Genomic DNA, 54,821 nt, shown 5'->3' on the forward strand with positions numbered 1-54,821 from the left:
AGGAGCCAGGGGCCTTCATCAGCTCGCCGCCCATCAGGCCGCCCCGGCCCTCGCGCAGGGCCTCGTCGGCCTGCCGTACCGCTTCCAGGACGTTGCCGGCGGCGCTGGGGGAGTCCTCCACCACCATGCGCAGCTCGACCTCGACCGGGGAGTCGCCGAAACCCTCGCCCTCGATCCGGATGAAGGCCACCTTCCTGTCCTCCAGGAACGGGATGTAGGAGGCCCCGACATGGGTGGCGAAACCGGCGCCGGTGGCCTTGGTGGCCTGCTTGCTGCGCATCCGGTCGGCGTCCTCCAGGTTGCGGAAGTCCATGTTGCCCCCGGCCAGGAGCTGGTAGGCCCGGCTGAGGCGGACGCCGCCGCGCTGCAGGGCGTCGACGATGGCCCGCTGCACCAGGGTGGCGCCGAAGGAGCTCTTCAGGTCGTCGCCGATGAGCGGCAGGCCGGCGGCCTCGAAGCGGCCGGCCCAGCCGGCGGAGCGGGCCAGGACGGCGGGCATGCAGTTGACGAAGGCGCAACCGGCCCGCAGCGCGGCCTCGGCGTACAGCTCGGCGGCCCGCTGGCTGCCGGTGGGCAGGAAGTTGACCAGGATGCGGGTGCCGCTCTCGCGCAGGTGCGCGACGACCTCCTCCAGGCCCGCCCCGGCGGCGTGCGGGGCGGGGGCGAAGCCGTCGGCCAGCGGCCCGGCGTGCACCGGGACGCCGAGGTGGGGGACCTCGGCGAAGCGGCGGGAGTTGTTCGGCTCGGCCCAGATGGCCTCCGACAGGTCGCGCCCGACCTTGTCGCGGGTGACGTCGAAGGCGCTGGTGTAGCGGATCTCCGGCAGGTGGAAGGAGCCCTGGACGAGTGAGGAGGCGCAGTTCCCGACGCCGACGATTCCGATTCGCACGCCTGATTCTAGGATGGGGCGATGACCTGGACTGCTCCTGAGGTGGAACGCCCGTCCGGCTCGCTCGCCGCGGCCGAGCCCGATCTGCTGCGGGGCCTGCTGGACTGGCATCGCGCGACGACCCTGCACAAGTGCGCCGGGCTGAACGGCGAGCAGCTCGCCGAGCGCTCGGTGCCGCCCTCGGAGATGTCGCTGCTCGGGCTGCTCCGCCACCTGACCGACGTCGAGCGCATCTGGATCCGGCGCCGCTTCGCCGGGGAGCGGGTGGACTTCGCCTACAAGACCGACGCCGACTGGAGCGCCGACTTCCACGACACCGACGCGGCGCGGGCCGAGGAGGTGTACGCCGGGCTGATCAAGGAGTGGGAGGTCTGCGACGCCATCACCGCAGGCCGCGAACTGGACGAAACCGTTACTTCGGGAGATGTGTCGTATTCTCTTCGCTTCATCTATATTCACCTGATCGGTGAATACGCCCGCCATAACGGACACGCCGATCTGTTGCGGGAGCGAGTCGACGGCGTCACTGGTGCGTGACGGAAATCAGGCGATATGGCCGTTTCGCTGAACGAGACGGATGGGGCTAAGCGAACCTGTGAGTGAGGCCCTTCACTCTGAGTGGTAGAGGATCCTCTCCGGGCTCCTGCCTGTGCATCTCCGGTTGCGAATCGTAGTGGCATGCTTCCTGGCATGGCAGTCGTGCCCGCTCCCCGACCCTCCACGGGAGCCGTGCTTCTGTTGTTCGTCAGCGCCGCCTGGGGGTCGGCTTTCCCGCTGATGGACTCGCTCATCGCTCGGTTACCGGTCACGGACCTGCTGACCGAGCGATACTCGATCGCGGCTCTGACGCTCTTCCTCATCCGGCCCGGCAGCCTGCGGGGGCTCTCTCGAGAGACCTGGATCCAGGGGGCGATCCTCGGACTCGTCTTCGGCATCGGCCAATCCGCCCAGGCCTGGGGGCTGAGCGGGCTGACCTCGTCGGTCTCCGGCTTCGCCGTCGGCTGCAACGTCGTGATCACTCCTCTGCTCGGCCTGATCGTCTTCCGCTCCCGGGTGCCGCGGCGCATCTGGGTCGCGGTCGCGCTGGCCGTCACCTCGATGACGCTGTTCACCCTGGTGGGCGGCAGCGACGGCACGCTCGACGCGGTGGCCCTGTCGGCCACCCTCGGCGCGGCCGGCCTCTACTCCGTGCACACGCTGATGCTGGGCTCGATGTCCAGGAAAAGGTTCGACGCCTACGCTGTCACGGTCATCCAGCTCGGCGTGATCGGCCTGGTCACCGGCGGGGTGGCCATCCCCGACGGGCTCCAGTTGCCGCAGCAGCCGGGCGACTGGCTGATCCTGGTGCACCTGTCGGTGATCTCGTGCGCGCTCGGCTTCCTCGCCCGCTCGTACGGCCAGCGGCACGTCTCGGCGGTGCCCGCGGCGGTCCTGATGTCCTCCCAGCCCCTGTGGGCGGCGGGGTTGTCGGTGGCCTTCTTCGGCGAGCGGCTGCACTGGACGCTGCTGGTGGGCGGCGGGCTCACGGCGGTGGCGATGCTGCTCGCCGTACCGCCTCGACAACGGCGCCGGCCGCCCAGGCCGGGCGACCCGAACGTGCTGGCGGTCTCGCGCAAGGCCAAACGCGTGCTGGCCGACCTGCGCCGCCGCCGCGAGGACCCGCTGCGCCTGGGCAAGGACGCCCGGGCGCCTTTCGTCGCGTTGACGACCTGCGAGAACGCCGAGGGCTGCCCCTGGCGCGGGATGAGCGTGAAGGGCGGGCGCGAGCCCAGCCTCGACCGGCTCATCGTCCGGGCCTCGGCCCTCGCCCGCGAGTCGGCCGAGGCTGCCCAGGGCGAGGCTTCGGCCTCGGGCAAGGGAGGTTGTTGCCGGTCCGTAACGGTGTCCGGTCGCTGTCTGTGCCGGCTGCTGGAGGATGCGGAGCGTGACCGGGCACCCCGGGTGGCGTGGTTGCGCACGTCCGGATAAGGGATTATCGGCTGCTGACTCCTAGGGGATTTTCGCTACCACTATCGGACTTGTTTTGCATAAATCTTGATATTCGTAGGAATGTCCGAATAATGGAGCGTATCCCCAAGAGGAGAGGTGCGGGATGAAGAGAATCGTCGTTCGCAAGCCCGGAACCGCGAAGCTCACGGGGACCGCCAGCGTCATTCACAAGGGGTGACCGGCGTCCACCGTTGGGTCCAGGGTGCGCCGCCCGCCCGATGGGAGTCCACGCCGCTTCTGCTGCCCGTGATCGATGCGCATCGGGGGCACCAAGGCCCGTACACCGTCGCCGCCGCGCTGCTGCACCACCTGGTCCCAGGCGTCTTGGAACGTTCCGCCGATCTGGTGGCGGCCCATGACGTCGAGATCCGTGCGGCGGCACCCGGTCTGCGTGACCGGGTGCCCGCCGTCCGGGACCGGCCGGCCGCCGGGCTGGCCGACGACGAACGCATCCTCGTGCCCGCCCCGCGCCGCACCCTGCGGCTGGCCAACGGGCTCTGCGAGTTCGTGCGCGCCGCCGTGCCGCCGGGCCGGGTGCTGGCGGTCGGCAACGCGGCCGAGGCCGACCCGACCGACCTCGAACTGCTCGCGGTGCTGACGCGCCGCATCCCGCCCGACGTGCTGGCCGTCCAGGTGTGGTCCGGCGGGCCGCCCGCTCCGCCCGACACCCGCACGCCGGGCCGGCTCTGGGCCGAGGTGGACCGCTGCACGCAGGAGGGCTTCCTGCACGCCGTCGCCGAACTCGGCGCGCTCGGACTGGAACGCACCGAACCCGGCAGCGCCCGCTGGTGGGACTTCGCCCAGCGCACCGCCACCGCCCTGGGCGGACTCGGGCGGCGCGAGGAGGCGGGCCGGCTGTGGGAACAGGTGCGCCGCGTCAGCCAGGACCCGGCCATGCACGCCGCCAGCGCCTACGGCCTGGCCATGCTCGACGCCCGCAACCCCGACCCGGCCACCCGCGACCTGGGCCGGGCCCGCGGCTGGCTCAACCAGGCGATCGCCGTCTCCACTCTGCTGCCCGACCCGGCCGAGCGCGCCTTCAAGCTGGGCTTCGACCGCAACGGGCTGGCGCTGGTGGAGTTCCGCGAAGGCCGGGTGGACCGGGCGCTCGACCTGGTCGACTCCGCCCTCGCCCTGGCCGCCGAGCTAGGCGAGCGGCACCCGGTGCACCGCATGGTCCTGCTGGCCAACCGCGCCCAGCTCCTGGCCGCTCGGGGGCAGGGCAAGGAGGCCCTGGAGGAGTACGGCGCGGCCCTGGCGCTCGGCGTCGCGTTGCCCGACCACTACCTCGACCGGGGCAACCTGCTGCTCAAGCTGGGGCACGCGGAGGAGGCGCTGGCCGACTACGAGCAGGCGATCCGGCTCGGGCCGCCGCTGCCGGAGGCGTACTACAACCGGGCCGAGGCGGGGCTGGTCCTCGGGCGGGTCGAGCAGGCGCTGGCCGATCTGGCCTACGTGATCGAGCTCGATCCCGAGTACGTGGACGCCTACGTCAACCGGGCCGGGGTGCTGGCCGGGCTGGGACGGGACGCGGAGGCGCAGGGGGTCGTGGAGGCCGGGCTGGAAGTGGCGCCGGGCAACCCCTACCTGCTGGCCGTCCTCGGGCAGGTGGAGACGGCGGCGGGGCGGTTCGAGGCGGCTCGGGCGGCCTTCGACCAGGCCATCGCCGGGGCGCCCGAGCTGGCCGCGGCCTGGGGCAACCGGGCGGTCCTGCGGTTCGAGCAGGGGGACGCGGCGGGGGCGGTGGCCGACCTCGACCGGGCCATCGCGCTCGCTCCGGCCCCTGACCTGCACGCCAACCGGGCCGTGGCCCTGCGCGCCCTCGGCCGGGTCAAGGCCGCCGAGGTGGACGAGCGACTGGCCGGCGGCTGACCCCAGAACCAGGCGGGCGCGGTGGCGAGGGCCGCGCCCGCCTTCCCATACGGGTGCACAGCCCGGCCGGCCTTCAGGCGGGGAAGACCTGGACGTGGTCGTCGGCCACCCGGACCCGGACCGGGTCGCCGGGCGCGAGCCGCGCCGCCGCCCGAGAGGACAGGTCGGCGAAGACGGTGGCCGGCTGCCCGTTGACCGCGACCTGCGTGTACACCCGCGTGGTCGCCCCCAGGAACACCGTGACGTCCACCGTCCCCCGCGCTCCGGGCCCGTCCACGGCCAGCTCGACGTCCTCGGGACGGAACATGCACAACACCCGCTCCGCCGGACCCGGAGCCGCCACGTCGAAGGCGCCCCCCGCGACGACCCGCCCGTCCACCGCGGGCAGTTCCAGGGTGTTCCGGTTACCGACGAACCCGGCGGCGAAGCGGGTGCTGGGCGCGGTGTAGATCGCCGCCGGCGGCGCGCACTGCTCGATGTCCCCGGCGTTCATGACCGCCACCCGGTCGGAGATGGCCAGCGCCTCCGACTGGTCGTGGGTGACGAAGACGGTGGTGATGCCCACCTGGTGCTGGATCCGCCGCACCTCGTCACGGAGGCGGTGCCGTACCTGCGCGTCGAGCGCGGACAGCGGCTCGTCCAGCAGCAGCACCTCGGGCCGCGGCGACAGCGCGCGGGCCAGCGCGACGCGCTGCTGCTGGCCGCCGGACAACTGGTTTGGCAGCCGGTCGCCGAGCTCGCCGAGGCCGACCAGGTCGAGCATCTCCTGCACCCGCTCGGCGCTGGGCTGCTTGCGCACGGTCAGCGGGAAGGCGATGTTGCCGCGCACGGTCAGGTTGGGGAAGAGCGCGTAGGACTGGAAGACCATGCCGATCGGCCGCTTGCGCGCGGGCACGCCGGTCATGTCCTGGCCGCCGATGGTCAGCCGGCCGGTGTCGAACTCGGTGAGCCCGGCGATGCAGCGCAGCAGCGTGGTCTTGCCGCAGCCGGAGGGGCCGAGCAGGGCGAGCAGTTCGCCCTGCTCGACGCTGACCGAGACGCCGTTGAGCGCGGTGTGCCCGGCGTAGCGCTTGGTGATGCCTTCGAGGACGACGTGGCTCAACGAAGGGTCCTTCCGATCGTGGTGACCCGGCCCCGCCCGAGGCGCACGACCAGCGCGGACATGGCGAACAGGAAGCCGAAGGTGAAGACGGTGATGACGGCCAGCGCGTTGGGGTCGCTGAGCGTGCGGGAGACGAACTGCCGCGCCGACCACAGCGGCAGGGTCTCGTAGCTGACCCCCACCAGGATCTTGGCCAGCGCGAACTCGTTCATCGCGGTCGCGACCACCAGCAGCGAGCCGGAGACGACCCCGCCGCGGACGGCGGGCAGGATCACCCGGGCGAGCGTCTGCCCGGGCGTGGCCCCGCAGGTGGCCGCCGCTTCGGACAGTTGTACGGCTCCCGCCGCCAGCAACGCGCTCTCCACCGCCCAGTACATGAACGGGAAGGAGATCGCCGCGGTCGAGGCGGCCAGCAGCCAGAAGGTGCGGAACAGGTCGGGCGCCACCGAGGCGGTGACGAGCTGGATGCCCGCGCCGACGACCACCCACGGCACGGCGAAGGGGATCACCGCGACCGACTGGATGATCGAGCCGACCTTCGGGTTGTGCACCACCGACCAGTAGGCGGCGGGCACGACCAGCACGATGTTGATCGCCACCACGACCACCGACAGCAGCACCGAGCGGCCCAGCGCGGCGGCGACGTCGGGCTTGGTGACCAGCTTGGCCCAGTGCTCCAGCGTGTAGCCGTCGGGCAGCGGGGTGTCGGTCCAGCGGGTGGCCACCGAGTACAGCAACGCGGCCAGCAGCGGCAGGCCGAAGTAGACGGCGAGCAGGCCGAGGAAGGTCTTGCGGGTCACAACCACCTCGCAGCGCGCTTGAGCGACAGGCGGTAGAGCGCCGTCGAGCCGATGGCCAGGAGCATGAGCAGCACGCTGAGCACGGCCGCGCGCTCCAGACCGAAGACGTTGGACTCCAGGGTGGTGCCGATCTGCAGGGTGATCAGCTTGACCGAGTCAGGGGAGGCGGCCAGCGCGTAGGCGACGGCGTAGACGCCGATGGTCCAGGTGAAGATGAGCAGCCAGCCGGCGGTCATGAACGGGCCGAGCACCGGGAGCCCGACGTAGCGCCAGAACTGCCACCGGGTGGCGCGGCAGACCTCCGCGGCCTCCTGCCAGTCGTCCTTGAGCACGCTCAGCGCCGGCAGCGTGAGCAGCACGAACATCGGCACGTTGAAGTAGAGGTAGACCAGGTTCATCCCGGAGAAGGAGCCGGCCGAGGGGAACTCCAGCCCGGTGAGCAGCGTCAGCATGCCGGTCGTGCCGATCAGCGCGACGAAGCCGAAGGCCAGGCCGATGCCGGCGAAGTTGGAGGCGACGTTCATCAGGGAGAGCCAGAAGGCCCGCCCGCCGAGCCGCATGCGGGTGATCAGCCAGGCGGCGGGCGCGCCGATCGCGGTGGCCAGGGTCGCCTGCACGAAGCCGAGGGCCAGCGAGCCCACGATGGCCTGCCGGTCGACCGGGTTGGCCGCGACCTTGGTGATGTTGTCGAGGCCGTAGCCGCCGTCGCGCAGCGCGAAGGTGTCGTGCAGCAGCCGCAGGGCGGGCAGCACCAGCATGGCGAAGGCGAACAGCAGCAGGGGCAGGGCCGGTCCCCAGGCGAGCAGGAACCGCTTCACGCGAAGGGCCGCACGGGGCGGGGACACGGCGTTCCCCGCCACCACGGGCTCGGAGGTGCCTGCGCTCACGCGAGAACCTTCGCCTCCCAGTCGGCGACGATCTGCTCCACGTTGATCTTGGTGATCTCGATCTCCTTGACCGGCGCGTAGGCGGCGTCGGGCAGCCAGTTGGCCTTGGCGTCGGCCGGGAGCTGCAGGTCGCCGTTGAGGACGCGGATCGGGCGGGCGCCGAACTTGGCGAACAGGATCTGCGCCTCGTCGGTCAGCACGTAGTCGAGGAAGCCCTTGAGGAAGTCGCCCTTGGCGGTGTTGTACTTGTTGATCATCAGCCCGGAGGGCGCCCAGACGGAGCCGTCGGCCGGGATGATCACCTCGACGTCGACGTTCTTGGCCTTGAGCGCGGCCTTCTGGGCCAGCCCGTTGAAGTCGTAGTTCACCTGGATGGGGGCCTCGCCCTTCTCCAGGGTGTCCTCGCTCATCTTGGCCGCCGACAGGTTGCCGGAGTCCTTGAGCTTCCTGAAGTAGTCGAAGCCGGGGCCGAGGTTGTCCACGGTGCCGCCGGCGGCTACCGCGGCGGCCACCAGCATCGACTGGCCGGTGCCGGAGCTGGCCGGGTTCTTGATGGCGATCATGCCCTTGTACTCGGGCTTGAGCAGGTCCTGCCAGGTCTTGGGCGCGTTCGGCACCTTGTCGACGTTGACCACGAAGGCGGGGGCGCCGACGAAGGTGGCGACCCAGCCGCCCTTGCCCTTCTGCCAGTCCTTGAGCTTGCTCGCGTTCGGCGGCTGGTAGGCCGGCACGACGCCCTTGGCCTCGGCGACCGGCCCCCACATCAGGCCGATGTCGCTGGCGGTGGCGACCGGCTTGTCCTTCTCGGCGTCGAAGGCCTTGATCTCGTCGGCGGAGGACATGTCGGTGTCCTTGTGGTCGCAGGAGGCGCCGTGCTTGGCGCAGAAGGCCTTGACGACCTCGCCGTAGTTGGCCCAGTCGGGGGCCAGGCCGTAGGTGGGCAGGTCCTTGCCCTGTGCGGCGATCTTCGAGCTGTCCGGAGCGGCACCCCAGTCGTAGTCGCCGGCGCCCGACCCGCCACAGGCGGCCAGGGTCAGCGCGGAGAACACGGCAAGCACCCCTATTCGGAGGTTCTTCATAATTTCCATCCTTTTGAGAGTTATCGCCCCGAATGGTGGACTATGCCGGGTGGGGAAATTCCGACTTCCACCTGAATTCCAGGTGAACTCGCGCCAGCGCTGCTGAAGGTCGCTTCCCGGCATGTCTAGTCCTTCGTGCTGAAGGGGCCAACCGGGCACTTTGTTATGAGGGCTATAGGGAAAGGCGTATAGCCGCTGCCTATACCGGCGATCGGTCTTCGGTCACTTGTCCGGTTGATGCCCTGCCGCGAGGCTGTGCCGTACCAGACACAGATCCAGAAAGGACCCCGATGGCGAGTCACTACCTGCTCAACCACATCGGCGGGGAGTGGCGTGCCCCCGAGAGCGGGCAAACCAGGCCGAACCTCAACCCCGGCGACCTCTCCGACCACCTCGGGGACTTCGCCGAGTCCGGCGGGGCCGACGTGGAGCTCGCGGTCGAGGCCGCGGCCGCGGCGATGCCCGCCTGGAAGGCCCTGGGACCGATCAAGCGCGCCGAGTTCCTGCGGGCCGCCGAGCGGCTGATCGAGGAGCGCGCCGAGGACTTCGCCCAGGCGATCACCCGCGAGCAGGGCAAACTGCTCAAGGAGGCGCGCGGCGAGGTCAAGCGGGCCCTGGCCATCCTCGACTTCACCGCGGGGGAGGGCCGCCGGCTCAAGGGAGAGACCCTCCCCGCCGAGGAGCCCCGCACCTTCTCCTACACCTTCCGCGCGCCGATCGGCGTGGTCGGCCTGATCACGCCCTGGAACTTCCCGCTGGCCATCCCGATGTGGAAGGTCGCGCCCGCGCTGCTGGCCGGCTGCGCCGCGGTGCTCAAGCCGTCGCCGTTCACCCCGCTGACCGCCGCGCTGCTGGTGGAGGCCTTCGCCGACGCCGGCGTGCCGGCCGGCGTGCTCAACCTGGTGCAGGGCGACATCGCCGCGGGCGAGGCGCTGGTCGCTCACCCCAAGGTGGCCGGGATCAGCTTCACCGGCTCGCTGCCGGTCGGGCTGAGCATCCACACCGCCGGCGCTCCCCGCCTGCTCCGCACCCAACTGGAGCTGGGCGGCAAGAACGCGGTGATCGTGCTGGCCGACGCCGACCTGGACAAGGCGGCCAAGGCCGCCGCCTTCGGCGCCTTCGGCCAGTCCGGCCAGCGGTGCAGCGCGACCTCCCGGGTGATCGTGGACCGCGCGGTCAAGGAGGCCTTCCTCGACAAGCTGATCGCCGAGGTCGCGAAGCTGCGCGTCGGCTACGGCTTCGACGAGTCCGCCAGCATCGGCCCGGTGATCAACGAGGCGCGCATGCAGGCCTGCCTCGACGCGATCAAGTCCGCCCAGGAGACGGGCGCCAAGGTCGCCACCGGCGGCGGGCGCGCCCCCGGCAACGGCTTCTACGTCGAGCCGACCGTCCTGCGCGACGTGCCCTGGGACAGCGAGATCGCCCAGGAGGAGATCTTCGGCCCGGTGCTGTCCGTGGTCGACTGCGACGGCTTCGACGAGGCCATGCGCATCTCCAACTCCGTCAGGTACGGCATGAGCGGCACCATCTTCACCCAGGACCCGGCCACCATGTTCGAGGCGCTGGAGCGGTTCGAGGCCGGCATGCTGCACGTCAACCGCCCCGGCGTCGGCGCCTACGCGCACCTGCCGCACATGGGCGCCAAGCTGTCGCAGTTCGGGCCGCCCGAGTGCTCGCCGCAGGTCTGGGACTTCTACACCGAGTGGCGGTCGGCGTGCATAAGCTACTGACCGCCGCCGAGGCGGTCTCCCGCTTCGTCCGGCCCGGCGCCGTGCTGGGCATGGGCGGCCAGAACATCAACCGCTGCCCGATGGCGCTGGTCCACGAGGTGATCCGGCAGGGCCCCGGCGAGCTGACCGTGGTCGGCTGCAACCTCTCGCTCCCGCTCGACATGCTGGTGGCCGCCGGCCTGGTGGCCCGCACCGAGCAGGGCACCGGCAACCTCGAACGGTACGGCACGCTGTTCGCCTGGCGTCGGGCGGTCGAGCGCGGCGAGGTGAGCGTGGGCGACCACTCCCACCTGGCCATGGCCACGCGCTTCGCCGCGGGGGCGCTCGGCCTGCCGTACCTGCCGACGCGCAGCCTGCTCGGCACCGACCTGCTGGCCGACCTGGTGCGCGACGGGGTGGCCCGCGAGGGCGCCGACCCGTTCGAGAACCGGCCGGTGGTCCTGCTCAGGGCGATGCGCCCGGACGTGGCGCTGATCCACGCCAACCGGGCCGACCTGAACGGCAACGTGGTCATCGAGGGCGTCACCTCGCACGAGGTGGACATGGTGCGTGCCGCGCACGCGACCATCGTCAGCGCCGAGGAGGTGCTGCCCGCCGGGGCCTTCGCCGACCGGCCCGAGCAGGTCACCATCCCCGAGGCGTACGTCAGCGCGGTCGTCGAGCAGCCCTACGGCGCCTTCCCGACCTCGGTCTACCGGGCCTACGACTTCGCCGAAGGCGAGATCAAGGAGTACCAGGCCCGCGGCCGCGAGGGCGACGAGCGAGTGCGCGGCTGGCTGGCGGCCAACCTGGGCGCCTCCTTCGAGGAGTACCTGAAGACCCGTGACGCCTCCGGCGACCTGCGCCGCGAGCTGGCCGAGCAGATGAGGAGGCTGGTGTGAACGCGCTGCCCCGAGAGCTGCTCGTGGTCGAGGGCGCCCGGCAGATCCGCGACGGCGACCTGGTGATCGTCGGCACCGGGCTGCCGCTGCTGGCCGCGACGCTGGCGCAGCGCACCCACGCGCCCGACGCCAAGCTGGTCATCGAGTCCGGCGTGATCTTCCCCAAGGTGATGCCGACGCCGGTCTCGGTCGTCGACCCGCGGCTGATGCACGGCGCCTCCCGGCACGGCACCCTCTTCGAGGCGCTGGGCGGCATGGTCCAGCGCGGCCTGGTGCGCACCGGCTTCCTGGGCGGCGCGCAGGTGGACGAGTTCGGCAACATCAACTCCACCTGGGTGGCCGGCAAGCGGCTGCCCGGCAGCGGCGGCGCCAACGACATCGCCAGCCACTGCGGCCAGGTCGTCGTGCTCACCGACCACGAGCGGCGGCGCTTCCCGGCCCGCTGCGACTACGTCACCAGCCCCGGCTTCCTCGGCGGCCCCGGAGAACGGGCCAAGGCGGGCCTCGGGCCGCTGAAGGTCAAGGTCGTCACCACCCTGTGCGTCATGGAGGCCGAGGACTCGGCCCTCACCGTGACCGCGCTCATGCCGGGGGCGAGCGCGCAGGACGTGCTCGACAACACCGGCTTCATCCCGAAATTTCGTGACTCGCTGGACACGGTGGTCCTACCGGACCCCGAAGAGATCCGCCTGCTGCGCGAGGAGATCGACCCGGCGTGCGTGTACTTCCCGGAAAGGAAAACCCGTTGAGCGACAAGAAGCCCTTCGCGTGGGAGACCGCGATCGCGTGGAAGAACAAGGACCGCATCGTGGTCCGCGGCTACGACGTCAACGAGCTGACCGGCTCGATCACCTTCGCCGAGCACTTCCACCTCGTGCTCAAGGGTGAGCTGCCGACGCCCGAGGTCGGCCGGATGACCGACGCGATCATGGTCAACATGGCCGAGCACGCCATGTCGCCCTCCTCGGCCACCGTGCGCTTCGCCACCTCCGGCGGCGCCGAGCTCAACTCCGCGGTCGCCGCGGGCGTCGCCGGCATCGGCCGCCTGCACGGCACCGCCGACCGGCCGGCCGAGCTCTTCCTCGGCGTCGGCCGCCGGGCGGAGGAGGAGGGCATCGGCGACGAGGAGGCGGCTCGCCGTACCGTCGCCGAGATGCGCGCCCGCCGGGAGCGCATGGCCGGCTTCCACCACGCCCAGCACATCCGCGACCCGCGGACCGCCCGGCTGATGGAGCTGTCGGACAAGCTCGGCATCACCGGGCGGTACGTGCGCATCGCGCGGGCCATGGAGGAGGCCACCGAGGAGGTGTTCGGCCGCCGGATCTGGATCAACGGGCCCGGCTCGATGGGCTGCATCGGCCTCGACATGGGCTACGAGCCGCTCCAGCTCAAGGCGCTGTTCATCGTCTGCCGCTCGTTGTCCCTGTGCGCGCACTCGATCGAGGAGATGACCCGCGAGAAGGGCTGGCGCGCCTCGTCCAACTCGCCGATGGTGCAGCCGCTGGACCTGGCTATGCAGGGACCGGAACACTACGACGGTCCCGCCGACCGGTCACTGTGACCAGCGTGACCGCCAGCACCAGGTAGATCGCGGCCAGGGTGAGCGCGCCCAGGTCGGAGCCGATCACCTCGGCCGGCATGAGCTCGACGGACAGGTTGTGGCCGAAGTGCGCGACCAGCACCACGGGCAGGCCGGTGCGCCGGTACAGCCAGGCGTAGATCACCGCGGTGGACACCAGCCTGACCAGGCTCTGCACCACGTCCACGGCGCTCTCGCCGCCCTGGGCGTTGAAGATCGGCCACAGGTGCCAGGTGGTCCACAGCAGGCCGATGATCACCGACGCGGTCAGCCAGGAGTAGCGCCGCTCCAGCAGCGGCCCGCCGAAGCCCCGCCAGCCGAACTCCTCGCCCAGCGGGCCGGTCAGCAGCGGGCCGAGCACGGCCAGCCCCGGCAGCAGCAGCCACTGCGCCGGGGCCGCGCCGTGCCGCAGCGCGAACACGGCGTCGATGGTCAGCGCGATGGCGATCGGGGCGAGCAGCACCAGGACGTACCAGCCCCAGTGGTGCCGCCAGTCGAGCGCCTGGCGCGCCAGCGCGCGCAGCCGCCCGGTGCAGGCGGCGACGGCGAAGGCGGCCAGGCTCGGCGAGACGGCGATCAGGATGACCGCCGGCGAGAGGTCACGCGGCCCCTGGCCGGTGAGGTGGAGCCATAAGGCTCCCAGCGCGGTGAGGAGGAAGGTCAGACCTGCCCAGGCGAGTGTCATGACCTCACGGTAGGAAGGGCGCGCCCCCTCATCGATCCGGCTTTCCGCCCGATCCGCCAGGGTGCCATCCCCCGTGCCGCGGTAGGGGTGGCCCCCGCCTCAGGCGTGGCCGCCGACGGTCACCGGGCCGAGGGTCAGCGTGGGCCGGGCCTCCATGATCTCACCGACCCGGATGACCTGCTCCTCCAGCAGGTCGAGGTCGACCGCGGTCAGCGCCTCCACGGTGACCGCCAGCCGGCTGCCCGACCGCTTCTGGTGCCAGAGCCCGGCCACCACCCCGTCCACGATCAGCGTCTGGAAGTTCTTGCCCATGACGCGCTCGGCCGCCGGGCCGGGGTGCAGCAGCTCCTTGTCGTTGCCGACGGCATAGCTGTAGTAGTCGAAGTACGGCAGGAGCAGCACCCCCGACGGCGGCTCGTCCGGCACCCACAGGTCGCCGCGCGCCACCACCGCCGGCCGGCCCTCGACGGTGACCGCCTCCAGGTCGAGCCGGTCGAACACGGCGCGGCCGAGCGGCTTGGGCGCGTTCATGAAGTGCGCGAAGCGCTCCGGGGTCGCCGGGCCGAAGGCGTGCAGGAACCAGGTCGCCACCTGCTCCAGGGACGAGTCGGCCGGCGCCGGCTCGATCCGCGGGTTGACGTAGGTGACCTTGCGGCCACGGCCGGCGCCGAAGGCGAGCACGCCGCGGTGCGCGGCCACCGAGATCACCTGCCGCCAGCGCGGCCACCACCCCTGGAAGGCCGGCATCACCAGGTCGCCCGCCCACGGCCCGGTGCGCGCGACCACCTCGGCGTCGAGCTCGTCGACGGTCAGCTCCTGGCCGTCCAGCGCCTCGCCGATCGCCGCGATCACCGCCTCGACCTGCTCGGCCGACATCCGCATCTCCGGCGTGGCCGCCGTGGCGGACGGCAGGGCCGACAACGCGCCCAGCCAGACCGGCAGGTCCTCCGCCGGCAGCAGGTGCACGGTGCCACGCGGCCCGAACGTCTTGACCAGGCTGCGCTCCTGCCACAGCGCCTCGCGCACGCTCTGCCGCGTCGCACCCTTGCTCCGCAGGCCCAGCCCGAGCTCGGCGGCGGACATCACCTGGGCGTGCGTGCTGCCCATGCGCCGCACCACCTCGGCGAGCGGCAGCCCCTCGGCAGGGGCGGACAGGTGGTGGCGGGCAAGACGGCGGGCGGAGACCTGGCTCCAGGAGAAGTTCACGGGCCCACGCTAACCAGCATTGCGGACGAGTTCTTTCCGCATGCTCTACGGTGACGCCATGAGTTTCGACGCGCTGGTGCGCGACCTCGACCCCGGCGCCGCCGTGCAGGCCGCCGGGCTGGTCACCGGGTACGGCGGGCCCGCCAGAGCCGCCGGGTTCCGTCTCGGCAACCAGCGCCTGCGCTGCGCCTCGCTGCTCAAGCCGCTCTACGCCTGGGTGGCCGACCGGACCCCCGAGTGGGCCTCGGCGGCCGAGCCCGCGGTGGTCGAGTCGTCGAACGCCGACACGCTGCGGCTGTGGCTGGGCACCGGGCCGCTGGTGATCCTCGACCGCCTCGCCGAGCGCACCGGGGTGCGCTGGGCGCCGCCGAGCACCGATCCGGCCTCGTTCGGGTCGGTCGAGGTGGCCGCCTCCGAGGTGGTCACCGCCTACGCGGCGCTGGCCCAGGCGGGGTCGTTCGGCGACCGCGACGCGCAGCGCATCCTGCAGTGGATGGTGGCCGCCACGCAGACCTTCGGGGTGCGGGAGCTGTTCCCCGGCGAGGTCGCGGTGAAGTGCGGCTGGTTCGGCGGGGCCGACGAGAGCTGGCTGCGGACCCACGTGGTCACCGTCGACCGGCGGGACGACGGGCGGATCCGGCTGGCGTGCGCCCTGACCGCGCTGCCGTACCCGGGGGAGGCGGAGCGGGCGGCCTACCGCCGGGCGCTGGCCACCGGCGGGAGCGTGGAGGACGAGCACGACCGCGTCGGCGGCGGGTTGCTGCGCGAGCTGATCCCCGCGACGCTGGCGGAACTGGGCTGAGCGGCGCCGCCTCTCGGGGCAGGCGGAGCCGCTTGGAACGATGTAATGCCGAGAGGTGAGAATCTCCCCGTAGGGAGGGGGCGTACCTGGCCGCGATCAGCTCAGGTCGTCGAACTCGCCGTCCTTCATGCCGAGGCGGAAAGCCTCCCATTCGGCCGGCGTGAAGTAGAGCCGCGGACCTTCGGGGTCCTTGGAGTCGCGCAGGACGAACAGGCGGTCGGCCTGCGCCTTGGGCGTGGCGACGTCCTCGGGGGTCTCGAGGACGGCCACTTCGACGCAGTCCCCGCCGTTGCTGCCGCTACGGCGGGACTTGCGCCAGATGATCTCCTTCATAGATTCTCCTCTGCTTCTGACAGCAAATGTAGACTCGCGTGAACCGGTAGGGCGAGTGACCGGATGACGTCGTACCGGCGGGTGATCGACTCCACGTCCAGCGGACGGTCGGTCACATACCCCTCTCCCGCCGATTCGAGATAGACCAGGTCCGGTTCGCCCGGCGTCCTCGCGACGACGAACGCCCCGGTGAGCCCCGGCACGGCCGGACTGTCCTTCGGCACCACCTGGACGACCACGTTGGGCAGGTCGGAGGCCTCCAGGAGGGCCCGGATCTGCCCGCGCATCGTCTCGGCGGAGCCGACCGGCCGGTGCAGCACCCACTCGTCCAGCACCGCCCAGTACATGGGCGGGTCCGGCCGGTGCAGGATGGCCTGCCTGATCATCCGGGCGGCGACCGCCTCCTCCGCCTGTTCGGCGGTGGCGCCCGGTTCGCGCCGGAGGATCTCCCGCGCGTACTCCTCCGTCTGCAGCAGACCTGGCACCAGGAGGGGCTGCCAGGTTTGCAGCGTGCGCGTCGTCTGCTCGATCTCCAGCCAGGGCCGGAACCAGGCGGGGTAGACCGCCTGCCGGACCAGCGGCCAGAGCCTCGACAGCTCGCCGCCGGTCTCCAGGACCTGGTCGGCGCGCTCGGCGAAGTCGCGAGACGGGCTGCGTTTCGCGAGTTCGACCGCGCACACCAGCGACAGGCTGTAGCTGAGCCGCTCGGCCAGCTGCTCCTGGGACAGGCCGGCGCGCATCCGGTGTTCCCGTAACTCGGAGCCGAAGAACGCCAGCGGACTGGAACTCGGATCGAGCTCGCGTGCGGGGGGCATCGTCGCTCCGGTTCTACACGGTTCTACAAACCAGATTGGTAGCCACACAAGGGCTGTGTGGCACCGGTGTCGGTACCTAGAGTAGTCACTCAAGTGCACTCTGGTGTCAGGGCAGGGAAAATCCCACCGACTTAAGGACATGTGGTGCCAATGCGCGCTGTGCAGGCGTCCGTCATTCCTGAACGGGCGGAAGAAGAACAGATCGAGCAGCTCCTGCGGCTGCAGGAGCTGCTGGCCGGGGAGGGGGTCCGGGCGCTGCTCGTCCGGCACCTGCGGCTGGCGCTCTTCCAGAACCGCTACGACCCGCCGCAGCACCGCGGCCCGGTGCTGGTCGCCGGCGCGGTGAAGGTCAGCGCGGCCGAGGCCGGCTTCCACGTCGAGCACGACTCGGGCTCGGCCGGCTTCGCCGAGGCCGAGGCGGCGGCGGGCTACGTCAGCTCGCTGATCACCGCGGCCAGGTCGGGAGGCTCGACATGAGGCGGTAGCTCGCCCGGGTCGAACCACCCGTAGCCCAGGTAGGTCCGCCGTTCCTCCTCGGTCAACTCGCCCGGATCCACCGGGGGCTCGCTGATCGCGAGCCTGGCCAGGTAGAACGGCTCCGACTTCACGTAGCGCTCGCCCAGCCAGGTGAAGTCGCGCTCGACCAGCACATGTATGTGCTCGACCGCTGAGCCGGGCAGTCCCGTCTCCTCGGTCAACTCCCGCCGGGCCGCCTCCAGCGCGCTCTCTCCCGGGTCTATCCCCCCGCCCGGCGGCTCCCACAGCTCCGCGCCGCTCACGTAGTCGCGCCAGTGCATCAGCAGCACCCGGCCCTCCCGATCCAGCGCCACCACGCGCGCCGCCGGCCGGTCGTTCGCCTGCTCCACGCCGCTCACCTCTTCATCGCCCCGTCGGCGATGGCGTCGGCGGCCTCGCCGATGGCCATGCCCACGATCTCCAGGCGCCGGACGAGCTCGCGTTCCTTCATCGCCTCGGCGGTCAGCTCGCCGGAGAAGATCCGCGAGATCTCGTACTGGTACATCCGGCGGATCGCCCCGCCCACCTTCTTGGCCTCCAGCGCGTCGTGGACCACGGCCGACGGGCGCGAGGCCAGGTCGCGCACCGCGTTCTCCAGGGCGTCGATCCCGGTGATGACCTGGTCGAGCAGCGGGCTGAAGCGGATCTGGTCCGGCACCCGGTACAGGTGCGACTCGCGCACGAAGTCGCGCAGCGAGTCGAGCACGTCGTCGATCGAGCGCGACAGCCGGAACAGGTCCTCGCGGTCGATCGGCGTGACCAGCGCGTCGCGCAGCTCGTCCACCAGGCGCCGGCGCTCCTCGTCGCCCAGGTGCTCGATGGCGCGCATCTGCTCGTGCGCCCCGGTGCGCCCCACCTCGCCACTGATCATGGCCATGGCCAGCCAGGCCCCCTGCTTGGTGGCTTCGAGCTGGCCGAGCAGCGCCTCCGTGAGCGCACCGTCCATGCGCCCGCTGAGCAGATCGCGGATCCGCCGCAGCCGTCTCACCCGAGTACCTCCTTGACGAAGAACGCCGCGCCGGCGGCGAGCACCAGGCTCACCGGGAGGGTGAGCATCCACGCTGACACGATCTTGACCGCCGCGTACCAGCGGACCCGGCCACCGCCGTGCGACACTCCGGCGCCGATCAGCCCGCCGGCGATGGCCTGGGTCATCGACACCGGCGTCCCGGCCGCCGCGCAGCCCACCACGGTGAGGCCGGCGCCCAGCTCGGCGGCCACCCCGTGCAGCGGGCGCGAGGCCAGGATCTCGCGCGAGAGCGTACGGCCGGCCCGCGGCATGCCGTACAGCGCGCCGAGGGCGAACAGGCCCGCGGTGGCGGCGGTCACCGGCAGGCCGCCCGTGCCGGTGGCGATCAGGAAGACGGCCAGCATCTTCTGGCCGTCGTTGGCCGCGTAGGCGAGCCCCTGGAGCCAGAAGCCGGCCACGTGCCAGCGGCGCAGCGCGCCCGAGGTGGACAGGCCGGTCAGCAGCCGGGTCACCGCCCACGACACCAGCGCGCCGACGAAGGGGGAGGCGAGGCCGACGGCGAGCACGAGCACCACCCAGCCGGGCGAGACCGGCAGCCCCCAGCCGAGCCCCGCGCCGGTCAGCGCGCCCACGACGGCCAGGGTCAGGCTGGTCGGCCGGCCCCGGGCGCTCAGCGTCATCGCGACCGCCACGGCCACCAGCACGCCGACGGTCATGGCCTGCCGGCCGCCGGGGCCGTCGAAGGAGGCCAGCCTGGTCACGAAGGTCAGCGCGACCTGGCTGGTCACCAGCGGGACCAGCGCGATCAGCACGACCAGGGTGAGCACCCCGGTCAGCGGGCGCACGCTCGGCAGCTTGAGCCCCGTCGCCAGCAGGGCGCCGCCGTCGTTCATGCCGGACACGACGGCGAACATGCAGGCGACCAGCAGCTCTAACGTCACCGATCCATCCCATCCGTCCGCTCTCTGGCGGGCAACACCCGGCCGGACCGCTTTGGCTATGGGGGCCATAGCGAAATCCAGGCTGTTCCGCGGTGGACCCCGAAGCTAGCGTCCGTAATGCCCGATACCTACCCAAGATCGAGTGGATGATGGACCAAGAGCTCATTCTGTTGAATCCCGGCCCGGCCTGCACGTCGCAGCGGGTCAAGGACGCCCTGCTGCGCGGTGACCTCTGCCACCGCGAGCCGGAGTTCAGCGAGCTGCTGTTCCGGATCCGGGAGGCGCTCCCGCGCGCCCTGAACCTGGCCGGCACGCACGAGGCCCTGCTCGTGACCGGGTCGGGCACCGCGGCCATGGAGATGGCGGTCATCAGCTCGGTCCGCGCGGGCCGGGGCGTGCTCGTCGTGAACAACGGCGTCTACGGCGACCGGATGATCAAGATCGCCAAGGCGCACGGCATCCCCTTCGACGAGGTCAGGAGCGACTGGACGGTCCCGGCCTCGCCGGAGGCGGTGGCCGCCGCGCTGGCCGGCCGCGACGACGTGGACGCGGTGATCTGCGTGCACCACGAGACCACCACCGGCCTGATCAACCCGATCAAGGAGATCGGCGAGATCGTCGCCGCGCACGGCGCGCTCTTCGTGATCGACGCCATCTCCGGCACCGCGATCGAGGACCAGGACCTGGCCGAGGTCAAGGCGGACGTCATCTGCGGCACCGCCAACAAGGGCCTGCACGGCCAGCCGGGCATCTCCTTCCTGCTGTCCAGCGCGCGGGCGATCGAGCGCTTCCACGAGGCCCCCGAGCGCAGCCTCTACCTCAACGCCGCCAGCTACCTCAAGAGCGACGTGCCCTTCACCCCCGCGGTGCAGGTCTGCTACGCCCTCGACGAGGCGCTGGCCGAGTACGCCGACCAGGGCGGCTTCGAGGCCCGCACCAAGCTCTACCGGGAGCGGGCGGCGCTGGTGCGCGGCCAGTTCGAGCGCCTCGGGCTGCGGATCCTGGTCGATGAACGGTTCCGGTCCAACACGGTAACGATGCTTCATCTGCCGGAAAGCGTCACGTACGACCGGCTTCACGATGAGCTCAAGAAGCGCGGTTATGTTATCTACGCCGGTCAGGGGCAACTTTCCGCGGATTTCTTCCGGATCTGCACGATGGGGGAGATTCCCTGGCACCGGCTGGAGGAGCTCGAGAACGCGCTCCGCGACTCGATCGCCGCGGCTAGGGGTTAACACGACATGCAGCTCAACCTGCACCGGCTCTGGATCTTCATGACGGTGGTGGAGTGCGGCGGCTTCTCGGCCGCCGCGCAGAAGCTCTACCTCAGCCAGCCGTCGGTCTCCCACCAGGTCAGGCAGCTTGAGCAGGCACTGCGCACCACCCTGATCGACCGCAGCGGGGCCCGCATCCGGCTCACCCGGAGGGCGAGGTCATGCTGGAGTACGCCAAGCGCGTCTTCCTGCTGGCCGACGAGGCCGTCGCGGCCATCCGCCAGGTCTCCGGCCTGCAGACCGGGACGCTGGTCGCGGGAGGCACCACCACCGTCGGCACCTACCTCCTGCCGCCGCTGCTGGCCGCCTTCCGCGACCGCCACCCCGGCATCGAGATCGGCATCCGGACCGGCAACGGCCAGCAGGTCGAGCGCGGCCTGGTCGACGGCGAGATCGGCGTCGCGGTGCTGGCCGGGGTGCCCACCGCCGCCCAGCTCGTCAGCGAGCCGATCCTGGAGGACCGGCTGGTCCTCATCACCCAGCCCGGCCACCGCCTGGCCGGCGCGGGTACGGCGGAGCCGGGCGAACTGGCCGGCGAGCGCTTCCTCATCCGCGAGCCCGGCTCCTCCACCCGCGACCTGCAGGAGCAGGCCATGGAGACGTGGGGGCTCAAGGACCGCACCGAGATCTGGGGACCCGAGACGATCAAGCAGGCGGTCGCCGCCGGACTCGGCGTCTCGCTGGTCTCCGAGCACTGCGTCGAGCAGGAACTGGCCGACGGGCGGCTGGCGGCGGTCGAGATCACCCCCGCACCCAAGCCCCGGCCGATCGTGCTGGCCCACCGCCGCGACCGGCTGCTCGGGCCCGCCGAACAAGCCTTCATCGCCATGTTGCGCAACCTCCGCGCCTGGCCCCGGAAAACATAGGGATCTTTCGTGAAAAATGGCGTTCTCCCGCCACGTGCGCAGGTTGTCATCGTCGGCGGGGGCATCGCCGGCTGCAGCGTCGCCTACCACCTGGCCGAGCTCGGCTGGACCGACGTCGTCCTGCTGGAGCAGGGCCAGCTCTCCTGCGGCACCACCTGGCACGCCGCCGGCCTGGTCGGCCAGCTCCGCAGCACCGAGTCGATGACGCGCCTGATCCAGTACAGCACCGACCTGTACGGCAGGCTGGAGGCCGAGACCGGCTTCGGCACCGGCTGGAAGCAGTGCGGCAGCGTCAGCGTCGCCCGCACCCCCGAACGCATGACCCAGCTCCGCCGCACCGCCGCCCAGGCCCGCACCTACGGCATCACCGCCGAGGTCGTCTCGCCCGCCGAGGCCGCCGAGCTGTGGCCGGTCATGCGCACCGACGACCTGGTCGGCGCGATCTGGCTGCCCGGCGACGGCAAGGCCAACCCCGCCGACCTCACCCAGGCGCTCGCCCGCGGCGCCCAGCGGCACGGCGTCCAGGTCGTCGAGCGCGTCCGCGTCCTGGACACCGTCGTGCGCGACGGGCGGGTGCACGGCGTGCACACCTCAGAAGGCTTCATCGAGTGCGAGGTCCTGGTCAACTGCGCCGGCCAGTGGGCCCGCGAGCTCGGCCGGCAGGCCGGCGTCACCGTGCCGCTGCACTCGGCCGAGCACTACTACATCGTCACCGCCCCGATCGACGGCGTCCGGCCCGACCTGTCGGTCCTGCGCGACCCGGACGGCTACGCCTACTTCAAGGAAGAGGTCGGCGGCCTGGTCGTCGGCGGCTTCGAGCCCGACGCCAAACCGTGGGGGATGGACGGCATCCCGCACCCCTTCGAGTTCCAGCTCCTCGACGAGGACTGGGACCAGTTCTCGATCATCATGGAGAACGCCGTCCAGCGGGTGCCCGCCCTGGAGTCCACCGGCGTGCGGATGTTCTACAACGGACCAGAGAGCTTCACCCCCGACAACATGTTCCTGCTCGGCGAGGCCCCCGAGGTGGCGGGCTACTTCGTCGCCGCGGGCTTCAACTCCGCCGGCATCGCCTCAGCCGGCGGGGCCGGACGGGCGCTGGCCGAATGGATCGTCAACGGCAGCCCCACCAGCGACCTGTGGCCCGCCGACCTGCGGCGCTTCGCCCCCTGGGCGGGCAACCCGGCCTGGCTGCGCGAGCGCGTCACCGAGACGCTCGGGCTGCACTACGCCATGTCGTGGCCCAACCGCGAGCTGGAGACCGCCCGGCCGCTCCGCCGCTCGCCGGTGCACCACCTGCTGGCCGCCTCGGGGGCGTGCTTCGGGTCGAAGATGGGGTGGGAGCGGGTCAGCTACTTCGGGCCGGCGGCGCCGTACACCTTCGAGCGGCCCGAATGGCAGGCGCACGTGGACGCCGAGGTCACGGCCTGCCGTACCGGCGCGGCCCTGTTCGACCAGACCTCCTTCGCCAAGTTCGTGCTGAAGGGGCCGGACGCCTGCCAGGTGCTGCGCCGGTTGTGCTGCGCCGAGGTGGACGTCGAGGTCGGGCGGGTGGTCTACACCGGGATGCTCAACGACCGGGGCGGCTACGAGTCCGACCTCACGCTCACCCGCGTCGCGCGGGACGAGTACCTCGTCGTCAGCGGCTCGGCGCAGGCCACCCGCGACTTCGACCACCTGTCCAAGGGCATCGGCGACCAGCGCGCGGTCCTGGTGGACGTCACCAGCGCCTACGCGGTCTTCGGCGTGATGGGACCGGAGTCGCGCTCCATCCTGCAGTCGCTGTCCAGCGCCGACTTCACCGCCTTCGACTTCGGCACCTCCCGGCTGGTGGACCTCGGGCACGCCACCGTGCGGGCCACCCGCGTCACCTACGTCGGCGAGCTCGGCTGGGAGCTCTACGTGCCCACCGAGTTCGCCGTGACCGTCTACGAGACCCTGCTCGGCACCGGCCGGCTCACCCAGGCCGGCTACTACGCCATCGAGGCCATGCGCCTGGAGAAGGGCTACCGCGCCTGGGGACGCGAGCTCGGACCCGACCTCACCCCCGCCGAGGCCGGGCTCCGCTTCACCTGCCGCCCCGGCGGCGGCTACCGCGGCGCCGAGCGCGCCCTGACCGCACCCGCCCGGCGCGTCGTCTCCCTCACCGTCGACGACCCGGCCGCCCACCTGTGGGGAGGCGAGTCCCTCCTCACCGACGCGGGGCCGGTAGGCTACGTCACCTCCGCCGCCTACAGTCCGACCCTGGGCCGGGTGGTCGCGCTCGCCGTCGTCGCCGAGCCGCTGCCGGGAAAGGTCCAGGTCGACCTGGCCGGGGCCCTGTACCCTGCCCAGATCAGCCTGAAGGCTCCGTACGATCCGACCTCCTCGAGGGTGAAGGCATGACCGACGCCGAATACGTTCTGACCCTGTCGTGTCCCGACCGGCCCGGCGTCGTCGCCGCCGTCTCCGGACTCCTGGCCGAACAGGGCTGCAACATCACCGAGAGCCAGCAGTTCGGCGCCGAGCGCTTCTACATGCGGGTCCAGTTCACCTCACCCGTGACCGAGGACGTCCTGCGTACGGCTCTCGCCGGGCTCGGCATGGAGTTCACCCTGCGCGACCTCGCGGTCAAGCCGCGCGTGCTCATCATGGTCAGCAAGTTCGACCACTGCCTCAACGACCTGCTCTACCGGGTGCGCTCCGGGGCGCTCGACATCGAGATCGTCGCCGTCGTCTCCAACCACCCCGACCTGCGGCCCCTCACCCAGTCGTACGGCATCGACTACCACCACCTGCCGGTCACCCCCGAGACCAAGCCCCGCCAGGAGGCCGAGGTGCTCACCCTCGTCGAGCACTACCAGGCCGACCTCGTGGTTCTGGCGCGGTACATGCAGGTGCTCTCCGAGGACCTCTGCGCCAAGCTCGCCGGGCGGGCGATCAACATCCACCACAGCTTCCTGCCGTCCTTCAAGGGCGCCAAGCCCTACCACCAGGCGTACGCCCGCGGCGTCAAGCTCATCGGGGCCACCGCGCACTACGTGACCTCCGACCTGGACGAGGGGCCGATCATCGAGCAGGAGGTCGCCCGGGTCACCCACAGCCACTCACCGCAGGACCTCGTCGCCATCGGCCGGGACGTGGAGTGCGTCGCCCTGGCCCGCGCGGTCAAGTGGCACACCGAGCAGCGCGTCGTGCTGGACGGCCACAAGACCATCGTCTTCCACCGCTGACCAACCACGGTCCTCCCTTCCCGGGCCCTGCCCGGTGGGGGGCCGCCTCCGGCGTCCCCCCACACCCCCCGAGGCGAGGGGCCTACCGGCCCCTCGCGCTCCCCGAGAGTGAGGGTGTTTCACCGCGGAAAACCGCTAGCCGGCTCGGAAAGGCTCCAGCCACAGGAGCTCCCGGACAGCCCGCACGTTGCCGAGCCCGAGGACAGCGGGCATTGCCCCGCATGCAGCCTGTCTACCGGCGGGGTAGGACGCCGATCTACGGGTCTTCCCCGACGTACGTGCCCGTCGGGCCGACGGGCAAGGTCAGCCGCTCATGCTCCGCAGGAGTAGCCCACGTAGAGGCCGTCGGGCGCGATGGTCAGGAGGAGGTGCGGCGGCGGAAGAGGTGGGCGGCGAGGGGGACGCTGAGGACAACCGTGCCGCCCAGCCAGGCGGCGGCCACCCACCCCGAAGTGCCCAGGGGCTGGTCCAGGAGGAGGGAGCGGAGGGTGGCCACGATGGGGGTGACCGGCTGGTGGTAGGCGAACTCGCGCAAGGCGCCGGGCATGGTCTCGGCGGGGACGACGCCGTCGGACAGGTACGGCAGGAAGAGCACGACGAAGCTGAAGGCGCCGGCGGCCTGGGCGGAGCGGACGAGCAGCCCCCAGAGCACCGCCACCGAGGACAGCGCCAGGACGTAGCCGACGAGGACGACCAGCACCCACGCCCAGTCGGTGAGTGAGGCGTCCGGCCGGAAGCCCAGGACGATCGCCGCGAGAAGGGCGAAGCCACAGGCCATGACGTTGCGGATGACCGAGGCCAGCACGTGTCCGGCGGGGACGGCCCAGGCGGCGATGGGCAGGGTGCGGAAGCGGTCGATCATGCCGCCGGTCATGTCCTCGGCGATGTTGACCGCGGTCAGGGCGGCGCCGTACCCGCCGGACATGAGCAGGACGGCCGGGACGACGAAGTCGATGTAGGCCAGCCCGCTGGAGCCGGTGGTGATCGCGCCGCCGAAGACGTAGACGAACAACACCATGATGATCACCGGCAGGGCGGTGTTCACGATCAGGCCGTCGAGGATGCGGGTCTCGCGGCGCAGGTTACGGCCGACCAGGCGGTACAGGTCGCCGCCCGCGGTCAGGGCGGTGCTCATCCGGTGCCTCCGCTGCGGGGTAGGGGGGTCGCCGCGGTGGCGGCGGTGAGGGTGAAGAAGACGTCGTCGAGGGTGGGGGTGCGCAGTTCCACCCGCTCGACCGGGATGCCGTCGTGGTGGAGCAGGTCGAGGGTGCGGCGGAGGTGGTCGGGGTCCTGAAGGCCCAGCGTCAGCCCGCCGGGTCCGGGGCGGGGGGCCGGAGGGAGGCCGAGGACGGCCTCGGCGCGCGGCAGGTCCTCGCCGCGGGCCAGGTGCAGGACCAGCCGCTCGGCCCCGACCTGGCGCTTGAGGGCGGCGGGGGAGTCGTCGGCGACGACCCGGCCGCCGTTGATGACCACGACCCGGTCGGCGAGCTGGTCGGCCTCCTCCAGGTACTGCGTGGTGAGCAGGATGGTGGTGCCCGAGGCGAGCAGGTCGCGGATGACCGCCCACAGCTCGGCGCGGCTGCGCGGATCGAGCCCGGTGGTGGGTTCGTCGAGGAAGAGGATGCGCGGCTCGGAGACCATGCTGGCCGCGAGGTCGAGCCGGCGCCGCATGCCGCCGGAGTAGGTGGCCACCCGGCGGCCGGCCGCGCCGGCCAGGTCGAAGCGGTCGAGCAGTTCCTGGGCCCGCTGCCGGGCCCGCCTGCGGCCCAGGTGGTAGAGGCCGGCGAAGAGTTCGAGGTTCTCCCGGCCGGTGAGCAGATCGTCGACGGTGGCCTGCTGCGCGGTCAGGCCGATGGTCCGGCGTACGGCGGCGCCCTGGCGGCTGACGTCGAAGCCGCCGACGCTGGCGCTCCCGGCGTCGGGGCGCAGCAGCGTGGTGAGGATGCGGACGGTGGTGGTCTTGCCCGAGCCGTTGGGGCCGAGCAGGGCCAGGAGCGAGCCGGTGGGCACGGTCAGGTCGATCCCGTCGAGGACGCGGGTCGTCCCGAAGGCTTTGACCAGGCCCCGGGCGGAAATGGAATCTGTGAGCGCCTTACTGTGTAGGCCATTCATAGTTTCAAGATACTGCACAATCCAGGGAGTGGGTCAAGGGAGGTGCGATGGAAGAGCAGCGGTCGCTGCCGTCCGTGGTGGAGCGCATGTGGGGCCGGGAGCCGGTGAACCGGCGAGGGCCGCGGCCGCGGCTGGACCTGGCGACGATCACCACCGCGGCCATCGAGCTCGCCGACGCCGACGGGCTCGCGGGGGTGTCGATGGCGAACGTCGCCTCCCGCGTCGGGGTCGCCGCGACCGCGCTCTACCGGTACGTGGACAGCAAGGAGGACCTGCTCACCGCGATGGCCGACGCGGTCGCCCCGCCGCCGCCCGAGCCGGGGGAGTCGGCCTGGCGGGAGTACCTCGCGCTCTGGACCAGGCAGCAGCGGGACGCCCTGCTGGAGCACCCCTGGCTGCTGTCGGTCAGCATGCTCGTGCCGCCGCTCGGGCCGCGGCGGCTGCTCTGGCTCGACCGGGCGCTTGCCGTACTGGAGGGGACGGGGCTCGACCACGGCGAGCGGGTCAACGTGGCCAGCGCGCTCACCGGGTACGCGCTCACCGACGCCGCGGTCGTGCGCGGCAGCGGGGGGCCGCCGGTGGCCGGGTCGGAGATCGGCGGAGCCGAGGAGTACGGCGAGGTGCTGGCCGACCTGGTGGATCCGGCGGGCTATCCGGCGCTGTCGGCGGCGATGCGCGCCGGGGCGATGCGCGGGGCGGTGGGCTGGGTGCAGGACGAGGACTTCACCTTCGGGCTCGACCTGCTCCTCGACGGCATCGAAGCCCTGATCCGCCGCCGAGCCACCACCTGACGCCCGCGGTCACCGGCCGCTGCGGCGGTCAGGAGTCCAGGTAGCGCAGGATGGCCAGCACTCGGCGACTGTAGCTCGGATCCCGTTCCAGCTCCAGCTTGTCCATGATCGCGTTGACGTGCTTCTCGACCGTGCTCAACGACACGTGCAGCCGCTCGGCGACGGCCGCGTTCACATACCCTTGGGCGAGGTGACGCAGCACCTCCACCTCCCGAGGGCTCAACCGGCCGAGCAACTCCCCGCGCGAGCTCCGGGCCAGCAGTTGCCGCACCACCTCGGGATCGAAGACCGCGCCCCCGGACCGCACCCGCTCCAGCGACTCCAGGAACTCCGCCACCTCGGACACCCGGTCCTTGAGCAGGTACCCCACCCCGGCGGTGTCCCCGGTCAGGAGCCGGGCCGCGTAAGTCTTCTCCACGTACTGCGACAGCACCAGCACGCCCACACCGGGCCGGCGCGAGCGGATCTCCAGCGCCGCCCGCAGCCCCTCGTCGGTGTGCGTGGGCGGCATCCGCACGTCCACCACCGCGACGTCGGGCGGCTCCCGCTCCACCGCGGCCAGCAACGCCTCGCCGTCGCCCACCGCGGCCAGCACCGTGTGCCCGGCCTCGTCGAGCAGCCGGACCAGCCCCTCGCGCAGGAGCACGGAGTCGTCGGCCAGGATCACCCGCACGGCGCCGCCTTCGGAAGCGCCGCGGCGATCCGCGTGGGGCCGCCCGGCGGGCTCTGGACGGTGAACCGGCCGTCGAGGGCCAGCACCCGGCGCTCCAGGCCGGACAGCCCGCCGCCGGCCGGGTCGGCGCCGCCCCGGCCGTCGTCGGAGATCTCCACCGAGACCGTGCGCTCGTCTTCGCTCACGACCACCAGGATGTCACCCGCGCGGGCGTGCTTGATCGCGTTGGTGATCGCCTCGCGGGCGACGAAGTACAGGGCGGTCTCGACCTCGGGCGCGGGCGGGCCGGCCAGGCGGTAGTGGACGGTCACCGGCACCCCCGCCCGCTCGGCCACCCCGGCGAGGGCCGAGCGCAGGCCCAGCTCGTCCAAGGCCGTGGGGTAGATCCGCCAGGCCACGCTGCGCAGCTCGTCCAGGAGCTGCCTGGCCTCGGTGTAGGCCTGGTCGACCAGGTCGGGGCGGGCCGTCCCGGCCTTGGCCCGGCCCAGCAGCATCGCCAGCGCCACCGCGCGCTGCTGGACCCCGTCGTGCAGGTCGCGCTCGATCCGCCGCCGTTCGTCGTCCACCGCGCGGACGATCCCGGCCCTGGTGACGGTCAGTTCGGTGATCCGCCGCCGCAGGAGCTCGTCCGTCCCCGGCCCGAGCATCCGGTCGGCCAGCCGCCGCTCGGCCGCCGCGACCACCAGGGCCAGCGCGGCGACGAAGGCCAGCAGCGCCACCCCGCCGGTCAGCCCGAGCGCCCAGCTGCTGGTGATCAGCTTCACGCCGGGCAGCTCGATCGGCACCGCGTGCGCGCGGCCCAGCACGAGGTCCCACAGCCCGCCCCCGACCAGGAGCACCGCCAGGAACAGCCCGGCCGCGCAGCCGTACCCGCCGGCGACGCCGAGCGCCCCGCGCGCCACCAGGAAGCCGAACCCGCCGGCCGCCTCCTCCGGAGCCCGGTGGCCGAGCCAGCGCGCCAGCCGGGCCCGCTCCAGGCGCAAGAACCACCCGAGGCCCCGCCGTACGGCAGGCAGCCGCGACGCGGGCCACGCCACCAAGGCGAAGGCCAGCTCGGCGACACCGAGCACGAACCCGAGCAACACCCCCGTCAGGGGCCGGAGAAGCGACACGGCCCCGAGCCTAGGCGTCCCGGCGGCGCAGCACGACAAACCCGGCAACGACCGCCAAACCAGTCCAGAGCACCAGCCAGCCGAAGCCTTCCCCGGCCGAGTACGGCAACGGCCCCCCGATGAGGTTCTCGGTGCTCTCCATGAACGCCAGCCCGGCGAACAGCGGCATCCGCAGCGACACCTCGACCGCCACCTGGCTCCCGGTCATCAGCACCATGAGCGGCAGCCCGAGCAGCGCCATGAACACCACCGTCAGCGTCCCGGCCGCGCTGCGCAGCGCCAGCCCGACCCCGAGCGTCAGCACCCCGGTCAGCGCGAAGTACGCGCCCACCCGCAGCACGTCCAGCGCCGTCTCACCCGGCGGCAGCACCCCCGAGTGCTCGAAGGCCTCCAGCGACAGCACCAGATGGACGACGACCGCCGACACCAGCGCCGACACCACCCCGGCGACCGCCAGCACCACGGCCACGACCACCGCCTTGGCCCCGAGCACCACGCCACGCGCCGGGACCGCCTGCAGCGTCGCCCGGATGCTCCCGGAGGCGTACTCGGCGGTCACCGCCAGCATGGCCAGCGCCACCAGCGCGAACTGGGCGAACACCGTGGCCGAGACGGCCGCCTCGCCGCCCTCGATCGCCGCCGTCGTGCCACGGCGCAACGCCTCGGTCGCCGCCCCCGCGCCGAGCGTCAGCGCGCTCAGCACCATGAGCGCCAGCGCGGACAGCAGGCACCACCAGGTCGAGCGCACCGACCACAGCTTGCCCCACTCCGCCGCCACCACCTGGCCGAACACCCTCATCCTCGCATCCTCTCCCCGGCGCCGAACTCGACGCTGCCCTCGGTCAGCTCCTGGTAGGCCTGCTCCAGCGACGCCTCGCGCCCGCGCAACTCGTGCACCCGGATGCCCGCCTCGAAGGCCAGGTCCCCGACCCCCTCCACGCTCATCCCGGTGGCCACCACCTCGTGCTCGGCGGTCCGCTCCGCCTCGGCGCCCGCCGCGCGCAGCCGCTCCGCCAGCTCCCCGGCGTGCGGGCTGCGCACCACCACGGCGGTCAGCGAACTGCGCGCCAGCACCTCGCGCAGCGGCGCGTCCACCAGCAGCCGCCCCTTGCCGATCACCACCAGGTGGTCGGCGGTCTGCTGCATCTCGCTCATCAGGTGGCTCGACACGAACACCGTGCGGCCCTCGGCGGCCAGCGACCGCATCAGCCCGCGCACCCAGCGCACCCCGTCCGGGTCGAGCCCGTTGACCGGCTCGTCGAACATCAGCACCGGCGGGTCCCCGAGCAGCGCCGCGGCGATGCCCAGCCGCTGGCTCATGCCGAGCGACAGCGCCCCGGCCCGCCGCCGGGCCGCCGCGCCCATCCCGACCTCCTCCAGCACCTCGTCCACCCGCCGCCGCGGAATGCCGTTGGCGCGGGCCAGCGCGACCAGGTGCGCGTGGCCGCTGCGCCCCGGATGCACCGCGCGCGCGTCCAGCAGCGCGCCGACCGTCCGCAGCGGGTTCACCAGGCTCCGGTACGGCCGGCCGCCCACCAGCGCGTGCCCCGCGCTGGGCCGGTCGAGCCCGAGGATCAGGCGCATCGTGGTCGATTTGCCGGCCCCGTTGGGCCCCAGGAAGCCGGTCACCTTGCCGGTGGCCAGGTCGAGGCTCAGCTCGTCCACCGCCACCCGGTCCCCGTAGCGCTTGCTCAGGTTCTTGAGACTGATCACCCAGGTCACGCTAGGTGCGCCGGGCCCGCCCGGCCATGGTGGCGATCCGCAGACCTCGATGGCGGAAAACCGTAACGCCAGGTCAGATTCGTCCAAGACCCGGCCCGGCCGCCGCGCGAGACTGAGGGCATGACTCAGACCGTTTACGCCCTGGCCCGTTACCGCGACTGCGCCGCCGCGGTCGACTTCCTCGTGGCCGCCTTCGGCTTCGAGGCCACCGAGACGTCCAAGAACGCCGAAGGCGTCCTGTCCCACGCCGAGCTCCGCGCGGGCGACGACAAGATCATGCTGGGTCTCGGCGCGCCCGGCGGTCCCGGCATCTACGTCGCCGTCGACGACCCCGACGCGCACTGCGAGCGGGCGCGAGCCGCCGGCGCGAAGATCACCATGGAGCTGGTCGACCAGCCGTACGGCTCGCGCGAGTACGCCTGCGAGGACCCCGAGGGCAACCCGTGGTACTTCGGCACCTACCGGAGCTGACTACCCGGCCCGCTCCGGGCTCCAGTCCGGCCGCCGCCCGAGGTGGGCGACGATCCGGTCGAGCACCGGCGCGTCCTCGGCCACCGGCACGCCGCGCACGAACGCCTTGCCGGGCGGCCTGGCCTCGGCGGTGTCCGGTACGGCCAGCGTCAGCGGCAGGCAGGCCGCCAGCAGGTCCTCGTCGAACCGCGGCGGCACGCCCACCGCCTTGGCCAGGTCCCAGGCGTGCACCACGCAGTCGATGAAGTGGAACCCGATCGCCAGCCGGGCCGGGATGGGCGCGCTGGTGCGCACCTCGGGCAACCAGAACGCGCGCTCCAGCACCCCGGGCTCGGCGAAGGCCGCCACCACCGCGCGGGCGGAGGCGGGGTAGTCGTCCAGCGAGGTCATCGGCTTCGGCTGCCAGAAGGCCAGCTCCGACGGCTGCCCCGAGGCGGCGAAGGCGAAGCCGTGGTTCTGCACGATCTGGTGCTCCACCAGGTCCCGCACGCTCCAGCCGGCGCACGGCGTGGGCCGGTCGAGGTCGGCCTCGCTCAACCCCGCCACCAGGCCGACCGTGACGTCCACCGACCGCCGGTTAAGCCGCACAATGTCGCTCATAGCGCGACACTAGCCTGCGGCCCGCGGTCTCGATCAAGGCCGATGGGCACGAACCGGCCGGGCGGCGCCCCGGCGAGCGCCCGGAACTCCCGGTTGAGGTGCGCCTGGTCGAAGAAGCCGCACTCCGCCGCCACCTTGGCCGGCCGCCGTCCCGCCCGTACCAGGCCGAGCGCCCGGTCGAAGCGGATGATCCGCGCCGCCGCCTTGGGCGCCAGCCCGATCCCGTCGTGGAAGCGCGCCACCAGGTGCCGGTGACTCCACTCCAGCTCAGCGGCCAGCTCCGCCACCGCCACCCGGCCGCCCGAGCGCACCAACCGCCCCCACGCCCACGCGATCTCCGGCCGGGTCGCCGGACCCTCCGCCAGCCTCGCCCCGACCAGCTCCTCCACCAGCGTCAGCCGCCCCGCCCAGGACGGCTCCGCCGCCAGCCGCGCGGACACCGATCTCGACCACCCGCCCAGCACCTCCTCGGCCGGCACGGTCAGGTTCGTCAGCTCGCTCATCGGCACGCCCAGCAACCGGCGCGCCCCGAGCGGGGTGAGCATGACCTCCACGCCCTCCGTCGGCCCGCTGATCCGCGTAGCCGTGGCCCGGTCGGTCAGCCCGCCGGTGAAGGAGGTGTACGGGACGCCGTCCACCTCCATGGCCGACTCGATACAGAAGATCAGCACCGACCCCGGGAAGGGCAGCTCGTCCCGCTCCAGCGGCGTGCCGTACTCCTCCCGGTAGGCGACCAGGCGCGTCACGAACGGGCGCAGTGACGCGCCTGGCGCCCGCCCGCTCATCCGCAACCCGGTCATGCTCCCAGGATGACTCGTTCCTGCGGTTCGTCGAAAGCCAGGTGCCCGGACGCGGGCCGCTCGGCGTGGAAGCGCAACGCGCTCTCCACCGTCGAGGACCGGTCGAGCCGGCCCACCTCGGCCAGCGGGAACCAGGCGGCCAGGTCGCTCGACCCGCCCACCTCGTGCCGCAGCTCCCCGCCCACGATCCGCGCGGCGTAGTAGAGCCGCACGGTGTGCAGGGGCCGGCCCTCCGGCGTCGTCCACACGATGGAGTCGACGCCGAGCAGCCCCTCGACCGCGATCTCGAAGCCGGTCTCCTCGGCCAGTTCGCGCACGACCGTGTCGTGCGGGTGCTCGCCGAACTCGACGCCGCCGCCCGGCATCGTCCAGTGCTTCTCGTCCACGCCGACGTAGCGGGTGAGCAGGATCTCCTCGTGGCGGAGGACGACCGCGTAGGCGGCCATCCTCCGCCGGCGCTCACTCACAGGCCGGTGTGCCTGGCGAGGAAGGTGAGCGTGTCGGCCGACAGGTCCACCGTGCGCGAGATCGACCGGGCGCCGTGCCCGACCTCGGTCTCGTTGCGCAGCAGGATCGGCCGGTCGCCGGCCTGGGCGTGCTGCAGCGCGGCGCACATCTTCCAGGCGTGCAGCGGGTGCACCCGGGTGTCGGACTGGAAGACGGTGAACAACGTCGCCGGGTACTCCACGCCCTCGCGGACGTGGTGGTAGGGCGAGTAGGCGTGCAGCCAGCCGAAGCCCTCGGGGTCGGCGGCCGAGCCGTATTCCACGTTCCACGTCGCGCCCAGCCCGAACTGCTCGTAGCGCACCATGTCGAGCAGCGGTGCCGAGCAGACCACCGCGGCGTACAGGTCGGGGCGCTGGGTCAGCGCGGCGCCCACCAGCAGGCCGCCGTTGGAGCCGCCGGAGATGCCGAGCTGCTCCTTGGTGGTCACGCCGGTGGCGATGAGGTGCTCGGCGGCGGCGTGGAAGTCGTCGAAGACGTTCTGCTTGTGGCCGAGCATGCCGGCGCGGTGCCAGTCCTCGCCCTCCTCGCCGCCGCCGCGGAGCTGGGCGATCGCGTAGACGCCGCCGGCCTCGACCCAGCTCAGGATGGAGGCGGAGTAGCCGGGCGTCATCGAGATGCCGAAGCCGCCGTAGCCGTACAGGATGGTCGGGCGGGGACCCTCGCCCGAGGCGGGCGAGATGACCAGCATCCGCACCTCGGTGCCGTCCTTGGAGCGGTAGGAGACCTGCTCGGTGCGGACCGCGGGCACCTCGACGGCGCCGGGGGAGGCCGCCCACAGGGTGGTCTCGCCGGTACGCGCGTCGTAGCGCTGGATGGTGGGCGGGGTGGTGTTGTCGGTGTAGCCGAACCACGCCTCGTGGCCGCCCTCCGGACGCTCGGACAGGCCGCCGATGCTGCCCAGGCCCGGGGTCGGCACCTCGCCGAGGCGCTCGCCGGTGGCCAGGTCGTGCACGGTGATCTCGGAGATCGCGTGCCGCGTCCAGCCGACCAGCATCACCGGGCGCTCGACGTCGTCGAGCACGGCGAAGTCGCTCAGTACGGCCTCGGGGTCCTCCGGGACGAGGTCGCGCCACTCGGCCGGGCTGTCCGGCGAGGCCACCGCGATGCGGCCGCGCGGGGCGTCGCGGTCGGTGTGCACGTACAGCCGGCCGTCGCGGCCGAACCACAGCCCGGTGGTGGCGTCCACGCCCTCCTGGACCACGACCAGCTCGGGGGAGTCGGGCGAGGAGGCGGTGAGGTCGGCCACCCACACGTCGTTGCGCGGCGCGGTGCCCTCGTGCGCCGAGACCTGCAGCCAGCGGCCGTCCATGGAGACCGAGACGCCGTAGTAGTTGGTCATCTTCAGGCCCTCGCCGAAGATCATCACGTCGTCCTCGGTGGAGGTGCCGACGCGGTGCAGGTAGACCCGGCGGTGGAACTGCGACTCGCCCTCCGGCACCTCGGTCGAGGGCAGCCGGCGCACGTAGTAGAACGCCTCGCCGCCGGGCAGCCAGGCCACGGGGGAGTAGCGGCAGCGGTCGATCGGCCCCTCGACGCGCTCGCCCGAGGTCACGTCGACGACGTAGAGCGCCGACTCCTCGTTGCCGCCCACCGAGATCTGGTAGGCCAGCAGGCGGCCCTCCTTGTCGGGCTGCACCGCGTCGAGCGTGGTCAGGCCGGAGGGGTCGAGCGCCATCGGGTCGACCAGGGCGCGCTCGGTGCCGTCGGGCTCGACCACGTAGTAGACCGCGTGCTCCTGCTCGGGCGTGCGGCGCGCGAAGAAGTGGCGCTCACCGCGCCAGCTCGGCACGCCGACCGAACCGGACTTCAGCAGCTCGGCGATGCGCTCCTTGAAGCGCTGAGGCTTGCTCTCGCGGCGGAACAGCTCCTCCTGCGCGAGCAGCCAGCCCTTGACCTCGGCGTCGTCGGGGTCTTCCAGCCAGCGGTACGGGTCGGGCACCGAGGTGCCATGCAGATCGTCGACGATCTCGCCACGGCGGGCTGTGGGGTACGGCTGTCGCGTCATGCTCAGGAGGCTATAGCGCGCGCGGCCCCGCCGAGGAGACCTTCGCTGCGGGCTGAGCCGCTCGCACCGGACGGGCGTAAAACCCTGGTCGAGTGGGCATAAATCCGACCGGGTCTTTCCCGCACGACATAAAAGGTGGCGGGAAAGACGCTGGTAACGACAGACTTGGGGAAGGACGGTGCCGTGGGATCCATCCGTCGGGCCGTCCGGCGGAGGTCCACGTGATGGAGTCGTCCGGGTCCCAGGAGGGGCCGCAAGTCCGGACATGCCACGGCATGTCCCCGAGGGGACACGCGTCGGCATGTCCCGGCTTCCTGATACTGAGGCATCAGAGGGGAGCCCTCTGATGCGACAAGTCCTGCTGTTGAACGCCACCTACGAACCGCTGACCACCCTCTCGCTGCACCGTGCCGTCATCCTGGTGCTCCGCGAGAAGGCCGACGTCGTGCACCGCGACGGCATGGGCGCGGTCCTGCGCTCGGCCACCTGCACGCTCGACGTGCCCTCGGTGATCCGGCTCAGACGATATGTCCGTATCCCCTACCGCTCGCGCATCCCGCTCACCCGGGCCGCGCTCATGCGGCGCGACGACTACCGCTGCGCCTACTGCGGGCAGCGGGCCGAGACCATCGACCACGTCATCCCCCGCTCCAAGGGCGGCACCCACACGTGGGAGAACTGCGTGGCCTCGTGCATGCCGTGCAACCACCGCAAGGCCGACAAGTTCCTGGAGGAGCTCGGCTGGTCCCTGCGGGTGGCGCCGGCCGTGCCGCGAGGGGCGCACTGGCGGCTCATCGGCGCGTCCCTGGTGGGCGACCCCCAGTGGGCGCCTTATCTGGAGGCGGCGGCCTAGGCCCGGATGGCACCATGGTGCGCCATGTGGACCTTCACCGACTCCGTCGCCGAGTACGCCCGTCATGCTGAGCCGTACCTGCTGAAGGACCCGGTCGCCAACACCGTCCCGCTGACCGTCCTGGCCAACCTCAAGGCGGGCGTGGCACACGGCGCCGACGGGCCCTACTTCGGCTGGTGGACCGAGGAGGGGAAGGTGCGGGGCGCGGTCTTCCGCACCCCGCCCTTCCCGCTCGGCCTGTCGGTCATGCCGGACCACGCGCTGCCCCCGCTGGTCGAGGCGCTCGCCGACCGCGAGCTGCCCTCCGTCAGCGGTCCGCGTGCCCTGGTCGACCGGCTCGCCGCCGCCCGCGGCTTCGACCGCCTGCGGCCCGAGCGGCTGTACGGCCTCGGCACCCTCGTCGAGCCGGCCGGCGTCCCGGGCTCCGGCCGGGTGGCCGCGGACGACGACCTCGCCCTGGTGACCCTGTGGGCGACGAGCTTCTCCACCGAGTCCGGCACCGACGTGGGCATCGACCTGTCCCAGCTCATGGCCAAGCGCCTCGCCCGTGGCGACATGGTGGTGTGGGAGGCCGACGGCGAGCCGGTCGCCATGGCCGGTGTCTCACCCGCCGTCGGCGGGGTCTGCCGGATCGGCCCGGTCTACACCCCGCCCTCGGCGCGCAGGCGCGGGTACGGCAGCGCCGTCACCGCCTTCGCCAGCCGTCACGCGCTCGCCCACCGCTGCGAGCACCTCGTGCTCTTCACCGACCTGGCCAACCCGACCAGCAACAAGATCTACCAGTCGATCGGCTTCCGGCCCGTGGCCGACTACGCCAACGCCGGCCACACCCGCTGAGGCCGCCCCCCGGAGGGTGTCCGGTAGGGCTGTCCCCCCTCTGACCTGGCCTGTTGGCAGGATCGAAGCCGCCGGCGCGGATCCGTACGTTGGTGACCACAGCACGAACACCGACCTGAGGATCCGTTTTGACGAACAACACTCTCCGCCGTACCGCCCCGATCACCCTGGCCCTGGCGGCCTGCCTGGCGGTCGCGGCCACCCCGGCGCTCGCCGGTCCCGCCCCCGCCGCCGCGCCCGTCGCGGCCGTCGCGGCCGGCGAGCCGGGCGACGCCCGGGTGGTGGCCGGCCTGGAGCGGCACGCCCAGGCGCTGCGCAGCACCCGGCCCGGCGGCCAGGCGCGCGACCTGCGGCCGCTGACGGAGATGATCAAGGGCGCCACCATCGTGGGCGTCGGCGAGGCCACGCACGGTTCCAAGGAGCTGTTCACCCTGCGCCACCGCATGTTCCGCCACCTGGTCGAGACGCAGGGCTTCACCACGCTGGCGCTGGAGGCGACCTGGTCGGCCGGCGTGCGGCTGGACGACTACGTGCGCACCGGCAAGGGCGACCTGCGGACGATCCTGACCGAGGAGTTCGAGAACGACTACGGCTCCTGGCGCACCCAGGAGTGGGCCGAGCTGTACGAGTGGATGCGCGAGTACAACCGCACCGCCCCGAACAAGCTTCGGGTGATGGGCTTCGACATCGGCGACGTCCACCCCGGCCAGTACCAGCGCGTGCTGGCCTGGGCCGACCGGCACCAGCCCTCGCTCGCCCCCGAACTGCGCCGCCGCTACGCCGGCCTGCTCGCCCTGCCCGGCGGCACGGCCGAGCGGATGGCGGCCCTGGCCACCCTGCCCGCGCCGCGGCTGAAGGCGCTGGCCGAGGACGCCGAGGCGGCCTACCGCCTGCTGGAGAAGGCCGACCCGTACGTGGCGCAGGAGGCCAGGGTCATCGCCCAGATGGCGACCATGTACACGCTGGAGCCGCCCAAGCTGCACCTGCACCGCGACAAGGCGATGGCCGACAACACCGTCTGGTGGCAGCGCCACACCGGCACCAAGACCGTGGTGGCGGCGCACAACGGCCACGTCGGCTACGTCTCGGCCTTCCCGCAGCACTACCCGATCACCCAGGGCGCCTACCTGCGCTCCCTGGTCGGCGACTCCTACGTGGCGATCGGCACCACCATCAACGGCGGCCGGTTCCGCGCCATCGACCCCAAGACCGGCAAGGTCGGCGTCTTCGAGACCGGCGCCCCGGTCCCGGCCAGCAACGAGGCGGTCCTCGACCGGGTGCGGCACCGCGACTTCTACGTGGACCTGCGCCAGGCCCGCCGTACCCCGGCCACCGGCGCCTGGCTGGACACCGCCCGGCCCACCTTCAGCATCCCGGCCAGCTACGTGCCCGAGCACTTCAACCAGCCGCTCGCGCTGGGCCAGGCCTTCGACGTCGTGGCGCACCTGCACCGCGTGAAGCAGGCCACCCCGCTGAAGGGCTGACACCCCTGGAGGCACGCACCGCGGCGAAAGCCGGGGTGCGTGCCTTCCCCGTTCCACCGAGGCGCTCCGGCCTCCTAAGCTGGGCGCATGCCGCGTTACGACTTCCGGTGCCGCGCCTGCGGCTCCACCTTCGAACTGTCCCGGCCGATGTCGGCCTCCGGCGACCCCGCCACCTGCCCCGAGGGCCACGAGGACACCGTCCGCCTCCTGTCCACGGTCGCCGTCACCGGCGGCACCTCCGCCCCCGCGGGCGGAGGTGGAGGCGGCTGCTGCGGCGGCGGGTGCTGCGGCTGAGCGGGACGCGGGGGATCAGGCCGAGGACTCGTAGGCGAAGGCCTCGGCCACCAGCCTGGCCACCTGCCCGACGGTGGTGACGCCGCTGCCCATCGACGGGTGGTGATCCGACAACACCGCGATGAGCAGCTCGTGCCCGCGCATGGTGACGCGGCCCAGGGTGTTCACCGTCCATAGTCCGCCGTGCACCTGGGCGGGCAGCCAGCCGTTCTTCACCTCGGCCCCCTTGGCCAGCCGCCCGACGCCCCACGCCTGGTCGGGCACGACCGTGGCCATCAGCCGCCCGGCGAACCGCCGGTGCCGGGCGTGCACCGGCCCGGTGTGGTCGGTTAGCCGGTCGAGCACCTCGACCTGGTCGGCCGGGAAGCTCCGCGTCGACCCCCAGAACGGCCCGGTGCCCGGCCACGTGTCGTCCACGCCGAGCCCGCGCAGGACGCGGGTCAGGCCGGACCGGCCGCCGATCCTCCGGTAGAGGGTGGCCGCGCTGGCGTTGTCGCTGTGCCGGATCATGCTCGCCGCCAGGGACCGCTCCGAGCCGGTCAGCTCCCGGTGCTCGCGCTGCACGGACAGGAGCAGGGCCAGCAGGATGTCCACCTTGGCCACGCTGGCCAGCATGAACGGCTCCCGGTCGGCCCGCGCCTGGCCGCCCTCGCGGAAGGCGTAGCGCTCGCCCGTGCTCCGGTCGTACACCGCCACCGAGGCCCGCCCCGGCCGCCGGGCCAGGAACCGCCCCACCTCGCGATCGAGCCGCCCCCGCCACCCCCCGGCCGCAGGCACGCCGGCCGTACGGACCTCGGCCGCACGCACCGCAGGGGTCCTACTGGTGGTGGCGAACCCCGGCGGGCCGGGCAGCCCGATCCGCCAGACGCCACCGCCCGCCCCGACGGCGGAGGAAGACCGGTCCCACCCAGCCGCTTCCCGGCTCGGCGCGGCGGCGGAGAAGGTGGCGGAGAAGGTGGCGGCACCTCCCGCCGCCGCGAGAGCAGCGGGCCGCACGGGAACAGGCGTGGTGGCCTGCGCGCAGCCGGCCAGCAGGGCGGGCACGACGGCCAGCCAGACACCCCGAGAACGCATGGCCGCGAGCCTGCCAGCCCCCATGCCAACGGCAGGGGGCCCAGCACGTCAAGCAGTTCCCAGGATTGTCCGGGGTCAGGCGGCGTTGCGCCGCTGGAAGGGCAGGAACCGCTCGGCCAGGTGCGGCCGGGCGGGGGTGAGCGTGGGCTCGACGGCGATGACCCGGTCGAAGCGGAAGGCCCGGATGGCGCGGCGCATCCGGCACACTCCCACGAGATACCAGAACTCCCGGTGCACCAGGCAGGTGACCGGCTCGACGTCGCGGACGGTGATGGCGTCGCTCGCGTCGCGATAGTGGAGCCGCACGACAAGCCGGCTGGTGATCGCGTCGGCGATCACCCGGGCGCGCGAGGCGACATCGGTCGGCAGCGGCTCGACCAGGGTGGCGAGGGTGGTCGCGATGACCTCGTCGCCGAGGTCGAGGTGCTCGAAGGCGTGACGCAGGCCGCGCCGGGCGGTGATGGCCTGCGGCCCGGCTCCCAGGTGCGCGAGGGAGAGGGCGAGGGCGGAGATCTCGGCGGTCGTGAGCGTACGGGTGGAGGGCTTCACGAGTGTCCTCATACCCAAAGAATAGACGTCGCCACCGACATTTTTCGAAAGCGTGTACGGCAAGCCTGCCGTACACGCCCGAAAAACCAGCGATCAGCGCGCGAGTTGCGACAGGTCGCGCGAAGCCCCGGTGGAGGCCGACGTGGTCATCGCCGCGTACGCCTGGAGCGCCGCGGTGATCGGCCGCTGCCGGTCGAGCGGCCGGTAGCCGCCGCCGGGCCGGGCCAGCAGCCGCTCGCGCCGGGCGGCCAGTTCGGCCTCGGGCACGCGCAGCTCCATCGACCGGCCGGGGATGTCGATGTCGATGGTGTCGCCGTCCTCGACCAGCGCGATCGTGCCGCCCTCGGCCGCCTCGGGCGAGGCGTGGCCGATGGACAGGCCCGAGGTGCCGCCGGAGAAGCGCCCGTCGGTGATCAGCGCGCAGGCCTTGCCGAGCCCCTTGCCCTTGAGGAAGGAGGTCGGGTAGAGCATCTCCTGCATGCCGGGGCCGCCCTTCGGGCCCTCGTAGCGGATGACCACCACGTCGCCCTCCTTGACCCGCCCGCCGAGGATGCCGTCGACCGCGTCCTCCTGCGACTCGAACACCACGGCCGGGCCGGAGAAGCGCCAGATGGCCTCGTCGACCCCGGCCGTCTTGACCACCGCGCCGTCGCGGGCGAGGTTGCCGTAGAGCACCGCGAGCCCGCCGTCCTTGGTGTAGGCGTGCTCCAGGTCGCGCACGCAGCCGCCGGCGCGGTCGAGGTCGAGGTCGTCCCAGCGGTTGGACTGCGAGTACGGCTTGACCGTGCGGACGTTGCCCGGCGCGGCGTGCCACAGCTCGATCGCCTCGGGCAACACGGTGGGCGACATCGGGTCCCACGCGCCGATCATCTCGCCGAGGGTGCCCCCGGCCACGGTGCCGGCGTCGCGGTGCAGCAGCCCGGCGCGGTCGAGCTCGCCCAGGATGGCCGGGATGCCGCCCGCGCGGTGCACGTCCTCGACGTGGTACTTGTCGGTCGCCGGGGCGACCTTGCACAGGCACGGCACCCGCAGCGAGATCTCGTTGATCTCCTTGAGCCCGAAGTCGACGCCACCCTCACGGGCGGCGGCCAGGATGTGCAGGATCGTGTTCGTCGAGCCGCCCATGGCCACGTCGAGCGCCATCGCGTTCTCGAAGGCGTCCTTGGTGGCGATCTCCAGCGGCAGCACCGAGGAGTCGTCCTCCTCGTAGAAGCGCCGGGTGATCTCCACGATCCGCCGCCCGGCGCGCTGGTACAGCTCCTTGCGCGCGCTGTGCGTGGCCAGGATGGTGCCGTTGCCGGGTAGCCCCAGGCCGATCGCCTCGACCAGGCAGTTCATCGAGTTGGCGGTGAACATGCCCGAGCACGACCCGCAGGTCGGGCAGGCGTTCTCCTCCAGCTCCAGGAGCTCGGCGTCGGAGACGTTCGCGTCGGCCGCGGCGATCATCGGGTCGATCAGGTCGAGCTTCTTGCCCGGGGTCTTGCCGGCCTCCATCGGGCCGCCGGAGACGAAGACGGTCGGGATGTTGAGCCGCATCGCGGCCAGCAGCATGCCCGGCGTGATCTTGTCGCAGTTGGAGACGCAGATGAGCGCGTCGGCGCAGTGCGCGTTGACCATGTACTCGACCGAGTCGGCGATCAGCTCGCGGCTCGGCAGGGAGTAGAGCATGCCGCCGTGGCCCATCGCGATGCCGTCGTCGACCGCGATGGTGTTGAACTCCCGCGGGATGGCGCCGGCCTCGCGCACCGCGTCGGCCACCACCTTGCCGACCTCGGCGAGATGCACGTGGCCCGGGACGAACTGCGTGTAGCTGTTGGCCACCGCGATGATCGGTTTGCCTAGGTCGCTCCCGGCTACGCCGGTCGCCCGGAGGAGGGCCCGGGCGCCGGCCATGTTCCTGCCGTGAGTGACCGTACGAGACCTGAGGGCGGGCATGAGCTGTCTCCCATCGCTGACGAGTCCTCACATGGTACGGCTATCGCCCGACCAGTGAGACGCGAGTCCGGGATGGGAGACGATCAGGGCTCAGGCGTCGCCGTACCTCGGCGGAAGCACCTGCGCGGCGATCTCGTAGAGGCGGTCGATCTCCTCCTGCGTGAGCGCCTTGTCCCGCTTGGAGATCCACTTGCGGGCCCGGCCGCCCTCGTAGACGTCGACGCCGCGGATGTTCATGATCTTCCACGGCACCGGCGGCCCGTAGATGGCCAGGGAGGGCACCACCGCGATCTGCTTGCCGTACAGCTCGGAGATGTGCTTGCTCGCCTCGGCCGCCTCCATGTGGGCCTCTTTGAGCCGGTCCTTCTTGTCGAAAGGGCCGTGGAAGAGCTTCTTGCCCATCTGCACGCGGATCGGCAGGCGCTTGTCCCACTTCTCCGAGTCCACCGCGTACACCCCGGTGGGCCCGATGACCAGGTGGTCGATCTGGGCCTCGGTGCCCGGGATGGCCCGGGCGTGCAGGGTGCGGTAGCCGCTGCGCTCCAGCTTGCGGAGCTGCGCCTCGGTGCGCCGTTCTGCGACGGACGAGCGCCGCCAGGCGGGGACGGAGGAGGAGTTTCGCGCGCGGTAGACGGTGTCGGCGATGGCGGCCAGCACGCCCGCGGTGACGCCCGCCTGCCAGGAGCCGGCCAGGAAGCCGACGGCCACGCCCACGGCGACGGCCAGGAGCAGCCGGTTGCGCAGGCGTTTGAAGCGGGGCTGGCGCAGAAGCGCCTGGACGTTGGCGCGCTCCACCGGGGCAAAGGCGGGCTCCGGCTCCTCCGGCTCGGGCCTCGGCGCTTCGGGCCGGTCGCTCACCCAGATCGGTGACGCAGTGTGACCATCGTCTCGCTGCTTGGCGGAATCCACGTAACTCACCGTAGCTCTTGGTCTCCGCGACTGCCTAGTCATGACCCGTCCATAGTTTTATGGCCCAGGTCAATGGATACGTTGCCGGATTTCCGGGTATCTACCCTTTTCCTCTCTAGACAAGTCGGGCTACTGTCCGGTGACGTGGCGCACCTCCATGATCTCACCGCGATCGAGCAGGCGGAAGCCGTGCGACGGCGGGAAATCTCACCAGTTGAGATCGTTCGGCACTACCTGGAGCGCATCGAGCGGCTTGATCCGCAGGTGGGCGCCTATGTCACGGTCACCGCCGAACGAGCGCTCGACGAGGCCCGCGCCCTGGAGCGCGGCGAGCCCGACGGCCCCCTCTACGGCGTGCCCATCCCGGTCAAGGACCTCAACCTGGTCAAGGACGTGCCGATCCGCTTCGGCTCGGCCACCTACGAGGACTTCGTCGCGCCCGTCGACGACACCGTCGTCGAACGGCTGCGCGAGGCCGGCACGGTCATGCTCGGCAAGACCGCCACCCCCGAGTTCGGCCTGCCCTGCTACACCGAGACCTACGTCTCCCCGCCGAGCCGCAGCGCCTGGGACCTGACCCGCTCGGCCGGCGGCTCCAGCGGGGGAGCGGCGGCCGCGGTCGCCGCCGGACTCGCCCCCGCCGCGCACGGCAGCGACGGCGCCGGCTCCATCCGCATCCCCGCCTCCGTCTGCGGCCTGTTCGGCATCAAGCCCACCCGCGGCCGGATCAGCTTCGCACCGATCGTCCCCGACCTCGCCGGCATGTCCACCAACGGGCCGCTCGCCCGCACCGTCGCCGACGCCGCCGCGCTGCTCGACGTCATGACGCACAACACCCCCGGCGACCTCTACCTCGCCCCGCCGGTCGAGGGCGGCTTCCTGGAGGCCGCGCGGCGCGAACCCGGCCGGCTGCGCATCGCCCGCTACGCCACCCCGGTCGTGCCCGAGGCCGAGGTCGAGCCCGACGTCCTGGCCGCCTACGAGGAGGCCGCCAAGACCCTCGCCGGGCTCGGGCACGAGATCGTCGACATCGCGCCGCCGTTCACCGCCGACGTCGTGCCGCAGTTCGTGACCCTCTGGTACACCTTCGCGTGCATGCACCCGGTCGCGCTCGACAAGCACGACCGGCTCCGGCCGCTCACCGCCTTCCTGCGCGAGCGCGGCCACGCCGTACGCGCGCCCGACTTCCTCCAGGCGCAGGCGGCGCTCCAGCTCGCCACCCGGTTCGCCCTGCACGTCACCAACGCCTACGACGCCGTCCTCACCCCCACCGTGACCCAGACGCCGCGCCCGGTCGGCTGGTTCGAGGAGGGCGGCGACCCGCAGGAGACCTTCGAGCGGATGAAGCGCTTCGCCGCCTTCCCGGCCATCTACAACGTCACCGGCCAGCCCGCGGTCAACCTGCCGCTGCACTGGACCCCGGCCGGGCTGCCGGTCGGCGTCATGCTGGCCGGCCGCGTCGGTGAGGAGGCCACGCTCATCTCGCTGTCGGCCCAGGTGGAGGCCGCCCGCGGCGGCTTCTGGGGAACCCGCCGCCCGGAGATCTGGAGCGCCTGACCCCTGGGGTCTGGTACGGCAGGCCGCGCGGGATTACCGTCGAAGTGTGGACAGCGCCATCGAGATCCTCGGCTTTCTCATCGGCACCTCCCTCGGCCTGTTCCTGCTGATCAGCCTGGTCGTGCTGATCCCGGGCCGGTCCCGGGGACGGAAGGTCGCCTCCGGCGTGGTCTGGCTGGGCGGCCCGGGCGGCAGCGAGCACGGGGTGAGCACCTCGGGGCTGGTCCTGGCCGACCGCACCGCGCACTGGGCGACGATCTCGCAGACCGACTGGGCGCAGGCCGCCGAGACGGCCGAACCGGGCCGGCACGCCGGCGGCGCGTCAGCGGGCTGGTGAGCGGCCCATGACCGGGACACCGGACGGCCGGAGGGGGAGGCAGCACGCATGCGCACTCTGACCATGGCCCAGGCCGACGACCTGCGCCACGCCATCCAGGCCGCCGAGCGCCGCAGCCGGCTGCGCTTCGGCGTCTACCTGGGCCCGCCGGTGGGCGGGCGGCGGCACTTCGCCGAGAAGCTGCACGCCGCGCTCGGCGCCGAGGCCGGTGACGCGGTCGTGGTCTTCGTGGACGTGCGGGGGCGGGCCCTGGAGATCGTCACCGGGGAGGCGGCCCGCCGCCGGCTGCCGGACGGCTCCTGCCGCCTGGTGGCCATGTCGATGGCCACCGCCTTCAGCGTCGGCGACCTGGTGGGCGGCCTGCTCTACGGCGTCAGCGCCCTCGCCGACCACGCCGAAACCCGCCACTGACCCCCACCGCCAGACCCCGCTTCCGACCTCTGCCCCTGCCACCTGGGGACCTCAACCGTGCGGCGGGGACGGCTCATTCGACGAGCAGCTTCTCCACATGCCCGCTGACATCGCGCAGCAGCGTAGAAGGCACGATCGGCGCGTCGGCGATCGCCGACACCAGCGACGGCAACCCCGGCAACGGATACCCGTCCTCCGTCAGCGCCGCCGCACCCACCGGGTTCTTGTCCAGCGCGCTCCGGCTACGGTCCCACGCCTCCAGGACCTCCTCCGGCGACGGCACCCCGAACCCGTGCCCCACCGGCGCGGCATGGCGGAGCCGTACCAGCGGGGTGTCCGCGAAGGCCAGCGCACTCCGCGCCCGCACGGACAGGGACTCACGCGCCTGGGACGGCACCCAGTCCAGCACCGTGCACGGCCGACGGCAGGTGGCCACGCAGACGCCGAGGGCACCGGCGACCTGGCTGTGCTGGCGGTCGAAGTAGGCCCGCCAGCCCTCGGCCGGCTCGTGCGCGACCCGGAGCGTGCGGTTGGTCGCCGACTGCTCGGCCTTGGTGTGGTCGCACTCGCGGTCGCCGATCACCCCGAAGCGGCTGCCGGGCGCGCTCAGCCCCTCCGGCCAGCGCGCCGGGTCGCCCGCGTGCCCCAGCACCGGCTCGTAGGCCAGCAGCGGCAGGTATTCGCTGGCGATGTGCACCGCGGCGATCAGCGGCGACAGTTCGCGCCGCTCCCACCGGATCGCGATCACCTCCAGCAGCAGCGCGTAGACCGGCCGGAGCGATTCGAGCGCGCCCCTGGGCTGCTCGCGCGGAGTCTGCGGCATGCTGCACGCCCGGGCCCGCCGCCTCAGGTCGGCCGGGACGGCCCGCGCCTCGGCGGCGAAGTCCTCGGCGTCCAGGGAGAGCAGCCGCTGCCCGAACTCGCAGACGTCGGCGATCTCCGTGGTGGGGCCGAGCGCCCCCAGGTCGGCGAAGGCGTAGCGCCGGGCCAGAGCCACCAGCAGATCCCGAGTCGTCATCACCCGGAACACTCTAGAAGACGGCGCCGACATCTAGCCCGACGCGCCGGGTGCGGGCGTCTCCACCGGCAGGCTCTGGTGGCTCGGCTCGGGGCTCGAGGTGGGCTCCGGGGTCGGCTCGGGCGTGGGTTCCGGCGTCGGCTCGGGGGTCGGCTCCGGGGTGGGCTCGGCGCTGGTCGGCGGCGGGGTCGGCGTCGCCGGGTCGGTCGGCAGCCAGGTGGGCGGCGCGCTCGGCCCGCCGGTGGCGCCCGGCGTCTGGGTGGGCTTGCGCCCGTTCGGGCTGACGCGCTGCTTGGCCGGCTGCAGCGGCTGCAGGCTGGCCGGCGGCTGCTCCTGCCCGCTGGGCACGACCTCGGTGGGCTGGCCGGGCAGCCGCGTCGCCGACAGCGGCGGCCACAGGTGCAGCGAGCCGGCGATCCCGGCGGAGGCCAGCAGCGCGGCGGCGATGGTCGCCGCGACCGTGAACACCGGCCGGCGCTGCCGCAGCGGCAGCACGGCGTCGGGCTCGAGGGCCCGGCGGGCCGCCTCGGCCATCGCCGCCGCGCTCGGCCAGCGCTTGGCCGGGTCCTTGGCCATCGCCCGCGCCACCACGTGCCGGGGCCCGGGCGGCACGCCGGCCGGCAGCTCGGGCACGGGCGCGTTGAGATGCTTGAAGATGATCTGGACCGGGGTGTCCCCCTCGTACGGCAGGCGCCCGGTCAGGCACTCGAAGGCCACCACGCCCAGCGCGTACACGTCCACCGCGGGCGTGATCGTGCTGGCCGTCGCCTGCTCCGGCGCGCAGTACCCCGCCGAGCACAACATCTGCCCGGTCGCGGTGAGCTGCCCGGCCGTGGCTGAGTGCGCGATGCCGAAGTCGGTCAGCACCACCCGGCCGTCCGGCCTGATCATGAGGTTGCCCGGCTTGACGTCCCGGTGCACGATGCCCTGCTCGTGCGCGGCGTGCAGCGCGTCGGCCACCTCGGCCACCAGCCGCATGGCCGCCTCGGGCCCGAGGGCCGTGCGCTCCAGGAGCTGATCGAGGGACTCGCCCTCGACCAGCTCCATCACGAGGAAGCTGACCCGGTCGGTGCCGTAGTCGTAGACGTCCACCACGCCCGGATGGTTGAGCGTGGCCATCGCCCTGGCCTCGTTGAGGAAGCGCTGGGTGGAGGCGGGATTGTGGGTCAGCACCTTCACCGCGACCGTGCGGCCGAGCAGGGTGTCGTCGGCACGCCAGACCTCGCCCATCCCGCCACCGCCGATGCGGCTGGTCAGAAGGTAGCGTCCACTGAGCAAGGTCCGGTCCCCGAGCACTCGAAGAGGCTAACACCGCATTCCGTGCTCGGGTGCCTACTCCACGTGACTCAGCCCGCGTCGGTGGCCCGGTTGCGGAGCGCGCGGCGCACGCCGTCGGCTCCTTCCAGGATCATCCGGCGCAGCGCCTGGGGCACGTCGCCGTCCGCCAGGAACGCCTCGGCCGCCGTCAGGGTCTCCTCCTCGATCAGCAGCGCCGGGAAGCAGCCGTTGGCGAAACGGGAGGCCGAGTCGAACGTCCAGTCGCGGTAGACGCGGCCCACCTCGGCGAAGTACTTGGCCCGGTAGGGCTCCAGCAGCTCGACGTGGTGCGGCTCCTGGAAGCCGCCGATGGTCGCGCGCAGCGTGGTGCCCGCCGACTCCGACTCCAGGATGGTCTCCCACGCCGCGGCCTTGGCCTCGGCGCTCGGGATCGCGGCCCGGCAGATGGTCGCCGAGCGCTCTCCGGAGGCCGTGGCGTCGCGCTTGAGCTCGGCGGCGATGTCCGCCTCGCCCAGCCGCTCGCCGACGACCAGCGCCCTGGTCAGCGTCCAGCGCAGGTCGGCGTCGACCGCGAGCCCCGCCGGTACGGCCGAGCCGTCCAGGATGGCGGCCAGCAGGTCGAGGTCGGCCTCGGAGGTCGCCACCTGCGCGAAGGCGTTGAGATAGGCGAGCTGGTGGTCCGAGCCGGGCTCGGCGCCGGCCAGCAGCTCACGCAGCGCGTCGGCCTGCAGCGCCAGGCCCTCGGCCGCCCACGCCGGGTCGGCGAACTGCTGGGTGGCCATCCGCGCCTGGTTGAGCAGCGCCTGCACGATGGTGATGTCCTTGACCGCGCCCACCCCGGCGGTGACCAGGCGGACGTAGTCGCGGGCGCGCATCTCGCCGTCGCGGGTCATGTCCCAGGCCGCCGACCAGCACAACGCCGCGGGCAGCGAGGAGTCGAAGCGGCTGACGCCGCCCTCGACCAGCGTGCGCAGCGAGCGCTCGTCCAGGCGGATCTTGGCGTAGGTGAGGTCGTCGTCGTTGAGCAGCACAAGGTCGGGCTGCTCGACGCCGATCAGTTCCGGTACCGGCGTGCGCGGGCCGACCACGTCGAGCTCGACGCGCTTGACCCGCTCGCCGCCGCTGTAGAGGCCGATGGCGATGCGGTGCGAGCGCAGTGTCGGGTAGTCGGCCGGGGCCTCCTGCAGCACGGCGAACTCGGTGAAGCGGCCCTCGGCGTCGACGCTGAAGGACGGGCGCAGCGTGTTGACCCACGAGGTCTCCAGCCACTCCTTCGACCATGAGGACAGGTCGCGGCCGGAGGTGCGCTCCAGCGCCGACAGCAGGTCCTGCAACGTGGTGTTGCCCCAGGCGTGCTCGGCGAAGTAGTCGCGCACCCCGGCCAGGAAGTTGTCCAGCCCGACGTAGGCGACGAGCTGCTTGAGGACCGAGGCGCCCTTGGCGTAGGTGATGCCGTCGAAGTTGACCTCGACCGCCTGCATGTCGACGATGTCGGCGGCGATCGGGTGGGTGGAGGGCAGCTGGTCCTGGCGGTAGGCCCAGGTCTTCTCCACGTTCGCGAACGTCGTCCAGGCGCCCTGGCCCCAGCGGGTGGCCTCAGCCTGGCACAGCACCGAGGCGTAGGTGGCGAACGACTCGTTCAGCCACAGGTCGTCCCACCAGCGCATGGTGACCAGGTCGCCGAACCACATGTGCGCCATCTCGTGCAGGATCGTCTCCGCGCGCCGCTCGACGATCGCGTCGGTGACGCGGGAGCGGAAGACGTAGTCCTCCAGGAAGGTGACGCAGCCGGCGTTCTCCATCGCGCCGGCGTTGAACTCCGGCACGAACAACTGGTCGTACTTGGCGAACGGGTAGCGCACGCCGAAGACCCGGTGGAAGAAGTCGAAGCCCTGCCGCGTCACCTCGAACAGGTTGTCGGCGTCGAGGTGCTCGGCCAGCGAGGCGCGGCAGTACAGGCCCAGCGGGATGCCGTCGTGCTCGGAACGCACCTCGTGGTACGGGCCGGCGCACAGCGCGGTGATGTAGGTCGAGATGCGCGGCGTCGGCTCGAAGCGCCACGTGGTGCCCTCGCGCACGGCGGGCGAGTTGGAGATGCACAGCCACTCTTCGGGCGCGTGCACGGTCAGCTCGAAGACGGCCTTCAGGTCGGGCTGGTCGAAGCAGGCGTACATGCGGTGGGCGTCGGCGGTCTCGAACTGGCTGTGCAGGTAGACCTTCTTGTCCACCGGGTCGACGAAGCGGTGCAGGCCCTCGCCGGTGCGCATGTAGGCGCACTCGCCCTCGATCAGCAGCTCGTTGCCGGCGGCGATCGACGGCAGCGGCAACCGGCCGGCGGCCGCGTCGTAGGTGCTCACGTCGAGCTCGACGCCGTTGAGCACGGCGCGGCGCACGGTGGCGCCGTGCAGGTCGATGAAGGTGGAGGCGCCCGGCTCCAGGCCGGTGAAGCGGACCGTGGTCACGCTGTCGAAGCGGTCCTCGCCCACCCTCAGGTCGAGCTCCACCGCGTAGGACTCGACCGCCAGCAGCCGGGCGCGCTCACGCGCCTCCGCCCGGGTCAGGTTGCCTGCCAAGATCCGCTCCTGTTGTCGTTCATGGAATATCGCTGTTCACATCAAAGGTTATGGCCAGACATGACTGTCAAGACTCCCGTGGATCTGTGGTTCGATCCTTTCTGTCCCTACGCCTGGATCACGTCACGATGGCTCATCGAAGTCGAGAAGGTCCGCCCGATCGAGATCCGGTGGAACATCATGAGCCTCAACGTCCTGAACGAGGACAAGGAAGTGCCCCAGGAGTACCGCGACATGATCGCCCTGGCGATCGAGCCGGTCCGCGTGGCCGCCGCGGCCGAGGAGCAGGCCGGTCAGGCCGGGCTCGCCGCCTTCTACACCGAGTTCGGCACCCGCTGGCACAACCAGCGCCGCAACGCCGATCGCGCCGGGCTGCCCGCGGTGCTGGAGGAGGCGCTGGAGGCCGCCGGGCTCGACCCCGCCCTGGCCGGTGCGGCCAAGGAGGAGCGCCACGACGAGAAGATCCGCAAGTCGCACTTCGACGGCATCGAGCGCGTCGGCCAGGAGGTCGGCACCCCGGTGATCGCCGTGGACGGCACCGCCTTCTTCGGCCCGGTCATCACGCGCATCATCCGCGGCGAGGACGCCGGCCGGCTGTGGGACGGCGTGCTGACGGTCTCCTCCTTCGAGCACTTCTACGAGCTGAAGCGGTCGCGGACCACTGAGCCCGACTTCTCCTGATCTCCGCCCTCGTGCGAGGGCTTGCCGTACCCTGCTGGCAGGGCGATGTGCGAGCCCTCGCAATGTCACGCCCGGCACGCAAGGATGGGGGCCATGCGTCAGCTCTATATCGACGGGGCGTGGATCGCCTCGGTCTCCGGTGAAGGTATAGACGTCGTCAACCCGGCGACCGAGGAGATCATCGACCGGGTGCCGGCGGGCGCCCCGCAGGACGTGGACGCGGCCGTGCGCGCCGCCCGCGCCGCCTTCCCCGCCTGGTCCGGTACGGCTCCCGCCGCGCGCGGCAAGATCCTGGCCACCGCCGCCGACCTCCTGCGCGAGCGCGCACCCGAGCTGGCCAAGCTGATCGCCACCGACATGGGCGCGCCCTACGCCTTCGCGCTGAAGGTCCAGGCCCAGCTCCCCGCCACCGTGCTGGCCGGCTACGCCGAGCTCGCCGAGACGCACCCGCGCGAACGGCGCGTGGGCACCTCCCTGGTGGTCAAGGAGCCGGTCGGCGTCGTCGCCGCCATCACTCCCTGGAACTACCCGCTGCACCAGATCGTCTGCAAGCTCGCTCCGGCCCTGGCCGCGGGCTGCACGGTCGTGCTCAAGCCCAGCGAGGTGGCTCCGCTGGCCGCCTACGCGCTGGCCGGCATCCTGCACGAGGCCGGCCTGCCGGCGGGCGTGTTCAACCTGGTCAGCGGGCGCGGCCCGGTCGTGGGCGAGGCGCTCGCCGCCCATCCGGGCGTCGACCTGGTCTCCTTCACCGGCTCCAGCGCCGCCGGGCGGCGGGTGGCCGCGCTGGCCGCCGAGACGGTCAAGCGCGTCACGCTGGAGCTGGGCGGCAAGTCGGCGAGCCTCATCCTGCCCGACGCCGACCTGGCCACCGCGGTCAAGGTGAGCGTGGCCGGCGCCTTCGTCAACTCCGGCCAGACCTGCTCGGCGCTGTCGCGCATGCTGGTACACCGCGACGTCTACGACCAGGCCGTGCGCCTGGCCGCCGAGGCGGCCGCCAAGTACACCGTGGGCGACCCCTTCGCCGAAGGGGTACGGCTGGGCCCCCTGGTCTCGGCGCAGCAGCGCGACCGCGTGGTCCGCTACATCAACCGCGGCCAGGAGGAGGGCGCCCGGCTGATCACCGGCGGCACCGACAGCCCCTTCGAGCGCGGCTTCTACGTCGAGCCCACCGTCTTCGCCGGCGTCGAGCCGGGCATGACGATCGAGCAGGAGGAGATCTTCGGCCCGGTGCTGTCGATCGTCCCCTACATGAACGAGGACCAGGCCGTCGCCATCGCGGACGGCACGCCGTACGGGCTGGCCGGCGCCGTCTGGGCGGGCAGCGAGGAGCGGGCCGTCGCGGTGGCGCGGCGGCTGCGCACCGGGCAGGTCGCGATCAACGGCGGCTCGTTCAACCCGCAGGCGCCCTTCGGCGGCTACAAGCAGTCGGGCATCGGGCGCGAACTGGGCGTGGAAGGCCTGGAGGAGTTCTTCGAGACCAAGTCGCTGCAGTTCTGAGCCGGTGGCCGTCGCCTAGGCCCGGAGCATGATCTTCCGGGCTTCGGGCTTGGGCAGGTGGTCGAGGTAGAGCGTGCCGTCGAGGTGGTCGTTCTCGTGCTGGAAGCAGCGGGCCAGCAGGCCGCGGGCCCGGATCCGCAGCGGCCGCCCCAGCCGGTCGAACCCGGTGATCGTCACACCGGAGGCGCGCGGCGTCGAGGCGTAGATCGGCTTGCCGCTGTCGCGGCCCGGCACCGACAGGCAGCCCTCGTGGTCGAGGACCTCCTCGGCGTCGTCGACGGTCAGCGCCGGGTTGATCAGGTGGCCCTTGCGCCCGCTGCAGTCGTAGACGAACAGCCGGCGCGACACGCCGATCTGCGGCCCGGCCAGCCCGACGCCGTCGGCGGCGTACATGACCTCGAACATCTCGTCGATCAGCCGGCGCAGCTCGCGGTCGAAGTCGACCACGGGCTCGGCGGGGGTGCGCAGGACCGGGTCGCCGATCGTGCGGATGTCGCGCATGTTCGCTCCTGTAAGGGCCTGATTGGGCTGGCACCACTTACTCTAGCCATTGTGAAAGACTGGCCGCGTGCGCGTGTACATCGGTGCCGATCATGCGGCCTATGAGCTCAAGAACCACCTCGTCTCCTGGCTGAAGGAGCACGGTCACGAGGTGACCGACTGCGGTCCCTTCGTCTACGACGCCGAGGACGACTACCCGGCCTTCGTGCTGCGGGCCGCCGAGGGCGTCTCGGGCGACCCCGGCAGCCTCGGCGTGGTGCTGGGCGGTTCCGGCAACGGCGAGCAGATCGCCGCCAACAAGGTGCGCGGCATCCGCGCCGCCCTGGCCTGGAACGACGACACCGCCAAGCTCGCCCGCGAGCACAACAACGCCAACGTCATCAGCGTCGGCGCGCGCCAGCACACCGAGGAGGAGGCCACCCGCTTCGTGGAGCTCTTCCTCGCCACCCCGTTCTCCGGCGCCGAGCGGCACAGCCGCCGCATCGCGCAGCTCGCCAGCTACGAGACCATCGGCCAGCTCCCGGCGCTACCGGAGCACTAGAGCCTCACTCCTGGGCCGGGCGGCCCTTGCGCGCGGGCTTGGGGGCCTCGTCGCGCAGGGGCCTGCGGTCGGCCGCGTCCTGCTGTTCGTCGCTGGGCCTGGAGACGTCCCGGGCCCGCATCGCGATCACCGCGGTGATCTGCAGACTCTGCAGTGCCATATCCCGATTAGAACACGTTGCCCGCCCACGGCTTCGGGTTCCAGCTCATCGCCGCGGCCAGCGCCCGTACGGCTCCCGCCGTATGCTCGCGCACCAGACCCGCGTCGAGCTGCGCCGACAGCGCGCCCGCGCCCAGGTAGGCGCCGCCCAGCGAGGCCACCGGCAGGGCGAGGTCGGCCTCCTCCTCGGTCGGCTTGACCTCGGCGCCCGAGGCGTCGGCGGTCAGCCGCCAGCGGCGCGCGTTCCACGGGCAGACGTCGTCGCCCACCTCGACCACCACGTCCACCGGCGCGGCGTAGGCGCGCGAGGACAGCGCCCGCTGCACGTCGACCACGCGCACCCACAGCTCGTCGCCCCAGCGGGCGTGGAGCTGGCGCGGGTCGGCCAGGAGCTGGGTGATCGGGTCGTCGATCGGCCGGCCCCAGGCGACGACCTTGGTGACCAGGTCGCGGTCGAGCACGCCGCGCCACAGCAGCGCGTGGGCGGCCGGGTCGAGCGCGTACAGCTCGTTCAGCCGCAGCTCGCCGTCGGCCAGGCCGTCGTTCCAGGTGGGGTTGACGCGGAACAGCGCGTACCCGCGCACACCGCGCTCGTCCTCCGCGATCAGGCAGCGGAGCTGGCCGGCGCCGTGCCGGTCGAACTCCTCGTCGGCCAGCACGCCGACCCAGAAGTTCTCCGACCGCTCGTACTGGCCGGGCCGGCTGGTGACCTGGGCGTCGTAGACCTGCTTGAGGTCCGTGCGCCGCTCGGCCGGCTTGGCCACGGTCAGCCGCAGCGCCGGGTCCTGCGGGGCGCTGCGCACGAAGGCCGACTTGTGGGTGTCGATGCGGAAGGTGAGGTCGTCGGCGGCCCTGCCGTACCCGAAGCGGCCGTAGATGACCGACTCGGAGGCGTAGAGGGCGGCGATCGGCTCGCCCCGCTCGTAGACGTCGTTGAGCTGGCGGTGCATCAGGGAGGTCAGCACGCCGCGGCGGCGGTGCGAGGGCAGCACGCTCACGGCGGTGACGCCCGCGGTGGGCAACTGCCCGCCCGGCACGGTCATGGTGAAGGAGTGGATGCCGGTGACGCCCGCGACGACCGGCCCGTCGAAGGCCGCCAGCGTGCGGTCGAA

58 protein-coding genes and 1 pseudogene (3 of these 59 running past the window's edge) are annotated in these 54,821 nt (G+C 72.2%); 27 read left to right on the forward strand and 32 right to left on the reverse strand.

Annotated elements, in window-relative coordinates:
• Nucleotides 1-2, forward strand: a 2-nt sliver of a protein-coding gene (locus AB0I67_RS36340; protein ID WP_357933443.1) for a LuxR C-terminal-related transcriptional regulator. It extends 2,557 nt beyond the left edge of the window; just 2 of its 2,559 coding nucleotides fall inside the window; the start codon falls outside the window, past its left edge; the stop codon is cut by the window's left edge — 2 of its three bases fall inside, at nt 1-2.
• On the opposite strand, the gene AB0I67_RS36345 is transcribed toward AB0I67_RS36340, so the two are convergent.
• Nucleotides 1-889, reverse strand: the 5' portion of a protein-coding gene (locus AB0I67_RS36345) for an inositol-3-phosphate synthase (RefSeq protein WP_357933446.1). Its footprint begins 2 nt before the window's first position; only the first 889 of its 891 coding nucleotides appear in the window; its start codon is at nt 887-889; the stop codon is cut by the window's left edge — 1 of its three bases falls inside, at nt 1. The genes AB0I67_RS36340 and AB0I67_RS36345 overlap by 4 nt on opposite strands.
• Nucleotides 890-910: 21 nt before the next feature.
• On the opposite strand from AB0I67_RS36345, the gene AB0I67_RS36350 reads away from it, so the two are divergent.
• The 3 genes from AB0I67_RS36350 to AB0I67_RS36360 all read left to right on the forward strand — a co-directional run bounded on the left by AB0I67_RS36350 (nt 911) and on the right by AB0I67_RS36360 (nt 4,750).
• Nucleotides 911-1,426 carry a DinB family protein gene (locus AB0I67_RS36350; protein WP_357933449.1) on the forward strand — a complete coding sequence of 172 codons (516 nt, stop codon included), beginning with the start codon at nt 911-913 and terminating at the stop codon, nt 1,424-1,426.
• A 192-nt stretch (nt 1,427-1,618) separates the two neighbouring features.
• Nucleotides 1,619-2,857 (forward strand): DMT family transporter, encoded by a 1,239-nt coding sequence (locus tag AB0I67_RS36355; RefSeq protein WP_357933451.1) that lies wholly within the window; start codon nt 1,619-1,621, stop codon nt 2,855-2,857.
• 267 nt (nt 2,858-3,124) lie between these two features.
• A complete protein-coding gene (locus tag AB0I67_RS36360; protein ID WP_357933454.1) occupies nt 3,125-4,750 on the forward strand; it encodes a tetratricopeptide repeat protein in 1,626 nt (541 codons plus the stop codon).
• Nucleotides 4,751-4,823: 73 nt separating this feature from the next.
• Here the strand turns inward: AB0I67_RS36360 and AB0I67_RS36365 are convergent, their stop codons facing one another.
• From AB0I67_RS36365 to AB0I67_RS36380, 4 genes are read right to left on the reverse strand one after another with little or no spacing between them, the layout of a single operon-like run.
• Nucleotides 4,824-5,852: an ABC transporter ATP-binding protein gene (locus tag AB0I67_RS36365; RefSeq protein WP_357933457.1), complete on the reverse strand. Its 1,029-nt coding sequence runs from the start codon at nt 5,850-5,852 to the stop codon at nt 4,824-4,826.
• Complete coding sequence (locus AB0I67_RS36370) at nt 5,849-6,652, reverse strand: ABC transporter permease subunit (protein WP_357933460.1); 804 nt, start codon at nt 6,650-6,652, stop codon at nt 5,849-5,851. The genes AB0I67_RS36365 and AB0I67_RS36370 overlap by 4 nt, the downstream gene beginning before the upstream one ends.
• On the reverse strand, nt 6,649-7,539 hold the full coding sequence (locus AB0I67_RS36375) for an ABC transporter permease subunit (RefSeq protein WP_357933462.1): 891 nt from the start codon (nt 7,537-7,539) through the stop codon (nt 6,649-6,651). Before AB0I67_RS36375 ends, AB0I67_RS36370 begins: the two co-directional genes overlap by 4 nt.
• Complete coding sequence (locus tag AB0I67_RS36380) at nt 7,536-8,618, reverse strand: extracellular solute-binding protein (RefSeq protein WP_357933465.1); 1,083 nt, start codon at nt 8,616-8,618, stop codon at nt 7,536-7,538. Before AB0I67_RS36380 ends, AB0I67_RS36375 begins: the two co-directional genes overlap by 4 nt.
• Nucleotides 8,619-8,908: 290 nt before the next feature.
• On the opposite strand from AB0I67_RS36380, the gene AB0I67_RS36385 reads away from it, so the two are divergent.
• The 4 genes from AB0I67_RS36385 to AB0I67_RS36400 are packed head-to-tail and all read left to right on the forward strand — an operon-like array spanning nt 8,909 to nt 12,790.
• Entirely contained in the window at nt 8,909-10,348 is a 1,440-nt protein-coding gene (locus tag AB0I67_RS36385; RefSeq protein WP_357933467.1) for an aldehyde dehydrogenase family protein, read from the forward strand.
• Entirely contained in the window at nt 10,333-11,229 is an 897-nt protein-coding gene (locus tag AB0I67_RS36390) for a CoA-transferase (protein ID WP_357933470.1), read from the forward strand. Before AB0I67_RS36385 ends, AB0I67_RS36390 begins: the two co-directional genes overlap by 16 nt.
• On the forward strand, nt 11,226-11,978 hold the full coding sequence (locus tag AB0I67_RS36395; protein ID WP_357933472.1) for a CoA-transferase: 753 nt from the start codon (nt 11,226-11,228) through the stop codon (nt 11,976-11,978). The genes AB0I67_RS36390 and AB0I67_RS36395 overlap by 4 nt, the downstream gene beginning before the upstream one ends.
• A complete protein-coding gene (locus AB0I67_RS36400) occupies nt 11,975-12,790 on the forward strand; it encodes a citrate/2-methylcitrate synthase (protein WP_357933475.1) in 816 nt (271 codons plus the stop codon). Before AB0I67_RS36395 ends, AB0I67_RS36400 begins: the two co-directional genes overlap by 4 nt.
• On the opposite strand, the gene AB0I67_RS36405 is transcribed toward AB0I67_RS36400, so the two are convergent.
• Nucleotides 12,741-13,493, reverse strand: a complete 753-nt coding sequence (locus tag AB0I67_RS36405) for a CPBP family intramembrane glutamic endopeptidase (RefSeq protein WP_357933478.1) — start codon at nt 13,491-13,493, stop codon at nt 12,741-12,743. The two genes, AB0I67_RS36400 and AB0I67_RS36405, sit on opposite strands and share 50 nt — an antisense overlap.
• 99 nt (nt 13,494-13,592) lie before the next feature.
• Nucleotides 13,593-14,699: a winged helix DNA-binding domain-containing protein gene (locus AB0I67_RS36410; RefSeq protein WP_357933480.1), complete on the reverse strand. Its 1,107-nt coding sequence runs from the start codon at nt 14,697-14,699 to the stop codon at nt 13,593-13,595.
• A gap of 58 nt (nt 14,700-14,757) precedes the next feature.
• On the opposite strand from AB0I67_RS36410, the gene AB0I67_RS36415 reads away from it, so the two are divergent.
• Nucleotides 14,758-15,501: a hypothetical protein gene (locus AB0I67_RS36415; protein ID WP_357933483.1), complete on the forward strand. Its 744-nt coding sequence runs from the start codon at nt 14,758-14,760 to the stop codon at nt 15,499-15,501.
• Nucleotides 15,502-15,597: 96 nt separating this feature from the next.
• Here the strand turns inward: AB0I67_RS36415 and AB0I67_RS36420 are convergent, their stop codons facing one another.
• Both AB0I67_RS36420 and AB0I67_RS36425 read right to left on the reverse strand, forming a co-directional pair.
• Nucleotides 15,598-15,834, reverse strand: a complete 237-nt coding sequence (locus tag AB0I67_RS36420) for a DUF397 domain-containing protein (protein WP_357933486.1) — start codon at nt 15,832-15,834, stop codon at nt 15,598-15,600.
• Nucleotides 15,831-16,649: a helix-turn-helix transcriptional regulator gene (locus AB0I67_RS36425; RefSeq protein WP_357933489.1), complete on the reverse strand. Its 819-nt coding sequence runs from the start codon at nt 16,647-16,649 to the stop codon at nt 15,831-15,833. The genes AB0I67_RS36420 and AB0I67_RS36425 overlap by 4 nt, the downstream gene beginning before the upstream one ends.
• A gap of 150 nt (nt 16,650-16,799) precedes the next feature.
• Between AB0I67_RS36425 and AB0I67_RS36430 the strand changes: the two genes are divergently transcribed.
• Nucleotides 16,800-17,126, forward strand: coding sequence for a hypothetical protein (locus tag AB0I67_RS36430; protein WP_357933491.1), 327 nt, complete (start codon nt 16,800-16,802; stop codon nt 17,124-17,126).
• Here AB0I67_RS36430 and AB0I67_RS36435 read toward each other — a convergent pair.
• From AB0I67_RS36435 to AB0I67_RS36445, 3 genes are read right to left on the reverse strand one after another with little or no spacing between them, the layout of a single operon-like run.
• Complete coding sequence (locus AB0I67_RS36435; RefSeq protein WP_357933493.1) at nt 17,078-17,515, reverse strand: NUDIX domain-containing protein; 438 nt, start codon at nt 17,513-17,515, stop codon at nt 17,078-17,080. The two genes, AB0I67_RS36430 and AB0I67_RS36435, sit on opposite strands and share 49 nt — an antisense overlap.
• 5 nt (nt 17,516-17,520) lie before the next feature.
• A complete protein-coding gene (locus tag AB0I67_RS36440; RefSeq protein WP_357933496.1) occupies nt 17,521-18,153 on the reverse strand; it encodes a DUF47 family protein in 633 nt (210 codons plus the stop codon).
• Nucleotides 18,150-19,076, reverse strand: coding sequence for an inorganic phosphate transporter (locus AB0I67_RS36445; RefSeq protein WP_357933499.1), 927 nt, complete (start codon nt 19,074-19,076; stop codon nt 18,150-18,152). Before AB0I67_RS36445 ends, AB0I67_RS36440 begins: the two co-directional genes overlap by 4 nt.
• A gap of 146 nt (nt 19,077-19,222) precedes the next feature.
• Here AB0I67_RS36445 and AB0I67_RS36450 point away from each other — a divergent pair, with 146 nt between their 5' ends.
• From AB0I67_RS36450 to purU, 5 genes and pseudogenes are all read left to right on the forward strand, one after another.
• Nucleotides 19,223-20,311 carry an aminotransferase class V-fold PLP-dependent enzyme gene (locus AB0I67_RS36450; protein ID WP_357933502.1) on the forward strand — a complete coding sequence of 363 codons (1,089 nt, stop codon included), beginning with the start codon at nt 19,223-19,225 and terminating at the stop codon, nt 20,309-20,311.
• Nucleotides 20,312-20,317: 6 nt separating this feature from the next.
• Nucleotides 20,318-20,494 (forward strand): annotated as a pseudogene (locus tag AB0I67_RS36455) (LysR family transcriptional regulator); the annotation flags it as partial.
• 17 nt (nt 20,495-20,511) lie between these two features.
• Complete coding sequence (locus AB0I67_RS36460) at nt 20,512-21,216, forward strand: LysR substrate-binding domain-containing protein (RefSeq protein ID WP_357933505.1); 705 nt, start codon at nt 20,512-20,514, stop codon at nt 21,214-21,216.
• Between the two features lie 9 nt (nt 21,217-21,225).
• On the forward strand, nt 21,226-23,601 hold the full coding sequence (locus AB0I67_RS36465; protein ID WP_357933508.1) for an FAD-dependent oxidoreductase: 2,376 nt from the start codon (nt 21,226-21,228) through the stop codon (nt 23,599-23,601).
• The gene (gene purU / locus AB0I67_RS36470; protein ID WP_357933511.1) at nt 23,598-24,428 is read left to right on the forward strand and encodes a formyltetrahydrofolate deformylase; all 831 of its coding nucleotides are present in this window, start codon (nt 23,598-23,600) and stop codon (nt 24,426-24,428) included. The genes AB0I67_RS36465 and purU overlap by 4 nt, the downstream gene beginning before the upstream one ends.
• A 358-nt stretch (nt 24,429-24,786) precedes the next feature.
• On the opposite strand, the gene AB0I67_RS36475 is transcribed toward purU, so the two are convergent.
• Together AB0I67_RS36475 and AB0I67_RS36480 are read right to left on the reverse strand one after the other, a co-directional pair.
• A complete protein-coding gene (locus AB0I67_RS36475) occupies nt 24,787-25,563 on the reverse strand; it encodes an ABC transporter permease (RefSeq protein ID WP_357933513.1) in 777 nt (258 codons plus the stop codon).
• On the reverse strand, nt 25,560-26,540 hold the full coding sequence (locus AB0I67_RS36480; protein ID WP_357933516.1) for an ATP-binding cassette domain-containing protein: 981 nt from the start codon (nt 26,538-26,540) through the stop codon (nt 25,560-25,562). The genes AB0I67_RS36475 and AB0I67_RS36480 overlap by 4 nt, the downstream gene beginning before the upstream one ends.
• 47 nt (nt 26,541-26,587) lie before the next feature.
• On the opposite strand from AB0I67_RS36480, the gene AB0I67_RS36485 reads away from it, so the two are divergent.
• Nucleotides 26,588-27,331, forward strand: a complete 744-nt coding sequence (locus AB0I67_RS36485) for a TetR/AcrR family transcriptional regulator (RefSeq protein ID WP_357933519.1) — start codon at nt 26,588-26,590, stop codon at nt 27,329-27,331.
• Nucleotides 27,332-27,359: 28 nt separating this feature from the next.
• Here AB0I67_RS36485 and AB0I67_RS36490 read toward each other — a convergent pair whose 3' ends face one another.
• Genes AB0I67_RS36490 through AB0I67_RS36505 form a run of 4 tightly spaced genes read right to left on the reverse strand, consistent with a single transcriptional unit; the run spans nt 27,360 to nt 30,829 of the window.
• Nucleotides 27,360-28,004, reverse strand: coding sequence for a response regulator transcription factor (locus tag AB0I67_RS36490; RefSeq protein WP_357933522.1), 645 nt, complete (start codon nt 28,002-28,004; stop codon nt 27,360-27,362).
• Nucleotides 27,995-29,116 carry a histidine kinase gene (locus AB0I67_RS36495; RefSeq protein WP_357933525.1) on the reverse strand — a complete coding sequence of 374 codons (1,122 nt, stop codon included), beginning with the start codon at nt 29,114-29,116 and terminating at the stop codon, nt 27,995-27,997. The genes AB0I67_RS36490 and AB0I67_RS36495 overlap by 10 nt, the downstream gene beginning before the upstream one ends.
• 10 nt (nt 29,117-29,126) lie before the next feature.
• A complete protein-coding gene (locus tag AB0I67_RS36500; RefSeq protein ID WP_357933528.1) occupies nt 29,127-29,915 on the reverse strand; it encodes an ABC transporter permease in 789 nt (262 codons plus the stop codon).
• A complete protein-coding gene (locus AB0I67_RS36505) occupies nt 29,912-30,829 on the reverse strand; it encodes an ATP-binding cassette domain-containing protein (RefSeq protein WP_357933530.1) in 918 nt (305 codons plus the stop codon). The genes AB0I67_RS36500 and AB0I67_RS36505 overlap by 4 nt, the downstream gene beginning before the upstream one ends.
• 129 nt (nt 30,830-30,958) lie before the next feature.
• Between AB0I67_RS36505 and AB0I67_RS36510 the strand changes: the two genes are divergently transcribed.
• Entirely contained in the window at nt 30,959-31,309 is a 351-nt protein-coding gene (locus tag AB0I67_RS36510) for a VOC family protein (RefSeq protein WP_357933533.1), read from the forward strand.
• Here AB0I67_RS36510 and AB0I67_RS36515 read toward each other — a convergent pair whose 3' ends face one another.
• Genes AB0I67_RS36515 through AB0I67_RS36530 form a run of 4 tightly spaced genes read right to left on the reverse strand, consistent with a single transcriptional unit; the run spans nt 31,310 to nt 35,221 of the window.
• On the reverse strand, nt 31,310-31,909 hold the full coding sequence (locus AB0I67_RS36515) for a TIGR03086 family metal-binding protein (RefSeq protein WP_357933536.1): 600 nt from the start codon (nt 31,907-31,909) through the stop codon (nt 31,310-31,312).
• Nucleotides 31,906-32,709 carry an AraC family transcriptional regulator gene (locus AB0I67_RS36520; RefSeq protein ID WP_357933538.1) on the reverse strand — a complete coding sequence of 268 codons (804 nt, stop codon included), beginning with the start codon at nt 32,707-32,709 and terminating at the stop codon, nt 31,906-31,908. The genes AB0I67_RS36515 and AB0I67_RS36520 overlap by 4 nt, the downstream gene beginning before the upstream one ends.
• On the reverse strand, nt 32,706-33,176 hold the full coding sequence (locus AB0I67_RS36525; protein WP_357933541.1) for an NUDIX domain-containing protein: 471 nt from the start codon (nt 33,174-33,176) through the stop codon (nt 32,706-32,708). The genes AB0I67_RS36520 and AB0I67_RS36525 overlap by 4 nt, the downstream gene beginning before the upstream one ends.
• Nucleotides 33,173-35,221, reverse strand: coding sequence for a prolyl oligopeptidase family serine peptidase (locus tag AB0I67_RS36530; protein WP_357933544.1), 2,049 nt, complete (start codon nt 35,219-35,221; stop codon nt 33,173-33,175). The genes AB0I67_RS36525 and AB0I67_RS36530 overlap by 4 nt, the downstream gene beginning before the upstream one ends.
• A gap of 346 nt (nt 35,222-35,567) precedes the next feature.
• Here AB0I67_RS36530 and AB0I67_RS36535 point away from each other — a divergent pair, with 346 nt between their 5' ends.
• From AB0I67_RS36535 to AB0I67_RS36550, 4 genes are all read left to right on the forward strand, one after another.
• A complete protein-coding gene (locus AB0I67_RS36535; RefSeq protein ID WP_357933547.1) occupies nt 35,568-36,074 on the forward strand; it encodes an HNH endonuclease in 507 nt (168 codons plus the stop codon).
• 24 nt (nt 36,075-36,098) lie between these two features.
• Nucleotides 36,099-36,911: a GNAT family N-acetyltransferase gene (locus tag AB0I67_RS36540; protein WP_357933550.1), complete on the forward strand. Its 813-nt coding sequence runs from the start codon at nt 36,099-36,101 to the stop codon at nt 36,909-36,911.
• A 128-nt stretch (nt 36,912-37,039) separates the two neighbouring features.
• Nucleotides 37,040-38,395, forward strand: coding sequence for an erythromycin esterase family protein (locus tag AB0I67_RS36545; RefSeq protein WP_357933552.1), 1,356 nt, complete (start codon nt 37,040-37,042; stop codon nt 38,393-38,395).
• 87 nt (nt 38,396-38,482) lie between these two features.
• Nucleotides 38,483-38,689, forward strand: a complete 207-nt coding sequence (locus tag AB0I67_RS36550; RefSeq protein WP_357933554.1) for a zinc ribbon domain-containing protein — start codon at nt 38,483-38,485, stop codon at nt 38,687-38,689.
• Between the two features lie 15 nt (nt 38,690-38,704).
• On the opposite strand, the gene AB0I67_RS36555 is transcribed toward AB0I67_RS36550, so the two are convergent.
• The 4 genes from AB0I67_RS36555 to AB0I67_RS36570 all read right to left on the reverse strand — a co-directional run bounded on the left by AB0I67_RS36555 (nt 38,705) and on the right by AB0I67_RS36570 (nt 43,156).
• Entirely contained in the window at nt 38,705-39,763 is a 1,059-nt protein-coding gene (locus AB0I67_RS36555; protein WP_357933557.1) for a hypothetical protein, read from the reverse strand.
• Nucleotides 39,764-39,838: 75 nt separating this feature from the next.
• A complete protein-coding gene (locus tag AB0I67_RS36560; protein ID WP_357933560.1) occupies nt 39,839-40,324 on the reverse strand; it encodes a WYL domain-containing protein in 486 nt (161 codons plus the stop codon).
• Nucleotides 40,325-40,405: 81 nt separating this feature from the next.
• Nucleotides 40,406-42,247 (reverse strand): dihydroxy-acid dehydratase, encoded by a 1,842-nt coding sequence (gene ilvD, locus AB0I67_RS36565; protein ID WP_357933562.1) that lies wholly within the window; start codon nt 42,245-42,247, stop codon nt 40,406-40,408.
• 90 nt (nt 42,248-42,337) lie between these two features.
• On the reverse strand, nt 42,338-43,156 hold the full coding sequence (locus tag AB0I67_RS36570; RefSeq protein ID WP_357933565.1) for a nuclease-related domain-containing protein: 819 nt from the start codon (nt 43,154-43,156) through the stop codon (nt 42,338-42,340).
• A gap of 144 nt (nt 43,157-43,300) precedes the next feature.
• Between AB0I67_RS36570 and AB0I67_RS36575 the strand changes: the two genes are divergently transcribed.
• Genes AB0I67_RS36575 through AB0I67_RS36585 form a run of 3 tightly spaced genes read left to right on the forward strand, consistent with a single transcriptional unit; the run spans nt 43,301 to nt 45,461 of the window.
• Complete coding sequence (locus AB0I67_RS36575) at nt 43,301-44,713, forward strand: amidase (RefSeq protein ID WP_357933568.1); 1,413 nt, start codon at nt 43,301-43,303, stop codon at nt 44,711-44,713.
• Nucleotides 44,714-44,759: 46 nt separating this feature from the next.
• The gene (locus AB0I67_RS36580) at nt 44,760-45,050 is read left to right on the forward strand and encodes a hypothetical protein (protein WP_357933570.1); all 291 of its coding nucleotides are present in this window, start codon (nt 44,760-44,762) and stop codon (nt 45,048-45,050) included.
• Between the two features lie 48 nt (nt 45,051-45,098).
• The gene (locus AB0I67_RS36585) at nt 45,099-45,461 is read left to right on the forward strand and encodes a TPM domain-containing protein (protein WP_357933573.1); all 363 of its coding nucleotides are present in this window, start codon (nt 45,099-45,101) and stop codon (nt 45,459-45,461) included.
• Between the two features lie 73 nt (nt 45,462-45,534).
• On the opposite strand, the gene AB0I67_RS36590 is transcribed toward AB0I67_RS36585, so the two are convergent.
• The 3 genes from AB0I67_RS36590 to pepN all read right to left on the reverse strand — a co-directional run bounded on the left by AB0I67_RS36590 (nt 45,535) and on the right by pepN (nt 50,330).
• Nucleotides 45,535-46,479 (reverse strand): hypothetical protein, encoded by a 945-nt coding sequence (locus AB0I67_RS36590; protein ID WP_357933575.1) that lies wholly within the window; start codon nt 46,477-46,479, stop codon nt 45,535-45,537.
• A gap of 33 nt (nt 46,480-46,512) precedes the next feature.
• On the reverse strand, nt 46,513-47,757 hold the full coding sequence (locus AB0I67_RS36595) for a serine/threonine-protein kinase (RefSeq protein ID WP_357933578.1): 1,245 nt from the start codon (nt 47,755-47,757) through the stop codon (nt 46,513-46,515).
• Between the two features lie 68 nt (nt 47,758-47,825).
• Nucleotides 47,826-50,330, reverse strand: a complete 2,505-nt coding sequence (gene pepN / locus AB0I67_RS36600; RefSeq protein ID WP_357933580.1) for an aminopeptidase N — start codon at nt 50,328-50,330, stop codon at nt 47,826-47,828.
• A 60-nt stretch (nt 50,331-50,390) separates the two neighbouring features.
• Between pepN and AB0I67_RS36605 the strand changes: the two genes are divergently transcribed.
• Both AB0I67_RS36605 and AB0I67_RS36610 read left to right on the forward strand, forming a co-directional pair.
• Complete coding sequence (locus AB0I67_RS36605) at nt 50,391-51,011, forward strand: DsbA family protein (RefSeq protein ID WP_357933583.1); 621 nt, start codon at nt 50,391-50,393, stop codon at nt 51,009-51,011.
• 93 nt (nt 51,012-51,104) lie between these two features.
• Nucleotides 51,105-52,508, forward strand: coding sequence for an aldehyde dehydrogenase family protein (locus tag AB0I67_RS36610; protein ID WP_357933586.1), 1,404 nt, complete (start codon nt 51,105-51,107; stop codon nt 52,506-52,508).
• Between the two features lie 15 nt (nt 52,509-52,523).
• Here the strand turns inward: AB0I67_RS36610 and def are convergent, their stop codons facing one another.
• Nucleotides 52,524-53,009 (reverse strand): peptide deformylase, encoded by a 486-nt coding sequence (gene def, locus AB0I67_RS36615; protein ID WP_357933589.1) that lies wholly within the window; start codon nt 53,007-53,009, stop codon nt 52,524-52,526.
• Between the two features lie 67 nt (nt 53,010-53,076).
• On the opposite strand from def, the gene AB0I67_RS36620 reads away from it, so the two are divergent.
• Nucleotides 53,077-53,550, forward strand: a complete 474-nt coding sequence (locus tag AB0I67_RS36620; RefSeq protein WP_357933592.1) for a ribose-5-phosphate isomerase — start codon at nt 53,077-53,079, stop codon at nt 53,548-53,550.
• A gap of 4 nt (nt 53,551-53,554) precedes the next feature.
• Here AB0I67_RS36620 and AB0I67_RS36625 read toward each other — a convergent pair whose 3' ends face one another.
• Together AB0I67_RS36625 and AB0I67_RS36630 are read right to left on the reverse strand one after the other, a co-directional pair.
• Nucleotides 53,555-53,710: a hypothetical protein gene (locus AB0I67_RS36625; protein ID WP_357933595.1), complete on the reverse strand. Its 156-nt coding sequence runs from the start codon at nt 53,708-53,710 to the stop codon at nt 53,555-53,557.
• A 7-nt stretch (nt 53,711-53,717) separates the two neighbouring features.
• Nucleotides 53,718-54,821, reverse strand: the 3' portion of a protein-coding gene (locus AB0I67_RS36630) for a GNAT family N-acetyltransferase (RefSeq protein ID WP_357933598.1). It continues 123 nt past the right edge of the window; only the last 1,104 of its 1,227 coding nucleotides appear in the window; its start codon lies off the right edge, out of view — the gene reads right to left on this strand; it ends in the stop codon at nt 53,718-53,720.

Source organism: Nonomuraea sp. NPDC050310 (genome assembly GCF_040655795.1).
Lineage (GTDB): Bacteria > Actinomycetota > Actinomycetes > Streptosporangiales > Streptosporangiaceae > Nonomuraea.

Excerpts from the sequence above, each read along its gene's own strand:
- AB0I67_RS36350 (WP_357933449.1), top strand. The coding sequence starts at position 911 with ATGACCTGGACTGCTCCTGAGGTGGAACGCCCGTCCGGCTCGCTCGCC.
- AB0I67_RS36380 (WP_357933465.1), bottom strand. The coding sequence starts at position 8,618 with ATGAAGAACCTCCGAATAGGGGTGCTTGCCGTGTTCTCCGCGCTGACC.
- AB0I67_RS36385 (WP_357933467.1), top strand. The coding sequence starts at position 8,909 with ATGGCGAGTCACTACCTGCTCAACCACATCGGCGGGGAGTGGCGTGCC.
- AB0I67_RS36405 (WP_357933478.1), bottom strand. The coding sequence starts at position 13,493 with ATGACACTCGCCTGGGCAGGTCTGACCTTCCTCCTCACCGCGCTGGGA.
- AB0I67_RS36415 (WP_357933483.1), top strand. The coding sequence starts at position 14,758 with ATGAGTTTCGACGCGCTGGTGCGCGACCTCGACCCCGGCGCCGCCGTG.
- AB0I67_RS36420 (WP_357933486.1), bottom strand. The coding sequence starts at position 15,834 with ATGAAGGAGATCATCTGGCGCAAGTCCCGCCGTAGCGGCAGCAACGGC.
- AB0I67_RS36425 (WP_357933489.1), bottom strand. The coding sequence starts at position 16,649 with ATGCCCCCCGCACGCGAGCTCGATCCGAGTTCCAGTCCGCTGGCGTTC.
- AB0I67_RS36430 (WP_357933491.1), top strand. The coding sequence starts at position 16,800 with ATGCGCGCTGTGCAGGCGTCCGTCATTCCTGAACGGGCGGAAGAAGAA.
- AB0I67_RS36450 (WP_357933502.1), top strand. The coding sequence starts at position 19,223 with ATGATGGACCAAGAGCTCATTCTGTTGAATCCCGGCCCGGCCTGCACG.
- AB0I67_RS36460 (WP_357933505.1), top strand. The coding sequence starts at position 20,512 with ATGCTGGAGTACGCCAAGCGCGTCTTCCTGCTGGCCGACGAGGCCGTC.
- purU (WP_357933511.1), top strand. The coding sequence starts at position 23,598 with ATGACCGACGCCGAATACGTTCTGACCCTGTCGTGTCCCGACCGGCCC.
- AB0I67_RS36475 (WP_357933513.1), bottom strand. The coding sequence starts at position 25,563 with ATGAGCACCGCCCTGACCGCGGGCGGCGACCTGTACCGCCTGGTCGGC.
- AB0I67_RS36480 (WP_357933516.1), bottom strand. The coding sequence starts at position 26,540 with ATGAATGGCCTACACAGTAAGGCGCTCACAGATTCCATTTCCGCCCGG.
- AB0I67_RS36485 (WP_357933519.1), top strand. The coding sequence starts at position 26,588 with ATGGAAGAGCAGCGGTCGCTGCCGTCCGTGGTGGAGCGCATGTGGGGC.
- AB0I67_RS36500 (WP_357933528.1), bottom strand. The coding sequence starts at position 29,915 with ATGAGGGTGTTCGGCCAGGTGGTGGCGGCGGAGTGGGGCAAGCTGTGG.
- AB0I67_RS36510 (WP_357933533.1), top strand. The coding sequence starts at position 30,959 with ATGACTCAGACCGTTTACGCCCTGGCCCGTTACCGCGACTGCGCCGCC.
- AB0I67_RS36515 (WP_357933536.1), bottom strand. The coding sequence starts at position 31,909 with ATGAGCGACATTGTGCGGCTTAACCGGCGGTCGGTGGACGTCACGGTC.
- AB0I67_RS36520 (WP_357933538.1), bottom strand. The coding sequence starts at position 32,709 with ATGACCGGGTTGCGGATGAGCGGGCGGGCGCCAGGCGCGTCACTGCGC.
- AB0I67_RS36530 (WP_357933544.1), bottom strand. The coding sequence starts at position 35,221 with ATGACGCGACAGCCGTACCCCACAGCCCGCCGTGGCGAGATCGTCGAC.
- AB0I67_RS36535 (WP_357933547.1), top strand. The coding sequence starts at position 35,568 with ATGCGACAAGTCCTGCTGTTGAACGCCACCTACGAACCGCTGACCACC.
- AB0I67_RS36540 (WP_357933550.1), top strand. The coding sequence starts at position 36,099 with ATGTGGACCTTCACCGACTCCGTCGCCGAGTACGCCCGTCATGCTGAG.
- AB0I67_RS36550 (WP_357933554.1), top strand. The coding sequence starts at position 38,483 with ATGCCGCGTTACGACTTCCGGTGCCGCGCCTGCGGCTCCACCTTCGAA.
- AB0I67_RS36555 (WP_357933557.1), bottom strand. The coding sequence starts at position 39,763 with ATGCGTTCTCGGGGTGTCTGGCTGGCCGTCGTGCCCGCCCTGCTGGCC.
- AB0I67_RS36560 (WP_357933560.1), bottom strand. The coding sequence starts at position 40,324 with ATGAGGACACTCGTGAAGCCCTCCACCCGTACGCTCACGACCGCCGAG.
- ilvD (WP_357933562.1), bottom strand. The coding sequence starts at position 42,247 with ATGCCCGCCCTCAGGTCTCGTACGGTCACTCACGGCAGGAACATGGCC.
- AB0I67_RS36585 (WP_357933573.1), top strand. The coding sequence starts at position 45,099 with ATGCGCACTCTGACCATGGCCCAGGCCGACGACCTGCGCCACGCCATC.
- AB0I67_RS36590 (WP_357933575.1), bottom strand. The coding sequence starts at position 46,479 with ATGACGACTCGGGATCTGCTGGTGGCTCTGGCCCGGCGCTACGCCTTC.
- AB0I67_RS36605 (WP_357933583.1), top strand. The coding sequence starts at position 50,391 with ATGACTGTCAAGACTCCCGTGGATCTGTGGTTCGATCCTTTCTGTCCC.
- AB0I67_RS36610 (WP_357933586.1), top strand. The coding sequence starts at position 51,105 with ATGCGTCAGCTCTATATCGACGGGGCGTGGATCGCCTCGGTCTCCGGT.
- def (WP_357933589.1), bottom strand. The coding sequence starts at position 53,009 with ATGCGCGACATCCGCACGATCGGCGACCCGGTCCTGCGCACCCCCGCC.
- AB0I67_RS36625 (WP_357933595.1), bottom strand. The coding sequence starts at position 53,710 with ATGGCACTGCAGAGTCTGCAGATCACCGCGGTGATCGCGATGCGGGCC.